Source organism: Roseivirga spongicola, from assembly GCF_001592965.1.
Classification (GTDB): domain Bacteria; phylum Bacteroidota; class Bacteroidia; order Cytophagales; family Cyclobacteriaceae; genus Roseivirga; species Roseivirga spongicola.
Map to the genome: position 1 here is coordinate 1 of NZ_LRPC01000033.1, position 57,671 is coordinate 57,671.

The following is a 57,671-nucleotide window of genomic DNA, read 5'->3' on the forward strand; positions in this document are numbered from 1 at the left end:
CGTAGAACCACAGTTCAGCACCAGCACATCTTGAGGGGTGATGGTAACAGGCGTAGCACTATTCACCATTTTGGTGATGTTCTTAGTAACCACAGTAGGCGCAATGTTGTCTTCTACTGTGATGGTGACAGTGGTTGTCGCAGAATTTCCAGCCTCATCACTACCAGTAAGAGTAGCAGTGTTTGACCCTAAATCGGCACAACTGAAGGTTAGCTTGTCTAATGATAGCGTTAAGTCACAATTATCGGAAGAACCGTTGTTAACATCTTCCGGAGATACATTGACTTCTCCATTTTCATCTAGATACACTGTAATGTCTTTCCCGATAACGGTAGGGACAATGTTGTCTTCAATTTCAACATTGACGGTGTAGGTTGATGTTCCTGCAGTCCAAGTGATGGTGGTGGTGCCAGGATTTAGAGCAACTCCAGAGAGGTTGGTTCCACTTCCGGTTGTAGCACCAGAAAGTACATATGAGGGAGTTGAGGTACAAGAAGCTGATGCAACAGGGGTGAATTCATTACCATCTATGATGTATGAGCAATCGTCTAACTCTCTAGTTACGGTACTTCCATTAGGCAGTCCGCCACCTGTTTGAGAACCAATGCTTCCTGCAAAACCAAACCAGTGGTTTTCGCCTGAAGCTTGCTCCATGGACTGCCCTACAATCTGCCCAGCAATATTATTATGGCTCGCTTTATTGATGTGAGCCTTAGGTGCTAATAGTGAGCCAATGATAGAACCGTTACCTTGGATTTTTAGGGTTGTGGTGTTAGGAAAGTTGAAAAGAATATACGGTGCGACATGTTCACCTATGCCCCCTGTGTTAAATACGTTCCAGTTAAATGTACCTGGCGCGTCTACATTTACAATTAATATTCTGTTAGCACTTGGTTGATTATTGTAAGTGAAAACCGATACTTTATTTAAATCGGTTCCTGTAACATTAAGTACATTAACTCCCGTTTGCAGGTTGATTTTGACTTGATTGGGAAGGTTTACATTACTAATTGGGTTGCCATTTGGGTTAGTCAAATTAGCATTGTTTGCCATTTGACTAATGGTATGAGCGCTAGCTTCAAACTGAGCGAAGGCAGCATTGAAGTCTATAAGGTTTGCCTCAAAGATGGGATTGTTTTGCGCACTTACACCAAGCTGTTGAGCATTGGCTTGTAAATGAAGCCTCGGTGTACTGTTGTAGTTATTGTCTTTAGTGATTCTGATCGGAGAGTAAGCCCCGTTCTGGTCTGTATACCATGCCTTTGATCCGTTGGGATTGCCAATTTTAACATAGCCATTATTGTTCACCTGCAGAGAGTTGCCGCTTCTATAGTCAACCATTCCGCCAACTACTAGTGTAACTGGCACCCCGCCAACTTTGAAGCTGCCTTTACTGTTAACAGATACTTGGTAGCTTCCATCAATTATGAGGTTTCCGCCAAGCGCCACAGCCCCTTCGGTTTCATTATTTTTTAGCTTCAGGTCGTTCTTTACGAAGACGTTGAAACCCAACGCTGGATCGAATGGATTAGCAATAGACGCACTAGCTCCTAGGCCAAATAGGTCACAATTGGCAGACTGTGCTTGAGCTTGAATGCTCAGTGTTGGCAATGCGCAAAGGCATGCAATAGCAAAAATTAGTAGGTGTCTCTTAAACCCACCAATAGGTTGTTTCATCACTCTCGTGTTTTGGTCAAAGATGTAGTTAGCTTGGATTCACCTAATACTTGCCTCAGATTAAGACTACACCTTGTTAAAGACCACATTTACGTGTGATTCTAGAAACTAGGTTTAGGTGATAGGATTTCTGTGAAAGGCATACAAATATACATAAATATGTATTTCACACACATTTATACGCTGTTTAATTTACCAGAAGGCACTGGTAATCAAGAAGGTTAAGCAGCTTTGACCTAGCGAGGAGTTGTAAAATTAGAGCTCCAAACAGTTGGTCAGTTTTGTAACCTTTTGCTTACAAGTGTTGGATCCTAATTCCTTAAGCTTAGCGGCTCTCCATATAAGATTGCCATTTACCTCACTAGTTGTACCTACATCAATGCACATCTTGTGAGTACCTGACAAACCATTCCCAAAACCAATCAAGTCCGTGATGAATGCTTTGTGCTTATCGTCTGTCTGAAAACCCGGAACAATGCCACCTGTACTCAAATGAGCGGGGAAGGTTTTTATAGTCGGAGTTTCAGTTAGTTGCATTAAAAAATATATTAAGCCTACCTTACTAGGCTGTCAGTAAATTTCTTTGTGGTGTTTTTTCTGTTTCTAGGCTTATGCCTTTGCTTGCTAAGTATTCTTTCAATGAAAACTCCGTTTCAGCATCAGCCTCCAAATATTTCTCTATAGTGCACCAAGCTTTAATACCTAACACCACATGTTTATCCTTAATGCGTTTCGCAAAAACACGTGGAGCTGGAGTTTTTAATAAGCTATTATTCCTGTCTAGATAGTCTCTAATGAATTGCTTCACTAAACTCATATTGTTAGAAATCTCAATAGAAACATTAACATCTAGGTTGACAATGTTCTTATGACTGAGGTTGTGAAGTTCACCAGTATAGATTAGTGTATTGGCTATTTCAACTGGTTCGCCATCCATATTTTTTAAAATAGTCTTTTTGTAGCCAGTGTGTTCTACTGAGCCAACTTGACCGTTTATCTCTATAAAGTCTCCTTTTTTAATTGGGCTGAAAACACGGATGAGTAACCCGCTTATCATGTTGAAAGCAGGGTAGAGTGTTTGTTTGGTTTTTCTTATCAACTGACCCATAGTTGTTAGATTGATTTGGGTGTTGAACCCCAATCCTTATACCAACTACGTGTTTTACCTATTTGACCCTACCAACGGCAGAAAAAAATATTTGAAATACATAAAATTATTCCCGAAGTGGGAAATGAGTCCTGATGTTGGAGACCCAATTGCTAGTGCTGGTCCATCAAGATTTGATTGCCATCGGGATCTTTCAGCATGATGTAGGCTAGGCCAGTATTGGTTTCATCACATTCATTATCAATTTGGACACCTTCGACTTTTAGCGATTTTTGAATGGACCTGACATTAGGAGGGTTGAAGGTGATGACATTTTCAGGGAACATATCTTGAAACAGACCAATCTGGGTTTCTCCATTTTTAAGCATCAACCATTTTTGGTCAATTCCCCCACAATCGGGTACTGGTTCGAATCCTAATTTTTGATAAAAAGCAAGAGAAGCGGAAATGTCTTTAACCGCTAAAGCGAGGTAGTTTTGGCCTAAGTTCATGATGGGTAGTTGAAAGTGACATCATGAATATAGTTAATAGCTATTTTAAATTGTGGCTATGCACTTCAATTCAATGGCAATGGGAGTTGGTAGGGAGCTGATTTCGACTGTGGTTCTACAGGGTTGATTGTCTTTGAAATATTCAGCATAGATTTTATTGTAGGTGGGGAAGTCGTCTTTCATATTGGTAAGAAAAACGGTTACATCTATCAGTTTATCCCAGCTACTGCCAGAGGCTTCAAGAATTAGTCGGACATTCTTGAAAACTGAGTGGCATTGTTCGGCAATGTCGTAGGAGATGATTTCTCCGTTTTCAGAAAGCTCAACGCCAGGGATTTTCTTTGTACCTTTTTCTCTAGGCCCTACCCCGGAAAGGAAAAGCAGATTGCCTACTTTTCTAGAGTGTGGATAGAGTCCAACTGGTTCTGGGGCCTCATTGCTGTTAAATGCTTCACTCATTTCAAATCCTTTATCAGTTCAATACGATAGTTTTCTATCTCGTCTTTCGGTTTTACATTGTATATCTGAAAACCATTATTGATGGCAAAAGTGAGCATAGCCTTGTGTCGGTTCAAGGTTTTAAAGCGAATGGCACTGAAACCATTTTCCAGTGCCCACTTTTCTTGAAAGTCTGCCATTTTCTTAGCCAGACCCATTTTTCTATATTTTGGAATTACCCCGCCCAGCCAACTGTATAGGGTGCCATCTTCAAACCTATCGTAGGCTATTTTGCAGCCCACAGGTTTTTCTTCTACCCATGCTATGGCGATGAGCTTCGGTTTATTGGCCATTCTTTCCACATAATGATCGGTAGAAAGCAATGGGTCAAACTCGGGTAGTCCTCTTAGAACTTCCAAAGCTTCAGAAAAACTACCCTCGCGAATTTCCATTTTTATGAATTCATGATTTCTTCAATCTCCTCAGCCTCAATAGGAATGTTCCTCATCAGGTTGAAGTGACCGTCTTCAGTAATTTGGATGTCATCTTCCAAACGAATACCAATCCCTTCATTAGGAATGTAAATGCCTGGTTCAATGGTGAACACCATGCCTGGTTTGAATTCGGTGTAAATACTGGCAACATCGTGAACATCTAGCCCTATGTGGTGTGAAGTTCCGTGCATAAAGTACTTCTTGTAGGCAGGCCAGTTAGGGTCTTCGTTCTTAACATCTGTTTGATCTAATAAACCAAGCCCTATTAATTCGCTAGTCATAATTTTACCAACCTCTTTATGGTATTCAGGAATACTATTTCCTGGAGTGAGAATGGCATTTGCCTCGTTTTTCACTCTTAAAACCGCATCGTAAACTTCTCTTTGTCTTTTGGTGAATCGGCCATTAACCGGAATGGTACGGGTCATGTCTGCATTGTAGTTGGCGTATTCGGCCCCAACATCAAGAAGCATTAAATCACCATCTTTCAACTGAGCTTTGTTTTCGATGTAATGAAGTACGCAAGCATTACCGCCACCAGCTATAATTGGGGTGTAAGCAAAGCCTTTAGATTTATTTCTGATGAATTCATGTAAGAATTCTGCCTCAACTTCGTATTCCCAAGTGCCAGGTTTAGTGAATTTCAGAACTCTTCTGAAGGCTTTTTCAGTTATGTTACAAGCCTCTTGCATCAACTCAATTTCCCTAGGCTCCTTAACTGTCCGCAGGTCATAAATTTCAGGTGCGAGACGCTCATACTCATAATTAGGATAAGTATTTCGGATCCATTTACTGAAGCGGTCGCTGCGAGTTTCTACTTCTGTTGAATTTCTGATGTGCTCATTGTGATAAAGGTAAATATGCTCACATTCAGCCAAGATAGTCTTGAGGGTTAGCTCAAATTTATCGTTCCAAAGAATGGTCTGAACACCTGAAGTTTCTTGGGCTTCTTCTTCGGTGTACTTGTGGCCTTCCCACACCGCAATATGTTCATTGGTTTCACGAAGGAAAAGCACCTCCTTAAATCTATCGTCTGGGAAGTCGGGGGCTATGATTAGGGTAGATTCTTCCTGATCAATACCTGAAAGATAAAGCATGTTGCTATTCTGTCTGAATGCCATGGTGCCATCTGCATTAGTTGGCATAATATCGTTAGAGCAGACAATTACAGCCGAGTTTGGCTTTAGTCTGGCTTTCAGTTTTTCCCTGTTTTTAATGAAAAGGTCTTTACCGATGTGTTCGTATCTCATAAGCTCATTTTCGTTTGTAGCGAAGTAAACAGGAAACAATGAGAAATTAAAGGGAAGTGTGATGAGACTCAACTAAGAACTAAATTCTTCATTCATTCATCGGTTAACGATTTTTTTAGTTGTGGTCTAGATTGACTAATTTGAAACGTCAATAGATATGCATGAACTCATCCAATTTGATCAAAACTCTATGCGTCCTTATTGCGCTGACATCCCTCTCATGTACTAGAGGCCAAAGGGAAGTTAAAATCGAAATATCTTTAGAAGCTCTTGAAGTAGAAGGTAGGTTGCTTAATGCTGAGGCTCTGGATATTTCTGAAGAGCATTTAATGATGGCGTTTAACCTGTTGGTTGTTGGAGACAAGCTGGTTATTTGTAAGCCTTTTGCTCAGCCAAATTATTTTGAGGTCTACAATGTTAAATCGTTAGAATACCTTGGTGGCTTCATTAAGCAAGGTGGTGGTCCTGGAGAGTTTGCTGGAGTTTTAAGATCAACAATAGCTTCTCAAAAGGAACACAGGGTCGGGTTTATTGCCAAGGATATGGGGCGAAGTTATTATGAGTTCGATATTGACTCTGCATTGAAGGAACAAGGATACCTTACGAAAGAAATAGCTGAACTTGATGTGTTCGGGTTGAATAGAACGGAGAGGAACAATCAAGGTGAGTTTGTTTCATTAAGTCTTAGTTCTCCAAATCGGATAGTGGTTTTTGATCGAGAGGGACAAAATCCGAGAGGGTATTTCAAATATCCTTTTCAAGACGAACAGTCCGAACTTAGAACAGAAGCTTTTGGAATGGCTTATCAAGCATTCACGGTTAGAAATTTCAGTGATAATAGGCTTGGTGTTTTTACCATGAATATGCCAAACTGGGATATCATATCATTCAATCAGCCAGAACCTGAGTTAGTGGCTTCACATCATTTAGGAATGGGACAGTTTAAAGACTTATCTGAAATTAAAGAGAAGAGCAGAACCTACGGTGTGGCTTATTCATCTCAGAATAAGGAAGGATTTTTAGATGTGACGGCCAATGATGAATATATCTATGCTCTGTATTCTGGAAAGAACTTTGAGGGCCATGGTGATGATAAGGATTTTTCTAAAAAAGTAGTTGTTCTAAACTGGGAGGGAGAAATAGTGGATAGGTTGCTTTTGGAGTATGACACTAAGATTATTTCTGTAGACCAAGAGGGGCGCTACCTATATTCAATAGTTGAACAACTCAATAAAATTGAAGTAGTACGCTACAACCTGAAATCAGTAATCGACTAGTTTTAGAAGTTGGTTTTTCTCAATCTCAAGCCCACACTTAAAGTGCCCTTTTGGGCAAGCCTTTTTACCATGTAATCCGCAAGGCCTACAGGCCAAAGGTTTTTGAATTTGAATAACTCTTGAATCATCCGAAAGCGGTCCAAAGCCAAATTCTGGAATAGTAGAACAGAAAATCGCAGCGGTCGGAGCGTTCATGGCACTGGCTAAATGCATTGGAGCGCTGTCATTCACGTAGTTCATTTGGGCATCGTGCATTAAGGCTGCAGATTCCAAAAGGCTAAGTTTTCCGCAAAGGTTATGAGCATTCGAGTTGCCACTTTTTTCTATAATTTCATCGCAAAGAGCCTTGTCTGTTGGTGCGCCAAGCGCATAAATGAGACCATCGAACTTGGTTTCTGCCAAAAACTCAATCCACTTTTCCTTTGGGTATTGTTTAGTAAACCAAACAGATGCAGGAGCAAAACAGATAAACTGATCTGTTTTTAGTTTCCTTGCTTTATCAAAATCTTCTGCAGATGGATAAAGCTTTGGCTTTGCCGGATGCTCATCGGTAAACTCAGCTATTAGATTATGATTGCGTTCTATCTCGTGGCTTCTATTATTGATCAGATGAAGTACTTTTTTATTGAAAGCCCAGCTGAATGGGTTCTTGTCAAACCCTACTTTGATTTTAGCCCTTGAGAAAGCGGTAAGAAAGCCAGAATTGGCAAAGCGCTGAATGTTTACTACTAAATCATACTGTTCAGAGCGAATGGCTTTCAGCAACTTCAGTAGGTTTTTATACTTGCCTGCTTTCTTGTCCCAGACCAGTGTTTGGTTCAAGAAAGGATGGTTTTTTACCAAGCCTTCGTTCCCCTTTCTAACCAAAAAGTCGAGTTGAGCTTGCGGATAATACTGATGAAGTTTTTCTAAAACTCCAGTGGCTAAAATTACATCACCAATAAAAGCGGTTTGAATAACCAGTATTTTCTGAAAGGGCTTAGTCATAGGGCCAGCAAAGATATAGGAATCAGTTTACATCGTCATTCTAATACAAATGCGAATCTGTCCGTTTGATATGGAGATTCCTCCCGATAGCTATCGGGACGGGAATGACAGTAGGAGGAAGGGGAAGATATCTTACATGTAAAGTGTTCTTATTCTGCTCAATAAAGCCTTAACTTTGCCCGTTCGAAGGAAGGCGATGGTCGATTACAATCTTATTTCATTACCCAACGGCATTAGAGTAATTCATAAAGAGGTTCCAAGTACTAAAATTGTGCATTGCGGATTTATTTTGGATATCGGTAGCCGAGACGAGTCAGAAGAGCAGGCTGGAATTGCTCACTTTTGGGAGCACATGGCTTTTAAAGGAACTAAGAAGAGAAAGGCTTTTCACATTCTCAATAAACTAGACTCTGTTGGCGGGGAGCTGAATGCCTATACCACCAAAGAGAAAATATGCTTCTATGCATCGGCATTGGATAAGCACATGGAAAGCGCCTTCGAGTTATTGAAAGACATTACGTTCGATTCCATTTTTCCAGAAAAGCAGATTGAAAATGAGCGCGGGGTAATTCTAGAAGAGATGTCTCTCTACCACGATAATCCTGAAGATGCTATTCAAGATGAGTTCGATCGAGTCATTTTCAAAGATCACCCTCTAGGCCAGAACATTCTTGGAACACCAGAAAGTGTTAGGTCTTTCCATAGAGCAGATTTTCAAGGGTTTTTAAAAGCCAACCTTAATACAGAGCGCGTTATTTTCTCTTGTGTGGGTAATGTGTCTTTCAAGAAAGTACAGCGCTTGGCCGAAAAGCATTTTGGTGAGATACCAAAAATTGAAGCTGCCAGAATTAGAAAACCCTTTGCTGAATACACTCCTGAAAAGGAAATTATAAGAAGAAATATCTCTCAAGCGCATTGTGCTATTGGAGCAACGGGCTACCCATTGACCAGCAAAAAGAGACTCCCGCTTTTTATGTTGATCAATATTCTTGGAGGCCCAGGCATGAATTCTAGGTTGAACTTGGCCTTACGCGAGAAGTATGGTTTTGTGTATAATGTAGAAGCCAGTTACCACCCATTTGCAGATACAGGTCTCTTTGCCATTTACTTCGGTACAGAGCAAAGCCAAGTAGAGCGTAGCCACAGAATCATAGCTAGAGAGCTCAAAATGCTGAAGGAAAAACCGCTTGGTGTCATGCAGTTGCACAAAGCCAAAGAGCAGTTGGTAGGTCAATTGGCCATGGCAGAAGAGAATAATGCGAGCCTGATGCTCATGTTAGGTAAAAGCATTCTAGACTTAAATAGAGTAGATAGTCTTGAAGATGTTTTCGATAGAATCCGAAAAGTTAGTAGTTCCGATTTAATGGATATTGCCAATGAAATGTTCGATGCACAGCGATTAAGTTACCTCACCTTTTTACCACAGAACTAATGGAGTTTATTCCTGAAGATATTCAAAAGTACGTTGAAGAACACTCTGGAAAAGAATCGGAGCTGCTTTCTAAACTAGATAGAGAAACACATCAGAAGGTACTCATGCCAAGAATGCTTTCTGGTCATTTGCAGGGGCGAGTGTTATCTATGGTTTCTCACATGATGAAGCCTAGCCGAATTCTCGAGATTGGAACATACACAGGTTACTCTGCTATCTGCTTGGCTGAAGGGCTTGCCGAGGGTGGAAAGCTCATTACTCTAGACAAGAATGAGGAAATTGAAGAAATGGTAAGAGGCTATTTCGAAGAAGCCGGTCTGTCAGATCAGATCGATTACCGAATTGGCAATGCCATGGACTTAATCCCTGATATTGAGGGGCCTTTCGATTTAGTTTTCATAGATGCGGATAAGAAAAATTATCTGAATTACTTTAACTTAGTCATTGAAAAGGTTCGGATAGGAGGCTTTATCATTGCCGATAATGTATTGTGGAGTGGTAAGGTGGTTCAAACCGAAAAGAAAATTGATACCGATACGCAAGCAATTCTCGACTACAATCGTTCCATGGAAGAAGATGACAGAGTTGAGAACGTTTTATTACCCATCAGAGATGGCCTCATGGTGGTAAGAAGAAAACAGTGAGAAAGACATTCACCGCACTACTCATTCTCCTGCTGGCTTCGTTACGCTTACTAGCGCAAGCCCCAATCACTGTCCCCAATGAAATGGAGTTTGCTGGCGTTAAGCTGAAGATTACAGCAGATGCCCGTAAAGAAATTGAGGAAACACTAGACCTGCTTACCCGCAGCCAATATCACTTTCAAATACTTGTAGATCGCTCAAGGCTATATATGCCTTATGTTGAGCAAGTGCTAAAGCAAGAGGGTATTCCAGAAGATTTTAAATACCTACCTATTCAGGAGAGTCAGTTTATTTCAGACGCAGTCTCTACTTCCAATGCCGTAGGCTTTTGGCAGTTTAAAAAGGCTTCAGCTCAAGAACTCGGGCTTCGTGTAGATAATGTGGTAGATGAACGAAAGCACATTATAACCGCAACCATTGGAGCAACCAAATACTTCAAAAGGAGCAATTTCGTGTTCGATAACTGGGTGCTTTCTCTTCAATCTTACTTGCAAGGGCTAACCGGTACGCAGAGGTCGGTTGATGATAAATTGTATGGCGCCAAGTCAATGACCATCAACGGGAAGACACACTGGTATGTGAAGAAGTTTTTGGCGCATTATCTGGCTTTCCAAGATTATGTGGGCAGTGGTAAATACCGAGACGATTTTAGTTTACATAATTATGAAGGAAGGGGAAAGACCCTTCGTCAGGTAAGTTCAGCTACTAACACCAATTATGAAGAGCTCAAAGACTATAACAAGTGGCTGAATCAGTCGAAAATTCCTGACGATAAGTCTTATATGGTTTTTTACCCTGACCCGAAGAGAAACCATAGTCCGGTGGTTGCTTCTTCAGGAGATAAACCTAAATCTTCTGGAACTTCTACTTCTTCTTCGGGCTCATCTAAAACTACCAGTAGCTCCAACACTTCAAGCGGTCAATCAAACGAAAGATCCATGCGCTTCAGGCCAATTGCTGGCAATGTGGGCGCTTTTCCTAGAATAAAAGGTAATACAAACATGGCGTATGAGCCAGGGCAAATTGAGTTGAACGGTATTCCGGCAATTCGTGCAAAACAAAACGAAAGTCTACAAACCCTTTCTCGAAGAACAGGGGTGAAAATAAAACGCCTTAGGAAGTTCAACGACATTGGTGAAAGAGGAAATGTTCGTGCAGATAAGTACTACTACCTCAAGAATAAAAAGAACAAGGGTAAGGTGCATTATCACATTGTTCAGCCAGGGGAAACTCTTTGGTCCATTTCACAAGATTACGGTATTAAGCAGAAAAAGCTGATGCACAAAAACCGCATGAGAGACAGCGAGCAACTGAAGGTGGGGAGGGTGCTCTGGTTAAGATTTATTCGCCCAAAAGATATTCCTGTAGAGTATAGCAATGTGCTTCAGCCTCAAACTACTCAAGCGGCATCTCAGCAAGTTTCAGTTGAGCCAGAGAAAACCATAGAGCAACGGGTTGAAAGACCTCGAACTGTAGAGGTTCCTTTAAAGGATGACAACGAAGTCTTTATTGAGCCAACTCCACTAAGGCGATTGGAAAATACAGCCACCGATACGGTAATCACTCATAAGGTGAAGTATCAAGAAACCTTCTTTGCTGTTTCTAAAGAGTACGGAGTAGAAATAGATGAAATATTGGAGTGGAATAACCTACAAGTAACCAATGGCCTTCAGATAGGGCAAGAGCTCAAATTAATGGTGCCGAAAACTCGATTTAAAACGGCTGAACCCAAAAATGAGGTAATAACTCACGAAGTTCAAAAAGGGGAAACTATGTGGGCAATATCTAGAAAATATGGCGTTGAAGTCGAAGACTTAAAGATGTGGAACAACAAGGCAGATAACACCCTGTCTTTGGGCGAAAAGTTGATTATTCGTAAACCAAATTAGATTTAACTCACCAGTGGTCAAAAAGCCGCTGCTATTTTTCAGCCCTTTAATTTACTCCATTACATTTGCAGCAGATTTTTAGGAATGTTTCAAAAGACTCTTCTATTTCTTTCCTTCTTTCTTTGTTTTCACTTGGCTTGGGCACAAGAACAAGAAGCCGATTCTACACTTTTGCCTCGTCCAGAGATCATTAACCCTGAAGACACTATTACTTATTGGAAAAATGGTGGAAACTTCAACCTAAATATCCAGCAGGTAGGGCTTACCAACTGGGCAGCCGGAGGTAGTTCTTCTTTGGCTATTGGAGGCATTGTAGAAGGTTTTACCAACTACGAGAGAGAAGAGGTGGTCTGGGAAAATAAGCTCAAGATTGGTTACGGTATTATCAGAAACGGAGATAACTCTAATCGCTTTGAGAAAACGGATGATGCAGTTATTTTGAACTCTAAGTATAGCCAGAAAATGAGTCAGGAAATACTGATGACAGCCACTATCAACTTTAGGACTCAAATGGATGAAGGGGTGAAGTTGGAAACGGTTTCTGGCCAATCTGAAAAGAGAAGAGTACTCATCTCAGACTTTATGGCGCCAGGTTACCTTCAGGCTTCGCTAGGTTTAACCTATAAGCCCACAGATTGGGGGTTAACAGCTACGTTGGCACCCTTTGCTGGTCGATTTACATTTGTTCTGAATGACTCTTTAGCAACAGCAGGGTCTTTTGGTGTGGCAGCCGGTGAAAGGATTAGATCTGAGGCTGGTATTTCGCTCATAGGTTCTTTCAAGAAAACTCTGATGAAGAATGTAGAGTTTGAAACCAATTACAACTTCTTCTCAAACTATGAGAAATTCCCGAATACAGTAGTAAACGTAGAAGCAAGCCTAAACCTAAAAGTGAATGACTTTATACAGTCAAAAATTAATACCCAGCTTATTTATGACGATGATGTTAAAGTCACTCGGTCTGATGGTACACGGGGTAGGGATATTCAGCTCAAGAATGTAATCACGGTTGGCTTTATTCTGAAGTTTTAGAACTCTGGGTCTAGCCCAAGCTTTTCTTGAAGATCACGCAGGGCAGGGTATTTTGATTTAAGATGCTCAAACTTCTCTCTGTCGGTGTAAAGCATTCTGCCTTTTTCAATTTGCCTTATTTCTGAACTGATTGTCACGTTGTCGTTGGCTAATCCGTCTCTTAGAAATTGAAGTAAATCTGCTCTAAAGCGTTCAAAAGTAGGTTCTAAGGCCTCGTTGGCAATTGGGATAATCACATGTTTATCTTTGAGAGTATAAGGCTCTTTTAAGATGAGTAGCTCATGCTGGAGGCCTCTTTTCTCACGTTCCTCTACAAACTTATTATAAACTTCATCGAGTTGTTCTGCAGTAAAAGGAGTTTCTCTCAGGGTGCCAACCACTACTTCTTCCTCTTCGGTATCATCTTCCACTGGCTTTTGCATAGCGGCCTTCAAAGAGTTAAGGTCGGAGGGAATGGCCATGGTTTTACCCGATCCTGGCCTTCTAACCTTTCTGGTGGTGAGTTGTGCTACTGGCTGAGTTTCTTCTGAAGCCGCAGGTGCTGGTGGAGGAGCGGGAGAGCTAGGTTCTGGATCTTGAGTAGGTTGAGTTTTGGTTTCAACCTTTGGTTCAGGTTCAGTTTTCGACTCTGCAGCTGGAGTAGTTTCTTTCTTTTCGGCTTCTGACTTCTTAGATTCAGACTGCTCTAGAATTTTTTTTTTGATGAGTCGTCCAAAACGCTCACATCAGCCAGTTGAAGGGCAGTTGTTAGGTGCGCCATCTTCAATAGTGCTAGCTCTACATGTAAGCGCTGGTTTTTACTTCCTTTATACTGAATATCGCACTGGTTGGCAATATTTAAAGCAGTAAGCAGGAAAGACATCGGAACTGCGTTCGACTGTGTTTGGTACTTAGCTTTTACCACATCAGAAACCTCTAATAACTGAATGGTAGCATTGTCTTTGCTTACCATGAGGTCACGGAAATGGCTGCTTAGCCCGATTATGAAGTTATGACCATCAAAACCCTTTTTCAGAATCTCATCGAAGATCAATAAAGTTTCGGTGGTGTTTTGAGCCATTAAAGCCTCAGTCATTCTGAAGTAATAATCATAATCCAGGATGTGCAGGTTTTCTATAGTAGCTGCGTAGGTAACCTTTTTTCCATGTGAGAATGTCACAATAAGGTCGAAAAGAGAAAGTGCATCTCTCATGGCACCGTCAGCCTTTTGACCAATTAGGTTAAGCGCTTCATCTTCAGCTTCAATACCTTCCTTCTCAGCAATCATTTTCAACTGACCTGAGATATCACTCACCTCAATTCTGTTGAAGTCGAAAATCTGACAACGAGAAAGAATGGTAGGAATTACCTTGTGCTTCTCGGTAGTTGCTAGAATAAAGATGGCGTAAGAAGGCGGCTCTTCTAGGGTCTTCAAAAACGCGTTGAAGGCCTGATTCGAAAGCATGTGAACCTCATCTATGATGTATACCTTATACTTGCCTTGCTGCGGAGGATAGCGCACCTGATCGATCAGGTTTCGGATATCATCTACGGAGTTATTAGAGGCAGCATCGAGCTCATAGATATTGAAAGAATCGTTGCCTAAAAGCGGATTGTCAATGGATTGTTCGTTGATTAATCGGGCCACAATTCTGGCGCAGGTAGTTTTACCAACCCCTCTTGGACCACAGAAAAGCAGTGCCTGAGCTAACTGCTCATTGTCAATTGCATTTTTAAGGGTAGTAGTAATGTGCTCTTGACCTACAACTTCCTCAAAACCAACCGGCCTATATTTCCGTGCCGAGACAACGAATTTTTCCATTGCCGCAAGATATAAATCTTGACCTATAAGTTCGAAGTTCTAGGTTCAAAGTTTAATAAAAAAACAACTCTCAGCCCCGTCATTCCCGTACCGATAGCTATTGGGAGCGATTCCTATCCGGCTTCTGACAAACTGCTTATAGGAAAAACCATTAAGTGCGCGGAGCCCGAAAAGGCTGGTTTGGTTTCCCATCTTGAGCGCAGCCGAAAAATCAACCAAGGTTTTTCAGGTAGCCCTCTACGCTTCGGTTGGGGTAGAAAAGAGTAGCTTTCCCTTTTTTCATCTCGACTCTATGCAGAGATCGGCCAAGTGAGATCATAAGGAAGCTCTTAAGGTTGTAGCAGAGCATTAGTAGGGCAATGCCGCTCCTCTGGAGCTAGGATCACATTCCAGCGAGTCTGGTTATGACATTTCGCTCGTATCGAGGTCAATGGCTCGATTAAGTTTTGGCTACAGAGTAGCCTAATGTCATAATCATGGGTACAAACTGATATTAGCTTCGTAGAAGCGGTATGCTTTGTTTTCCATCTTGAGCACAGCCGAAAAATCAACCAGGGCTTTTCAGGTAGCCCTCTACGCTTCGGTTGGGGTAGAAAAGAGTAGCTTTCCCTTTTTCCATCTCGACTCTATGGAGAGATCAGCCAAGTGAGATCATTGGGAGCTCTTAAGGCTGTAGCAGGCTATTAGTAAGATGATGTCGCTCCTCTGGAGCTAGGATCACATTCCAGCGAGTCTGGTTATGACATTTCGCTCGTACCGAGCTAATTGCTTGGTGAAGTTTTGGCTACAGAGTAGCCTAATGTTATAACGTTAGGTAGGCACTAATATGAGCTTCGTAGAAGCGGTATCTCTTTTCCCATCGACCTCTAAATATCCATATGAGGATATCTTGCTCTGATAAGCATAAAGAAACCGTAGGCTACTAACCCTAAGCCAATGAATGAAAACACGACTGTTCCCAATGTGTTTTGGAGCCAAGAAAAGGCCTCCTTAGTTCCCCCAGCTTCATAGGGGTTTAGAAAATAGGCTGCTCTAAAGATCAAAAAGGCAATGATGGCAAATACAATGGCTCTTGCACTGAAACCAATGCGTGCTACTCTGGTCAGTACTTTTCTCCCAGTCTCATTTAGCTTATCATCACTGATTTTCTTTTTATGGAGCTTGGACCAACCGATGGTAGCATCGAAAATGGCTCGACCTAAAATGCTGGCAGAAACAATGTAAAGCATAGCTCGTCCATAAGGCAAGTCTAATACTTGTTCAATAAGTAAAGAGGTTTGTTGGTTGTCTGTATTGCCCCTAAGAAAAATTTTAAAGGCTGAAAAGGTAATGAGACTGTACATAAATCCGCCAAGAAAAAATCCTGCTCTAACGCCTAGTCCTCTTAGATCATTTCCCCAATCGTCAGTGCCCTTAATGGCTTGGTAAAATCTGTATAGCGAATAGGCGCCAAGGCCAACGCCTACAGCCACCAGTAGTATTTTACCAAAGGCCTGCTGAGAAATAAAGAGCAGTACATCGGTGCTGTCAGCTTTTTGACCCATTCCAAAAATGGTAAAGGCCGCTAAAATACCCATAAGTATATAGACAATGCCTTTAGTGCCGAGTCCTGCTTGAGCAAGTATTGTGGTTGTTTTGGCCATTCTATTGACTATTGAAATATCGTTTAAAAAATCTAATACCTATTGCTGAAGGCGATTAGTTAAACTCAATAATGTTGAATTAAAACCTTAGATGTGAGATTAACTTCATTCTTGATTCATTTGTTCTTGAGTCTGTATATGTTAACAATGAAGCTGACATGAGTAAATGGCAGCTTATAATATGGTTTGCACAGTTTTAAAGAATGCTAGTTTGGAACAAAAAAGCCCTTACATTTGTAGTCCTTTTGCGTAAGGCAAACTTGTTCCGAACATCTTTCGGAGCTATAACATATGGGGCCGACTGGAATTGACAGTATGTGCAATGCGAGTGTAAGCATGCAGGGAGTTGTTAGTATTTCCCTTAAATAAAACTTTCATCCTTTTAATTGGCGAAAGACAATACGCCCTTGCTGCCTAATTAGTATTAGATAGCAATGTGTCTCTCTCACCCCCTCGTTCTGCCGGGTGGGAATATGAGACATCATCATGCAGAACTAGCGTAAGTGGTTGTCGTGACATTTGCGCAAAATTAATCGCGGATAAGGTTTGGATTAGGGTGGTTGCTGTCCTTAACAAACTCGAAAATTAATCAGCGAATAAGCATGTAGAAGGCACTTAGTGTTCCTTATCTGGACGAGGGTTCGAATCCCTCCGGCTCCACCTAAGCCCTCCGAAGCTTTAGCGCAGGAGGGCTTTTATTATCACCTAAGCTTCAGGGAAGGTGGATTTATCTCATGCAGGGCTTCGGTCGAGGCCTCAACCGGATACTTGGTTCCAATTTCAGCCTCTGGATAACAAGCCTCTTTGGGTTTCAATATTTTCCGCTAAAGCTTAAGCCACCGGGCATTAAGAATGCATTACAAAACTTTCTTATTTTGAATGATGCATACAGTTTACATACTACTTTGCTGAGATAGTAAGTACTACACGAGCGACACATTAAATTTTGAAAACAGGTTAAAGTCTTATCCTTGTTTGACTCTGAATGCGCTGCTCAATTTCTTGATAGATAGGAACAGGTACATTTTCGCGAACTTCTAAAGTCACAGCCAAGCCATATTTCACCAGTTGCTTTTTGAGTCCTCCGGCATCTTCTTTACAGTTGACGTTAATTTTTAAATCTGTACCATCAATGTAGTATCCAACTTCATCATCTTCTAATATATGGTGCTGGATTGTGCCTCTGCGGGCGATTCGGAAGCCTGCGTTAGAATTCCTAAAATGAATAGGTTCATCTGGTCTTCTATCACGGTCATAAGTCAGGTTGTTAAAATAAAGGGCCGCTTGACGATATTTGGCTGTATTGAAGTTTAGAGGCGAAAGCCAGGCAAGGGTTACAGCCAGTCTTTTTTTGTATCTACCCTGATTCAGAATATTTGGGAGTGGAAAGGTGTATTCGTGGCCAGTATCTTTCTTGATCTCACCAAACCCTAATAGCGTTACACGTTGATCGGTACAATAGAGTATCCTGTTTGCATCGGTTGTACCATAGCCGAGATAACTACAGATATGATCTTTTACATTATTGATCTGTGGGTCGGAAGACAAAACACTGTGTAGAATGTCTCCCGAGCCATCCCAGCTTGTGCCGTGCGCAAGCAGTGCTTTGAGTAATACCGGAAAGTACACTTCGCTAATTTGTCTTTCGGGAGGCAATTCGGTATTGATATCATCGAGTACTTCGTGCAGTTGAACGGCCAACCTTGTGGTAAGTGCAGCTGCGTTACTGGTGCCTGCGGTATAAGCGGTTCTTGTGAGGTCCGCGGCACTACCGGGAGTTGCAATTCTTTGACCCGGACCTGCAGCAGTGTAGCTGAAGGGTGCCACCTTTAGCGTAGTTGTATTGTTCCTGCTACGAACAATATCCACCCGGTAGGGTAGTCGGCCACCTGCATTAAGAATGTCAGGCTTGATGGCTTTGTGATAGCCTAATCCAATTCGACTATAAGCTGCAAGAATGTTGCTGCTATCGAAAAGCGGAAAATTGGCGGCTGCTCCAAGGTTTAGCTCCTGATCACTATAGGATGCCCCTACAGTAAGTCCATTGATTGCCTCTGATGGTGTAAGAATTTTTCGAGCTTGCAGGTTGGAATTCTTAATGGTTTCAAAGATCAGGCTACGTTTTCTCTCATCTGGAAGTGCCTGAAATTCTTCAGGCCGCATATCAAGCATAATTTCTTCTGTCCAGTTGCCAGCACTTACTATGAAAAGGACATTGTATTTTACACTCAGCCAATCGAGCAACTTGGCCCAAGCACTGATATTGATATGAAAAGGGCGAACGGGGTCTCCAATAGAAAGGTTTATAACCTTTACATTGGGTGTCACGGCTGCTTCACCATGCTCACCTTCAAACATTCGCTTTACAGCACGGTGTATAAGGTCGATAGGAAGGCGATTGGTTGGTACGAGCTCGGAGCGCGCTTCACCTGGCATTGTAGCCTGAGGATGCATTATCGGACGAACATACAGGGATCGGCTTAGCTGTAAATTTTGGTCGTCATCCAAATCTCCATTAATAATAAGGGAAGCCATTGCAGTACCATGAAGCATTTCCGTTGCTTCGTACTTACTCAAATAGTCTTCTGGGTCATCAACTACTAGCTTACCTTTAACTGACGTGTGATTTGCAAATGGGTAACCGTCCAACAGGGCAGCAACAGGAGGAAGGTCACTAACTTGGTTCTCTGTTTCTGCAATCTCCGGCAAATCTTCATCTATATCGGTCGGGCCACCCGTGACTTGTCCCACTGGCCGAAAGTGCATAACCTGTTCACATTGTAGAAAGGCCACGTTAGATTGTTCGGAAAGATCGTTGAATGTCAATGCCGGGGCTTCTGCAATCAACGCGTGGTATTGAATTTCGTCAAGGATAACCTCTGAGCCCTGAATGATACGGCCTTCATTTCGCTGTAATAATCCTTCTATCTGGGTACGGCTATCTCTTTGTTCTTGCCTGTTTGAACGGTGAAAAAGTTCAATCTCAAAAGGAACCATTGGATTTCCGAACTCTGCATAATCATTTATGTAATTTTCAAAGCCAGTGTCTCTTAGACGATCTTGAATACTATAAGGGCGTATGTCCTTTAGTGCCGCAAAAACATCACGGAATTTAGCAATACCGCCAGCAATCCGGCCGGCCGGTGACCGTTCCCAAGTATCATTTTTATAATGTTCCCAAAGTCGCTGGAGTTGACTCAGGGCTTCCTGATTGGTCATTATTAAGAATAGCTGCCCTGTTAAGTCGCCCTCCTGTCGTTGATTCTCCTGATCTAAACGGTGGAAGTCATCATCTGATTCAAAAACATCTTCCAGCTCTGCTAGAAATTCCAGCTCTGGAACTTTTTTTACTGCATTAAAAAAGTTTGTAACGGTTCCAATGAACTCTAACACCAGGACCATTTCTGGAGCTGTTCCTACAACATTCTGTTGTAAGAACACACGTTTATTTTCCAATGCCTCTGCTAGCAGAGTGAATCGACCTTCAATTCGCTCTACTTGTCGGCCATGTCCTGGTTTGTTATTTCGGCCAAAGCCCGGATTTAGAGGGGTTCGGTCAACTTCGCTTGGTTTCGGAAATATTAGAAGGGGTTTGTTTGACATGTGTTATTTGTGTTTTGACAGCTAGCTCGTCCAAACAATCTTGTACTACCTCTTTGATATTGGCTTCAGGTAGTCTTAGTACATATTTGCGCTGAACATCAAGGCAAAACTCCTCAACTTCGGCAAAACTCAAACCTTTAAGTTTGGAAGCTAAAGTTTTAGGAGAGTAGCCAAAAGCTGTATCTATCCGGCTTTCAAATTTCTCAATAAAACGAGTGATCATTTTTATGTCTGGCAGGTTGAGCTGTAATCGCACTTGAAATCTTCGCCAGACTGCACGATCCAACAATTCTGGATGATTGGTAGCGCCAATGCTGATTACATAGCTGGGAAGGTTGTCAATTTGAAATAACAAAGAGCTTACAACACGCTTTATTTCACCTGTTTCATGCTCGTCACCTCGTTCCTTTCCGATAGAGTCAAACTCGTCAAAGAACAAAACACATTCTTGGGTCTTTATGAAGTCAAAAAGCTTTTTGAGGCGAGAGGCTGTTTCCCCTAAGTAGCTCCCAATTATTCCGTCATAGCGAACGATATAAAAAGGAACCATTAGTTCGTGTGCAATAGCTTCAGCCAAAGAAGTTTTACCATTGCCTGGAGCGCCTATTGTAAGTAAGGTATGCCTTGGTTCTAAGTTGTAGGTCTTTAAAACGTCCCTTCTATGATGTTCCTGCACAAAATTGTAAACTGATTTGATCGTATCTTCATCCAAGATTAATTCGCTTAGACTTTTAGTAGGACGGACATTTAGCAAGAAACTATCTAGACTGAGTGAACCTGTGTTACCGTTAACATGGTGTTGATAGCCATTCTTGTTGACTGGTCTGAACTGATCTATCCTATCTTGTAATTGATTGGCCAGAACGTGATGATTTTTTTTCCGTTCTTCTGCAATAATTGATTCAACAACCTTTTTATATAGTTGGTTATCACCTTTATTGATTGCACCTACAAGTTTTATTAACAGATCAGCTTTCGCCATTTTTATCTTTCTATAATTTCAAAATTACCATACTTTTTTGGCTTTCATAGTATTTTAAACCCTTATTCAGATGTTGATTGAGTGGTCTTTATTCATTATTTCTATGGGTAGAACTTGCTTGTTTATTAGCTTATTTTAGGGAGTTATCATTAATCCACTCTCTTCCATTCCGTCATGGCAATTCTTACTTCTCCAAAGGTATACTCATCACCTAATTGGCTTTTGATTTCTGTTAAGGTGGTGGTTTCTGGGGTAATTAGGCTGAGGATGTTTTTAAGCTTTTGGTCATCTACCAAATCGGTGGCTTTTACTTCTCCAGTTTCAATGTACTTAGAAAGATGGCCTTCAATAGTGGAAGACACTAGCCCTCTTTCTTCTGCAATTTCTTCTACGGTTTTACCTTGCTTATACAACTCAAAGCTTACTTCGGCCGTTGGTGTTTTGTCTTTCTTTTTCTCGGTTTTGGGAATAATTACCTCTTTTAGTACATCTTGAATATCTTGCTTAGTGAGGGTTTTACCTTCGGCCATAAACTGAATAAACAGATTGGCCCTAAGCATAGCCATTTGTTTGCTAAAGAGTTGTTCGTGAAGTTCTTTCAGCTCCTTTCGATAGGCTTTGAGTCTAGTCTTGTCTTTCAGGTTCTTATCGTGCGCCTTAATGGAGTCTAATGCGTTGGTCAAAATTGCAGAGAAATACCCTTTTGCTTTTTCAACCCTTTCGGCTAAAAGCTTCATGTCCCCTTGCTTATGAATGATAGAGTAAGCCTGGCCTTGAAAGCTTTTTCCTACCTGAACCATGTCTAAAATTGGCTTGGCTTGCTCATTCGTCCACTCAGAAAATTGCTGCTTAAGCGATCTGTTCTCCTGCTTGTCGAAGCTAAACACATGTGCCCTGAATATTCGCGCCAGCTCCTCAAAATTAAAGTGTTTAGAAATGAGTTGGTAGAGGTAATCGCTGCGGTCTTTGGTAAGTCTATTGTTGAGCTCTTCCTTGCTTGGTCGGTTTTCCGCAAACTCCTTCATCGACCTTGAAATATCGAAGCCCTCTTGCGGGATTTTTGAGGAAAGTACCAGTCCGTTGAGTGAGGTAAGTCTGGAAAGCGCTACATAAACCTGACCTTGAGTAAAAGCTCCTGAAAGGTCTAAAATGGCCTTTTCGAAGGTAAGCCCTTGGCTTTTATGCACTGTAACTGCCCAGGCTAACTTAATGGGGAAATGGGTGAAACTCCCCAGTATTTTCTCATCTATCTCATTGGTGTTTTTGTTTAACGAGTAGCGTTTGTTTTCCCAAGTATATTGTGGAACGGCCACTTCATTACCATCACCGAATTTCACCTTGATAGTCCCTGAACTTATGGAGGAAATATGCCCGATTTTACCATTGAAGAATTGGGCTTCGCCAGAAGGGTCATTCTTAATGAACATTACCTGAGCCCCTTCCTTAACAACTAACGTTTCGGGGATGGGGTAGGAGTTTTCGGGAAAATCGCCTGTAATTTCTGCCTGGAAAGAATGACTCTTAGCTTCTAGAGCCTGAAGTCGTTCATTATTAATGTTGTCAGCCTTTCTGTTGTGGGTTGTCAGGTGAATAAAACCATCAGATTCTTGTTCATTAAAATTGGGTTTGTAGTACCCGTTCAAAAACTCAATATCGGCATGGGTCTGAGTATTTTCTCTGAACCTGTTGAGTATTGAGATGAACTGATCATCGCTCTGGCGGTAAATTTTCTCTAGTTCAACATGAATAAGTGGTTGGTTGCCGAGGGCCTTAGCTTCAAAGAAGAAAGACGATTTGTAATGTGATTTCAGAACATTCCATTCATTGTCTTTTACTACTGGCGGAAGCTGAAGCAAATCGCCAATAAATAGCAATTGAGCCCCTCCAAACGGAACGTCTTTTCGCTTCCTCAAATACCGAAGCATATGGTCGATGCAGTCTAGTAAATCGGCTCTCAGCATACTCACTTCATCAATGATGAGTAGCTCCATTTCTCTAATCAGTTGGCGCTTAGTTGCATTGAAACGAAGCCCTGAAAACAAGTTGTAAAGGGTGGTGACCTGTGCGTTTACATCGGGCGGAATTACTCTTTCTGGAATAAACGCACCAAAAGGAAGCTGTAATAAGGAATGCAATGTAACTCCTTGAGCATTGATAGCCGCAATGCCAGTAGGAGCTGCAACAATAGTTTTTTTGTGAGTGTGTTCAACTATGTATTTGAGGAAGGTGGTTTTGCCTGTTCCGGCCTTTCCGGTTAGGAAAACATGCCTGTCGGTAGTATTGATGAACTCTGCTGTGAGTTTGGCTATGTCGCTCAATTCATGGCGCATATGTTTATTATTTTGAGCGATGCTTCATGATAGAAACATCTTGGTTAATCACCGAAAGTGGGTTTCGGCATAAATTCTACACTACAAATATGATAAAGAACTTGAGCCTAATGGCAATGAGCATGGTATTTCTGAACTATTTTGGCTGTTATCATCTATATAGTTAGCCATTAACTCCATTACCTTTGTACTATGAAGTGTTCGACAGGGAAATACCAATATATGTCTCAAGACTTGGCTGAAACCGCCCTGATTGACCAGCACATCTATAAAGGCTTTCTTCCTCATGAAGGGCCTCAGAATGTCTACGAGTGCGATATCTGCGGTTACTGGCACCTTACCTCTAAAAATGCCGAGCAAAACCCGAGGCTGACAGAAATGATAGAGTCTGGGGAGATGAAGCGCAAACAAGATGCGCAGCGCTGGGAGCGATTCTAACTAATATTCTACAAAAGTTGATATAATCTTTATTTTCGTGCTCAGTTTTGAAATTCATTAAGCATGAGAAAATTTCTCTTCCTAGTAGGTTTAGTTGCTGTTCTTTCTGTTTGTGCACAAGACTCTAAAAGCACAGCTGCAGCCAATGTTACCGTTATAGAAACTCCACTTCATTTTCCTAGAATGGAAAGAGAGCGTCAAATAAGAGTTTACCTTCCTCCTAACTACTCGAGCACAAAGAAAGATTACGAAGTGCTTTATATGCACGATGGTCAAAACCTGTTTGATGATGCGACTTCTTTTGCTGGAGAATGGGGTGTAGATGAAGTGTTGAATGACCTTTACAAGTCTCATGGCCTGGAACTTATTGTTGTGGGAGTAGACAATGGGGCAGAACACAGAACGCAAGAAATGGCTGGATGGGACCATGAAAAGTATGGTAAGGCAGAAGGCAATGAATACATGAACTTCATTGTTCGTGTGGTAAAACCTTACATAGACAAAAAGTACAGAACCTTACCTTCTTGGGAGCACACAGGAATAATGGGAGGCTCAATGGGCGGACTTATCTCACATTACGCTATGTTCCAGTATGCTGGGTATTTCAGTAAAGCAGGAATTTTCTCTCCAAGTTATTGGTATAGCGAAGGAGCTTTTGAACAAGTGAAAGGGTTCAAACTATCTTCTGATGTTAAATTCTTCTTCTACATGGGTGGAAAGGAAGGGCCAATGATGATGGATAGCTATAATCGCATGCTCGCCCTGTTTAAGGAACAAGGCTATGCCGATCAAATGACCTCTAAGATTAACCCTAAAGGCGAGCACAACGAACGTTTTTGGAGAGCAGAGCTGAAAGAAGCCTTACTTTGGCTGTACGACAAGTAGTTTTTGGTTTACTAGCCCCCGATTAACTGCTATATTTGCGCAGAATTAATTCCCTATGATTTTTAAAATCATTTCCCTGCTTCCTCAACGGTTGGTGTACCTGATAGCCGATTTTCTCTGGTTTCTCGGATTTCAAGTGTTTGGCTACAGGAGATCGATCATTCGCGACAATATTAGAACCTGCTTTCCTGAGTTTACCGAAAAGGAGGTGAAGAAAACGGCTAATCAATTTGGTAGACAGTTTTTGTATGTTTTGGGAGAGGCTATTTACGCCTATCGTTTTACCGAAGAGGACTGGAAAGAACGAGTTGAGATGAGGGGTTCGGAAAAGGTGAGAGGGTACATAGAACAAGGAAAAACCGTTCTGGTTGCCTATGGTCATATGACCAATTGGGAGTGGCCCTTTCTATCTATGGGGAGTTTACTCAATGTGCCTATAGAGTTTCTTTACAGGCCAATGGAAAATAATGGAGTAGATAAGTCGCTATTGACCTTCAGAGAGAAGCATGGTGGAACTGGTCTACCTAAAGACAAGGCCATCAGACATATTCTGAAGCATAAAGATAAACCTCGGGTTATAGGTATTATTGGAGATCAGATACCTTCAAGAGGAACAGATAAACAATGGTTAGGTTTCTTCGATAAAGAAACCGCCTTTTATCAGGGTTCTGAAAAAATTGCGATTGCTACTCAAAGTCCAGTGTTTTTTATGGAAGTCTTGAGAACAGGTCGCGGGAGATATCAATGTACATTTCATGAGATTGCCACTCCGCCTTATTCCAAAAAGCATACAGGTATTATTAAATCTTATGCCCAACATTTGGAGCAGAATATAAGAAAGCAACCTGAAGGATATTTATGGTCTCACCGAAGGTGGAAGTATACCAAAGCTGAAGACCCAACCATTAACGAACAGGCCAAATCAGGAGAGAACTAAGCCCATCCTTTAATGGTTAATAAACACCACTTTTAACACGATGATTTTTGTAAAAATTGCTTCTTGGCTGCCGTTTTGGTGGATTTATTTCTGGTTCAGAATGACGGCCTATTTTGCATTTTATGTGCTTAAATACAGAAGAGGTGTTGTTCATGAGAATATCAAGAAATCATTTCCAGACCTGAGCGATGAAGATAGGTTGAAGATAGAAAAGCAATTTTATCTTCAATTTATGGAGGTTTTTGCTGAGTTCACCAAGTCATACTCTTTCAAGAAAAAGGATTGGGAACATCGCTGTAAGTTAATCAACCCAGAAGTACTGCAGGCTCACTTAAGTAAGGGCGAACCTATTTTGTTGCTATCGGGCCATGTGGCCAACTGGGAGTGGCCTGCACATGCAATAAGTCAGCAGATAGGATATCCTATGGAGTTCCTTTTTAAGTCGATTAAGAAAGAGTCTTATCAAGGCATTATGCACAAACTCCGCACTAGGCATGGAGGCTTGCCAATACCTAAAGACACTGCTTTAAGGGAGATAATAAAAAGGAAAAATGTACCTAGGGTGATTGGTATGATAGCTGATCAGATACCGAGTATGGGCACGGAAAAGCGCTGGGTCAACTTTCTCAACCAAGAGTCTGCCTTTTATGTAGGAGCAGAGAAAATAGCTAGTTCTGTCAATTACCCTGTTTACTTTTCCGATACGGTACGAGTATCTAAAGGGCATTATGAAGTGACTTTTAGACCGATAGCACAGCCGCCTTACTCTAAATCACCGGCAGTAATTGAAAAGTATGCCCAGCTTTTAGAAGAAGCCATCAACCGAAATCCGGCAGATTATCTCTGGTCTCACAAACGCTGGAAATACAACAGACAGCAAGCAGATACTGCTTCCAATCAATAAGAATTATTCGTCTCGTAAAACTTCCGTAGGGTTTTGTCTTGCTGCATTGAACGAGTGTACTCCAATAGTTAGCCAAGCTATTATTATTGATGCCACTCCAACAAGCACAAATACCCAGACCTCAATTGGGGTTGAATAGGCAAAGTTGGAGAGCCAGTTTTTGGTGAAGAAATAGGCCAATGGGCTGGCTATTACAATAGAAATAATAATCAGAATTGAGAATTCTCTAGTGAAAGAACTTATGATCTGTTGAGCTGTGGCTCCGAGTACTTTTCTTATACCAAGCTCCTTTTTCCTTTGCTCAGCAGCAAATGCTGAAAGCCCAAATAGACCAAGACAGGCAATGGTTAAGGCCATCACCGTAAAGATGTTCAGAATCTGGCCCATTCTCTGTTCAGTTCTAAAGTTTGCTTCGAACATCTGATCCATGAATGAGTATTCGAAAGGAATGGTGGCATCTACTTCCTTCACGCTTTCTTCAATACTTTTAAGGCTATTTTCCAACGAAGATTTACTAGCCACAATTTGATTGTTCAGCCTAACGGATAGGTAGTTGTTGCTGTGCTTCCACATGATGTCGTTCTCCTGATGAATGAGGAGGAGTGGGCCTATTTCATAACGAACACTGTTATGGTTGAAGTTTTCCACTACCCCAATTACCTCAAAGAGGGCCTCGTTGCTATTAGGGAAGGTAATATGTTGGCCAATGGGCGAATTGTCTGGGTCAATCGGGTACTCCCAACCAAGCACTCTAACAGCCTCTTCATTCAGTATTACTTTGCGCTGGTCAGTGCCTCTGGTTTTGTCAAAGTTTCTACCTGCCAGAAAATTTAGGTCTAGCAAATCGATATACTCTTCGTTACTTCTGATCCTGTTCAATGTCACCACCTCGGTGTCGGGGCCGTAAGCTTTGTATTTGTCCTCATTCCAAACATTGGGTGGAATAAGATCAGATATACCGGCCTGTTCAATTGCCGAATTGGCAACAAGCATATCTTGAAGCGTTTGCTGCTGCTCGTTAGTTAGCATTTCCATATTATGGACTTGCAAAATGTTTTCTGTGTTGAACCCCAAATTTACGTTGGAAACATAATTGAGCTGTTTCTGCACAAAGAAGGTAGCTATAATTAGCGCTACGGAAATAGTGAATTGAACCACTACAAGAGTGTTCCTTAGCATGCTTCCTTTAAAACCAGAGCTTAATTTTCCTTTGAGTACTTTCATAGGGCTGAAGGATGATAGATAGAAGGCTGGATAGCTTCCGGCAGCCACGCCTAGTATAATTATAAAAGCAGCCACTAGCCCGATAGCATTTGGGTTGGTGGCGTATTCATAAAGACTCAATTCTGTATTGGCCACTAGGTTGAAACCATCTAAAGAGATTTCGGTGACCACTAAAGCTATTACTGTACTTACGGCAACATATAAAACCGATTCAAAGATAAACTGCTGAATAAGTGTTCTTTTCTCCGATCCCAGAACTTTTCTAATACCCACTTCTTTGGCTCTGTTAGCCGATTTGGCTGTAGAAAGGTTCATAAAATTGATGCTGCATAAGAGTAGAATAAGTCCGCCTACAGCTGAAAAAATCTGGATATATAGAATGTTGCCGCTAGGGCCAATGCGGTTACCCGAAGGTGGAGAGTACACATAAACTTCGCTTAAGGGCTGCAGTTCTAGAGTCCAAGCTTTGTCTTTGGTATATTCTGCATAGCTCTGGCCAAAAACATTTTGTATTTCTTGTTCTGCCCATTTTGGAGGAATAGACTGGATTTTTTGCTCAAGCTGCTCAATGTTCACCCCATCGGCCACTAAACCATAGGTTACAAAGGTTGTCCAGATCCACTGATGCTGTCTTCGCTTTATATCATCAAATGAAGTCATGGAAAGCAACATGTCGAACTGTATATGTGAATTGGTTGGAATACTTTCTAGAACAGCCGTTACACGGAATGCTTTGACATCCGTTCCCTGATTTACCAAAAGTGTTTTTCCTATGGCTTCTTCTGTACCAAAGTACTTAGTGGCAGTTTCTTCAGTGACCACCACGTTACCCGGTAGCTCCAGAGCTGTTTCTAAGCTTCCATTTCTGGCCTTAAAGTCAAATATTTCAAAGAAGTTCTGCTCTGCAACAAATGCTTTACTTTCTGTAAACGAAACAGGGTTGCCGGTATCCGGTCTGTAGCTTACTGCCATTTCCCCTGGCGTATGAACTCTGGTTACTTCTTCAAACTCGGGCACATCAGACCTTAATGCAATAGCTAAATTCGGACCAGTGGAGGCGAAGGGCTCATTCCAGTCTCCCCAGATCATGGGCTGGTTCACTCTATAAATTCTATCTCCCTGGCTATGGAAGTTGTCATAGCTGTACTGGTTCATCACGTACAGCGCGATTATTACCGTGGCGGTAATACCTATGGTTAGCCCAAGTATATTGAGGATAGCGAATTGTTTGTGGCGAATGGCGTTGCGCCAAGCAATTGTGAACATGGTTCTAAGCATAGCTGAATTTAATAAGTTCGGCTTTTGCTAGCCAAGGAATATGCCAAAGAAAAACAGGCCTAAATAACTGATTTAGGCCTGTTGGAAATTGTATGTCGTATTAAAATGTTCTTACAAGGACGATGGTGTTCGCTGGCGGTCGGTTAATTGACTTTGTGTTTTTCCAATGCACGTTCCAGTTTGTTGTCTTTTGCTCCTTGCCATCTCTCTAAGATGATGCCTTCTGGAGATATTAAATAGTGGGTGGGTAGCACCTGAATTCCATACTTGGCAAAAATCTCTTTTTTGTTTTCAGCTTTCCAAAGTACAGGCCAAGGCAAGTTAATGTCTCTTTGTTCAGCCATTTTCCTCCAACGTTCGTGAGAAAAATCTTCATTGATAGTTAATACTTGAAGATTCTCATACTTTTCTAATGACTTAACCATATTGGGGTATTCTACCCAACACCAACCACAACCAGTTCCTGCAAAATCGAGAAGAATGTATTTGCCTCTTAAGTCTTCGGTTGATGTTTGCTGATCATCAATAGTTGATGCGATAAAGTCCATCATTGGATCTCCCTCTTTTAGTCTTTCAGATACATCTAAACCCAGTAATGAAATGTTGTATTTGGCTAAGTCGTTAGTTTTAGGGTTAGACATGGCCAGTAGCCGTTTTTGATCTTCTGGAAGTAGCCTGTCACTACTGCTTGCTAAGTAGGACTGGGCCATTTTAGTCTTAATATTTTCTTCTAGAATCTTGGCTCGTTCTTCTTTTGGGGCTTTTACTATCTGCTGCCACAAATCTTCTGCGGGTGACCCTTGAACATCTATTCCATTTTTAAAGCCAGATTTAGAGATGGTCACCGTAATATCATTATTGTCTATCCACAACGATTTAAACCTAGACTTATAAATGATGGCCATGGATTCAGGGCCTACCAGTTTCCTAACTATTGTAACTTCTTCTTTTTCTGTCGGAAGCAAAAACTGACCTTCACTAAAGGATATTGATAATTGATCTTTTGTCTTAAAGCCATCAAGTTTAAAGGTTAACCTTAAAGAATCTTGAGCGGTAAGATTAAAGGACAACAAGCAAAATGCTAAGAGGGTAAGTGTTTTTTTCATGTTTTGTCTATTTTGAGTTTATGGCTGCTTTGTGTGCTCTTAATGTTGAAAGGCAGTCAATCAGTTAACTTTGTGCTGCTCTAGCTTCCTAATTAGCTTTTCAACTTTACCAGCTTGCCATCTATCTAGGATTGTTCCATCTGGAGAGATTAGGTAATAAGTGGGTAGCACGTTGATTCCATATCTGTCAATGATTTCCTGTTTATTCTCTGCTTTCCAAAGTACTGGCCATGGTAATTCAATATTCCGTTGTGTGGCTATTTTTTGCCATTGTGAATGCCTAAAGTCTAGGTTGAATGTAAATGTCTGCAGGTTTTTGTAATTAACTAATGTTTTAGACATCTCAGGATACTCTACCCAACACCAGCCGCAATTAGTGCCGGCAAAATCAAGCAGAATGAATTTGCCTCTTAAGTCTTTGGTTGAGGTTTGCTGATCATCAATAGTTGATGCGATAAAGTCCATCATTGGGTCTCCTTCTTTGAGTCTATTAGACATATCATAAGCCATTAAAAGATCATACTTGGCTAAGTCTTTGGTTTTAGAGTTAGACATGGCAAGCAGTCGTTCTTGATCTTCTGGAAGTAGCCTGTCACTACTCCTTGCTAAGTAGGACTGAGCCATTTTAGTATTAATGTTTTCTGCTAATAGCTCGGCTCGTTTTTCTTTTGGGGCTTTTACTATCTGCTGCCACAAATCTTCTGCGGGTGACCCTTGAACATCTATTCCATTTTTAAAGCCAGATTTAGAGATGGTTACTGTTATATCATTATTATCTATCCAAAAAGATCGAAGCCTAGACTTATAAATTATGGCCATAGGTTCTGGATTTTCCAGCTTTCTAACTATTGTAAGCTCTTCTTTCTCTGAAGGAAGTGAAAACCGACCTTCACTATATTCAATGGATAATTGATCTTTTGCCTTGAAGCCTTCAAGTTTAAAGGTTAGTCTTAAAGAATCTTGAGCGGTAAGATTTAAGGACAACAAGCAAAATGCTAAGAGGGTAAGTGTTTTTTTCATGTTTTGTCTATTTTGAGTTTAGGGAGTGTCTTTTTCAATTCTTGCAACTGTTGAAGAAGGGGTGATTTGGGTTTTCCTTTTGTATTGAAAGCCTGTCTTTTTTTGAGCCCTTTAAATAAGCCTGAAACATAGTGTTGCTCGAGGAGCCAGTGAGGCTCGTTTTTCTTCTAAATCTTCGTCTTTCTAATTTAACCACGTTTTTACCCGGGTCTATATAAATCTCCTTCCAGTGCGATTTAAAGAATAGTCTATTGGGTTTTCTTATGAGGATGATCCCTCGTTTCGGTTCATTAATGTCCATTTGAATGGTTTGTACCTCAGTAGATGGATCTATTTTATAACTGCCTCCATCATGAAACTTTATACTAACCTTGTCTTCTGGCTTGAAACCATTAGAATGAATCTCAAGAGTAGTGTTTTGTGCGTTTAAAGCAATTTGAAGTGTAAAAAGAGAGAGAATGGAGAGGAGTAGCTTTTTCATGTGTTAGTTGTTTGAGTACAAAAATTAACAAAAAAAATGCCAAACCCTTATAGGGCTGGCATTTTTAAAAAAGCTTGTAAGTAAACTACTTACCTAGTAATTCAGTACTTCTCTTGATAAAGTCAGTTAAAGCTTTGCCTTCTAGCAAACCTTGAGAAAGCATAGCTAAGTCAACCGCCTGCTTGGCAAGACCCTGCTTTGCATCGTCTGCTTCAGACTTCAAGATTTTGTCAGCTAATGGGTGGTTACCGTTCACGGAAACATCGTATGTATCTGGCATGGCACCGAACATGTTGAATCCGCCACCACCAGTAGCTTGCATCTCCTTCATTCTGCGCATAAACTCAGACATTGTGATAGTTACCGGGGCATCAGATGGAGAAAGTGCTTCAACTTCAACCTTGAAGTTTTCATTGCCGATAGACTTAGAGAATACTTCTTTCAAGCTTTCTTTTTGCTCGTCAGAAAGTACTAACTCTCTCTTTTCGTCTTTATCAATCAGTTTGTTCAGGTTATCAGAGTCTACACGCTTGATTTGTGTTTTCTCCAACTTGCTTTCCATATGGTTAATGAAGTGGCTATCGATTGGAGAATCGAATACAAGAACATCATAACCTTTATCAATAGCAGAAGAAATGAAGGCATCTTGCTTGGCTGGGTTGTTAGCATATAGCCAAACTTTGTTGCCGTCTTTATCGGTTTGGTTGGCTTCTATTTGAGCTTCGTATTCTTTTAAGGTGAAGCACTTGCCTTCCGTATTTTTCACCAAAGCATAGTCAGTCGCTTTTTCGTAGAACTTCTCTTCTGAGATCATTCCATACTTCACAAAAAGCCCGATATCATCCCACTTCTTCTCGTAAGATTCTCTCTCTTTCTTAAAGAGTTCGCCCAACTTATCTGCTACTTTTTTGGTGATGTAGGTGTTGATTTTCTTCACATTGCCATCAGACTGTAGGTAAGAACGAGATACGTTCAACGGGATGTCTGGTGAGTCAATGATACCGTGGAGTAACATCAAGAATTCAGGAACAACGTCTTTCACCTCATCGGTAATAAATACCTGGCGAGAGTAAAGCTGAATCTTGTTCTTCTGCATTTCGAAGTCGTTCTTCAACTTAGGGAAGTAAAGAATTCCGGTTAGTTCGAACGGATAGTCAACATTCAAATGAATCCAGAACAACGGATCTTCAGAGAATGGGTAAAGCTCTTTGTAGAATTTTAGGTAGTCTTCGTCAGTCAGATCTGAAGGCGACTTGGTCCAGATAGGAGCGGTGTTGTTAATGATGTTATCTTTCTTAACCGTTTTCCACTTCTTCTTACCCTCTTTGTCTTCGCCATCTTCTACAGACTCTTCTTTCTCTCCGAATTTTACTTCGATAGGAAGGAATTTAGCATACTTGTCAAGGATGCCCTGAATTCTGCTTTCTTCTAAGAATTCTTCGGAATCTTCGTTTACGTGGAGGGTAATGGTTGTACCTCTAGTTTTTCTCTTTCCTTCTTTGATTTCGAATTCTGTGCTACCGTCACAAATCCACTTCGCTGGCTCAGCACCTTCTTGGTAGCTCAAAGAGTCAATTTCAACTTTGCCGGCAACCATAAAGGCAGAGTAGAAGCCCAGACCGAACTTACCAATGATCTCTTTGGCGTCTCCAGCATCTTTAAACTTCTCAACAAACTCAGTAGCTCCTGAAAAAGCAATCTGGTTGATGTACTTTTTAATTTCTTCGGCTGTCATACCAATACCAGCATCTTTGATGGTAATGGTCTTCTTCTTTTTGTTTACCTCAACTTCTACTCTGGTTTCACCTAAGTCGCCAGTGTATTCGCCAAGTGAGGCTAGCCTTTTAATTTTTTGTGTAGCGTCTACCGCGTTCGAGACTAATTCTCTCAAGAAGATCTCATGATCTGAGTAGAGGAACTTCTTAATGATCGGGAATATGTTCTCGGTATGTATCGAGATTGTACCTTTCTCTTGCATAACGTTCTGTCAGTTGTTTTTTGCGATGCCTAAAACTCAAAGTCCATACCAAGGCAAAAAGAGTGACAGCCTGACAGTTTAAGCTTCCTGACTTAGTGAAATTATGGCGACACTACTTTTTTTGACATTACAACTATTTGTTTTTTGGGGGTGTCTTGAAGATGAATTGTTAAAATAAAGTGTAAAATTCGACCGTTCGTTTATCCGGACTGTTGAATTAAAATTGAAAGAGAATGAAAAAGTGGATAGCAGGCTTAGTGTTGTTGAGTTTTATGGGGTGTTTAGGTGATGATGATTTTCCTGAATATAACCCTGCAGAGCAATTGGAAATTGATATTGCGGCAATAGATCAGCACTTGGAAGAAAAGAATTTAACTGCCGTTGTAGATGAGCAAAGCGGAATCAGATATTTGTTGCTAGAAGACGGAAATACCACTGAAGCTACTGACGGTGATGTGGTAGATGTTGATTACGAGTTATATAATTTTGAAGATGAGCTACTGGATACGAGTATTGAAAGTGTTGCTCAAGACGGTGGTATTCATGATGCGGATAGAGATTATGAGCCATTGAGATTTACCATAGGCACAAATGGAATTATCCCTGGCTTTCAACGTTCGGCAGTGCTCCTTACAGAGGGAGGCAAGGGAGACTTTTATATTCCTTCAGTTTGGTGTTACCAGAACTATGGCTCAGGCAAAATTGCACCGAATGAGAACTTAAGGTTCGTCATAAAACTTGTTAAAGTTAATCCTGAGTAGATACCAAGGTGTTGTTATTGTTGTAAGTTAAAGGCTTAGAAATTTCTTTAACTTATAACATAACTTATTCATGAAAAAACACATATCAGTACTAGTATTCATCTTTTTGTTCTTCTCAGGATCGATTCTAGCTTAAGACGGAGCTAGAAAGCCTTTGCAACTTGAAATAGCTTTAAGTCCTTTTTCAGCCGCTCAATCGGAGCAATTAGAATCGGCCATTGTGCTTGGCTTGACAGGAGATATTTCTAATAGATTTCAATGGGGCGTAGATTTTTACGCAAAACGAAGAACACGTGCCTTGAATGTTGGTGATGGCGTAATTGAGGTTCATTCTGAACCTCAAGGACAGAGAACCTACGATATAAACTCCTCATTTAGTCTCTCAGGGCGTTACTACTTCGCTAAAGATAAATTTGCTGGTCATTATGCTATGTTTAGGGTTCATAATGTTTGGGCAAAGTCTTATCAGGCTACAGACGGCCAGGGCGGTTCTGCTGATCGAAGGTTTCTTCCAATGCACGGAATATACTATGGTTACAGAGTAGAAGCTAAGAGTTTGTTTTTTGATGTTGCTGCTGGAGTTATTCCACATCAACTTCAGATCAATCAGGTAAGGCCAAATAGGCAAGCCGTGGTGGCAATGAGAATGACCATGGGCTTCATAATTCCGTTTAAGGTTAAATAGTCAAAGGATAATGAGTAACTTTATGGATAAACCAATAAACCATGGAGCTACTTATTATCTTAACCTGCGTTATATTTATTCTTATTTTCACTTTGGCTATACTTTATGTACTCAAGAGCTTTGTTAACTCAAGTGTACGAGCTAATGAAGCCTTGCTAGCAGAGCTAAGGGAAATAAAAGAAGTTTTGCAGCAGAAGGGGTAGATTATCTGATTCTATCTACACTTTTTACCAACTTCTCGTCTTTACGGATAAAACGGTTAGCTATGATGTTTAGAATCATGGCGCCAGCTGGTAAATAAAAGCCGAATGAAATAACGCCCTGTCCCTCAATGAGTCCTTCGTATTGATATATCTTGTAATAAGAAACACCTAAAGTTGAAGCCATAACTAGTGCGTTTAGTGCACCAAGTTTCATTTGGTTTAGCCTGTTTTTAAATTGAAGGGCTGAGAATATTGCAATTAAGGCAGCAACAATAGTAAGTGCGCCAATGTACCAAGTAGCATCTTCTCTGATCAATGTGTCGTCAGATAGGTTACTTATGGTTCCTGCAGTATCAATTACCTTTAACTTCATGGAGGTAAGGGTTACCACAGTCTCCTGATCAACACTTTGTTCGCCCCAAATGTAGTACGCATTGGTCATTCCCATTAAAATGGCTACTCCTAGAAGAAATAAAGTTTGTATACGTTGGATCATCTTACTTGATTTTGCGCAAATATAGTAAACCCATTTACGAATGCTCCTTTTGAATGTCGATTTAAACAGTGCTCCTTTTCCTGCATGGATTAAATTGAGTTAATTCGCACTGGCAAAATTGAATTGGCTAAACCTCTATGCGCTATTTTCTTGATATTTCTTACAACGGTGCGGCTTATCATGGCTGGCAAAGACAGGCCAATGCTCTAACCGTTCAGCAAGAAATAGAAGAGGGGCTTTCCAGAATATTAGGCGCTCAGATTGGTATTACAGGCAGTGGTAGAACAGATACAGGTGTTCATGCCAGGAAGCAAATAGCGCATTTCGATGCAGAAACTGAGCTTCCAGAAAGTCAGATTCAGTACAAGCTGAATGGCCTGCTGCCCGATGAAGTGGCTATTAACAGCTGTCGTAAAGTTCAGCCAGAGGCTCATGCACGTTTCGATGCTCAAGAGAGAGGTTATCATTATTTTATTCATCAAAAGAAGACTCCTTTTCTAGTGGGACAGAGCTACTATTTCAGCCATTCCTTAAATGTGGAACGAATGAATGAGGCTGCCCAGAAGCTACTCGGTAGGCAAGATTTTGAAAGCTTTAGCAGGGTGAAAACTGAAGTGAATAACTTCTTTTGTGAAATATTGACAGCCAACTGGTATTGCGAGAACGATCAGCTAATTTTTAACGTTAGGGCAAACAGGTTTTTGCGCGGAATGGTGAGAGCCTTGGTTGGAACGTTATTGGAAGTGGGCAGAGGGAAACTTACTGTGGAAGATTTTGTTACTATCATTGCTGCAAAGAACAGAACAAAAGCGGGTAGGGCTGTGCCTCCTCATGGACTGTACCTTTCGGAGGTTAACTATTCAGAAGAGATTTACTTATAGCATTGGAAAAGGAAAAGGCTAAAGTTAAGAGTGGAAATGTTGTAGACTTTAAAGTGTTGAAGCGATTGTTTCAATACGCAAAGCCTTACATAAAGCAGTTTTATCTGCTAGTATTCCTGACCATATTTTTGGCCATACTAACCCCTATTAGACCAATTCTGGTTCAAAAGGCCATAGATGAATATGTGCCGAATGGAGATTATGATGGATTGGTTTTAATGATAACCATTCTCATCGGTCACCTTATTGTATTAGCTGTAGTGCAATATTCGCATACTTATCTTTCGGGTTGGGTAGGCCAAACCATTATAAAGGATATTCGAACAAAGCTCTTTAATCACTTAATAAGGTTAAAACTCAAATTCTTCGATAAAACACCAATAGGAAGACTAGTAACCAGAAATGTTTCGGACATTGAAACGCTTTCTAACGTCTTTAGTGAAGGTATTGCCGCCCTGATTGGCGACTTGCTTCAGCTGGTTTTCTTGATGGGCTTTATGTTCTATTTAGACTGGAAACTGACTTTAGTAAGTTTATCTACCTTACCACTTCTTATTTTTAGCACCTATGTTTTCAAGGAGAAGATTAAGGTTACTTTTAATGAGGTCAGAAACGCTGTTTCCAATTTAAACTCCTTTGTACAGGAGCATGTAACAGGAATGAACATTGTCCAGATTTTTAACGCAGAAAAGCGAGAGATGGACAAGTTCAAGGAAATTAACAGAGAACATGAAAAGGCGCATATTCGCTCCGTACTTTACTATTCTATCTATTTCCCTGTTGCAGAGATTATTCAAGCTATTGCCATAGGTATGGCAGTATGGTATGGCGCTAGAGAGATTTTGGTAGACGCTAGTGTTGGTCCAGGAGTGATCATTGCCTTTATCATGTACATTCAGATGTTCTTCCGTCCCATCCGAATGATTGCCGATAGGTTCAACACCCTTCAGATGGGGATTGTGAGCTCGAACAGAATTTTCGATCTATTAGATAATGATGAACACATGGCCGATGAAGGTGAATATGCACCTGAGGAAATCAAAGGCGAAGTTGAGTTCAAAAATGTCTGGTTTGCTTACAATGAGGAGGAATATGTGCTAAAGGATATTTCGTTCAAGGTGAAAGAGGGTGAAACCATAGCGCTTGTCGGAGCCACCGGAGCAGGGAAGTCTTCAGTCATTAATCTACTGTCGCGATTCTATGAAATCAACAAAGGTGATATTCTGGTAGATGGTGTAAACCTGAAAGAATATGATTTAGGAGCTCTTAGGAGTCATATCGGTGTAGTTCAGCAAGATGTCTTTTTGTATTCCGATACCATCAGGCACAATATTACACTAGGTAACCCCGATATTACAGATGATAAAATAGCTGCTGCTGCCGATTTGGTCGGAGTGAAGAAAATTATCGACCGCTTGCCCAACGGTTATGATTATAACGTGATGGAGAGAGGTTCAACCCTTTCTGTAGGTCAGCGACAGTTGATATCCTTCGTACGGGCCATGGTCTACGATCCGAAGATCATTGTGTTAGACGAAGCCACATCTTCAGTTGATACAGAAACAGAAGAGCTTATTCAAGGGGCAATTGAGGTTTTAATGAAAGGGAGAACATCCATAGTTATTGCTCACAGACTTTCAACCATTCAGGGTGCCGATAAAATTATAGTGTTAGATAAAGGAGAAATTAAAGAAGTAGGAACACACCAAGAGTTATTGGATAAAGATGGTTTCTATTCTAAGTTGTATAACATGCAATACAAAGAAGTAGCAGCAATATGAGTAAGAAAGGAAAGATAATCACTGGGCTTGTAGCCTTTATTATAATAATTGGTGGCTATGTGTATTTAGGTGGGTTAAATAACATTGACTATACCATAGAGACGGTTTCAGACTACAATTTGGTAGGGGTTCACTTTCTGGGTGATGGAGATAGTCCGGAAATAGAGGAGGCCTATGTTGAAGCCCGTGAATACGTTCTTTCTGGAGAGTTAGACGGTGTGCTTACTTTGGTTCATTACAATGATTCTACTTTAGAAGATGAGCAGTTAAAGCTGTTTATTGGAGTTACCCTAGCATCAGGCACCTCAGATTTGCCAGCGAATTATCAAAGATTGACAATACCAGCAACAAATGCGGCTAGGGCTAAAATAGAAGGCCACAACAGCATAATGCCTAGTCCTTCTACTATTGAGTCTAGGCTTAGAGAAACAGCGGAAAAAGCACGACTTGAACTTCAAGACTTTACAATAGAGCAATATATTTCTGAGAACCTGTTGGTGATAGATATGCCAGTGAAATAAGGGGGTCAGTCGATCAGTGATCAGAAATCAGTGATGGGTTCAGAATCTCCTCAATTCTTCCAGTTCCAATTAGAGTTGAGCCTTCCAGAAAATCAAAGCTCATGCCTACCTGTAGTTTACCGACAAAATATGCCGGACTCATAATTGTAATTTTAGCCAGAACTGTCTCTCCAGGTGAAACTGACCCCTGACCAATATATTCTTGATGACCTGAAGTTTGCATTTCATCAAAAGGAAAACGAATACCAGGCCTATAGCCATTGTGCGCCTCTGTAGTTCGGCCACCCTCTTCAGAGGCTCTGAATTCAGTTCAGCTAAGAAGTCATATTGTGCGTGATTCATTTTGATTCCTGATCTACCGTTCAGCTGATTTCTGATTTCTAATGACAATTGACCATTTTCCTAATTCTCCAATTCCCTATAGCTGTGCGAGAGCATAGAAAGCACGTTGCCAAAATGCTCAATTTGCTCCATGGTTTCATCCGGCACTTGCTTGCCATTCATTCTTGCTAAGAGAAGACCGAAAACTCCATTAAGGCAGGCTTGAACAGGGTTGTTGACTAAGCCTTCAGAAGCTTGAATACTTTCTCTTAAAGCTGGTCTGGCAGCATTGAATATAGTTTGGTAATCTTCATTTTCAACCAAAAGCTTCATGCTGAGGTCTGAGAGTTTTTGCACTTCACCCTGAACGTAAGAAAGGTGCCCTTCCTGCTCAAGTCCTTCAGACTTCATTTGGCCAATTACTTCTTGATACCAATTCAGCTCATCCTCTCTTTTCTCCTCACTCATTTTTTCGTCAGGAATATTTCCGAACACATGGATTTTGATTTTCTCAATGTCGAAATCAAAGTTCCTAATCAGTAATTCTGTTTGGTACATATAAATAATGTACTCAGAGATGTTTTCCTGTTTTTTCTTGTCGGCCAAAAGCATGCTGCAAAAATAGGCTACTCAGGAATAAATCACTCCTTTAAATCCACAATCATTACAACAGGATTATCATCAGGTTTCATTTCACCCAGTTTTTTCAGCCTTTCAGGTAGTTGAGCTGCTTTTTCTGGGTTTTCTTTGAACCAAGCAAGAACATCTGGTGCTTCCATATAACCAACTAGTTGGTTATTGTCTGTCGCATATTGCGGAACAAAGGGGAGGAAATTGTCTAGGTCATTGACAAAGCCATGCATTTCGGTTCGGCCAATATCAGATAACAATGTTTCGCCAGTTTCTCTGCTGAAAATTCCATTGAAAGTTTGGCCTTTGGTGGTTAGCTGGAAGAAAATATGTTGTTGGGTTATGTCAATTACTGAAGGTTGGAGGAAGTTAGCTCTAGATTCCAATGTTGGGTACTTGGTCTTATCCTCGTAAGGGATGCTCTGATTTTTGCTGTCAAATATCAGGTGAGCGGAAAGAGTATCATCAGAAACATAAAATAGTGTGTCATTATAGGCTTCCTCGAAATAGACATTGCCTCTGTCTCTATAAAACCGTCCCTCATCTGTATCGAATGAAATACCCAAAGATAGATCGTGTATGCATGACTGATGATTTGGGAATGTTTTTAGAATTTTTCCTTGGCTATCGAAAATCGTGAGTTTGTTTTTTTGATTACACGTTGGGTTTGCATTGTAGCCAACAAAGAGGTTGTCTGATAATTTGCTAAAGCCCATGATGTAGTTTTCGTCTGTAGGAATTTCAAATTCTCCTGTTTTTTCTCCTGAAGAGTTGAGTTGCCATATTAACGAAGGCTTTTTAGCAACATAAAAGACTTCATCTTCTTCATTAAATTCGAGGGACTTCTTGGTGCTCAAATATTCATTAGGGCCTTCGCCATAGCCTCTTATCTCCTCTATAAATTTTCCTGATTTCTTATCGAAGGTGTAGATCTGTCGGAACGCGATAGATATGATTTTGTCATCTGCCAAGTAGAAGCTAGGATAGTTTCCAACCAGCGACTTTTCAACAGTTTCTAAAGGGATATACTCAATGGACTCAGCAAAAGTACTTAGTGAAACTTCAGTGCGGTTATCATAGGCTTCAACTAAATCAATGGTTGGCAAACTAGAGCCATTAGCTTTTTTTTCGGTGCCAGAGCTGCAAGAAGAGGAGATAAGAAATAGTGTGAAAAAGCCAGATATGGCTGTTTGCATGCTAAGTTTGAGTCTTTTCATTGGTTTTGGTTGGTGCGGATAATGAATTGCATTCAATATCAAACAATTAAGTTATTGCCTTTGTACAAATATTGCACCAATCAAGAGAATTGAATTGCATCACTTTTTTCTATTTTTGCGGTTCGTTTAAGAGGTATATGGAGAGAATTCGGAATTTCTGCATTATTGCGCACATCGACCACGGTAAAAGTACCTTGGCCGATAGACTATTGCAGCACACAGGTACTGTAGCTGATCGCGATATGCAAGAGCAGTTGTTGGATGATATGGATTTGGAGCGTGAGCGTGGTATTACCATCAAATCGCACGCCATCCAAATGAATTATAATTATAAAGGAGAAGAGTACGTGCTCAACCTGATAGACACTCCAGGTCACGTAGACTTTTCTTATGAGGTTTCACGTTCCATTGCGGCCTGTGAAGGCGCATTGCTCATTGTAGATGCATCGCAAGGGGTAGAGGCTCAAACCATTTCCAACCTCTATTTAGCTTTGGAGCACGATTTGGAGATTATTCCGGTGCTCAACAAAATAGACCTTCCGGGTGCCATGCCAGAAGAAATGACCGACCAAGTAGTTGAATTACTTGGTTGCGATAGAGAAGATGTAATTCTAGCGAGCGGTAAAGCTGGTATTGGAATCGATGAAATCCTCGAAGCCATCATTGAAAAAATTCCTGCGCCACAAGGAGATCCTGAAGAGCCACTTCAGGCCATGATTTTCGATTCGGTTTTCAATTCATTCAGAGGTATTGAAGTAATCTTCCGTGTTTTCAACGGAAGCATTAAAAAAGGAGATAAGGTGAAATTCGTAAATACGGGTAAAACCTATGATGCTGATGAAATTGGTATTCTCAAGCTCAAGCAGTCTCCTCAACAAGAAATTAAAGCAGGTAATGTAGGTTACCTCATCTCGGGTATCAAGGTGGCCAAAGAGGTAAAAGTGGGTGATACCATTACGCATGTAGATAAGCCAACCCAGAGAATGGTAAAAGGCTTTGAAGATGTAAAGCCTATGGTGTTTGCAGGTATCTACCCAGTAGATACACAAGACTTTGAAGAGCTCAGAGCTTCAATGGAGAAGCTTCAGTTGAATGATGCATCCCTGGTTTGGGAGCCAGAAACCTCTGCTGCACTTGGTTTTGGTTTCCGTTGCGGATTCTTAGGAATGCTTCACTTAGAAATTGTTCAAGAACGTCTCGAAAGAGAGTTCGACATGACTGTTATTACCACAGTTCCCTCGGTTCAGTTTCATGCCATTATGAACGATGGTGAAGTAAGGAAAATCAATGCACCTTCTGAAATGCCAGATTCTAATAAGATGGCACATATGGAAGAACCAATTATTCGTGCTCAGATTATCTCTAAGGCAGAGTATGTAGGCGGAATCATGGGGCTGTGTATGGACAAGAGGGGAATTCTGAAAAATCAGGTTTATCTGACCTCCGACAGGGTTGAGTTATCATTCGAGATTCCGTTGGCAGAGATTGTATTCGACTTCTTCGATAAGCTAAAAACCATTTCTAGAGGTTATGCCTCATTAGATTATGAACTGATTGGTTTCAGACAATCGAACTTAGTAAAGCTCGATATTCAGTTGAATGGTGACAAGGTAGATGCACTTTCTGCTATTGTTCACCGAGATAAGGCTTACGAGTGGGGTAAGAGGCTGTGTGAAAAATTGAAAGAACTGATTCCAAGACAAATGTTTGAGATTGCAGTTCAAGCATCTATCGGAACAAAAATCATTGCTAGAGAAACCGTGAAAGCAATGCGTAAGAACGTATTGGCTAAGTGTTACGGTGGTGATATTTCCAGAAAGCGTAAGCTTTTGGAGAAACAGAAAAAAGGTAAGAAAAGAATGCGCCAAGTAGGTAATGTGGAGATTCCACAAGAGGCTTTCATGGCGGTACTTAAGTTAGATTAATGGTTACTGGTGCTCAGTGCACAGGAGATGGAGAATAAAGACTATACGGACTTAGATGTTTGGAAAGAAGCTAGGAAACTGGTCTCTGGAATCTATTCTTTGGTCAAGTCTTTTCCTGAAGATGAGAAGTATGCATTGACAAGCCAGTTAAAAAGAGCTGCAATATCAGTTCCCTCAAATATTGCGGAAGGAATTGGTAGGCAGCACAAAAACGAGAGGATTCAATTTTTATATATTTCAAGAGGATCACTATATGAAATAGAAACCCAATTGTTTTTGGCCTTGGATCAATCTTTTCTTTCAGAAGAAAGTTTGAAAGATATTTTAGACCAGATAACAAGTTGCAAGAAACTCATTCAGGGGTACATCAATTATCTTAAGAAGTAACCTGAGCACTGAGCACTAATAACAGAGTACTATGAAATTATTAGACGGAAAAGCCACAGCCCAATCTATTAAAGATGAATTGGCAGAGAAGGTAAATGAAATCAAGGCCAAAGGTGGTAAAGTACCACATCTTGCTGCTGTTTTAGTGGGCGAAGATGGCGCTAGCAAAACCTACGTAAATGCTAAGGTTAAGGCTTGTGAGGCCATTGGTTTTGGTTCTACTCTTATTCACTTGCCAGAAGAAACTTCAGAAGAAGAAGTGATGGCTACTGTAGATCGGTTGAATAACGATGCTGATATTGACGGTTTTATCGTACAAGTGCCTCTTCCGAAGCAGATAGACGAGCAAAAAGTTGTGGAGGCCATCCTTCCTGAAAAAGATGTTGATGGTTTTCATCCAGCGAACCTAGGTAAGATGCTACTCGATTTGCCTACGCTCCTTCCAGCAACTCCAAAGGGTATGATGCTCTTGTTAGAAAGAAATGGCATTGATACTTCTGGTAAGCACTGCGTGGTAATAGGCAGAAGCCATACTGTCGGTACGCCCATCAGTGTGTTGATGAGTAGAAATTCGAATCCAGGAAATGCAACAGTAACGCTTTGCCATAGCAGAACTCAGAATTTGGCCGAGATTACCCGTCAAGCAGATATTCTAATTGTGGCTATTGGAAGAGAAGGCTTTGTTACGGAAGAAATGGTGAAGGAAGGTGCCATCGTAATCGATGTCGGAATTCACAGAGTTCCTTCAGATAAAACTAAATCTGGCTTTAAGTTGAAGGGCGATGTAAGGTTCGATGAAGTAGCACCTAAGTGTAGCTACATCACGCCAGTTCCGGGCGGAGTAGGGCCAATGACCATCGCTTCACTGCTTTGGAATACCTACTTAGCCAATCAGAAATTAGTTTAATTAATACTCTTCGGTCGTCATTTCCGCGTAGGCGGGAATTTCCTCAATGAGAGATTCCCTCCCGAAAGCTTTCGGGACAGGTCGGAGATGACGTTCTAAAAGAGATTCGATAATGAAGCAGTTTCAACTACCTGCTATAAAAAATTGATTATGACAGAAAACAAGCAAGTGGCCGAACTCAACGGCAAGCTTCCTATTATGGAAGCGTTTTATACCATTCAGGGTGAAGGGCATTTCACCGGAAATTCAGCATACTTTGTTAGACTAGGCGGTTGCGATGTTGGCTGCGTTTGGTGCGATGTAAAAGATAGCTGGGACGCTGAAAAGTGGCCGGCTCAGTCAATCGGTGAGATTGTTGCAGGCGCCAAGCAATACAAAAGCAAATTAGTGGTTGTTACTGGAGGAGAACCTCTTATGTACAATCTAGATAGTCTAACCGAGTCGCTGAGGAGCGAAGGCTTCCATGCCAATATTGAAACGTCTGGAGCTCATCCGCTCAGCGGAACATGGGATTGGTTGTGTTTCTCGCCCAAGAAATTCATGAAACCCAGGCAGGAGTTTTATGAGACTGCAGATGAGCTAAAGGTGGTTATCTATAATAAGAGTGATTTTAAGTGGGCAGAAGAACATGCAGCTAAAATCAGGCCCGAGTGTTTGCTCTATCTTCAACCAGAATGGGATAAGTCTGAAAAGATGTTGCCAGAAATAATTGAGTACGTAAAAGACAACCCTCGCTGGAAAATTTCGCTACAAACACATAAGTTTATGCAGATCCCGTAAGTATTGAGAGTACTATATTTGATATCATTTCTACTTCTAACACTGACCACGCTGGCGCAGGAAGAACTTCATACTAGAAGGTCAAAACTGGCAGAGGCTTACACTGAAGCTAAAGGCCTAGTGGATGTTGGTAATCTGTTTAAGTCTGAAGAGATTCTCAAAGACATCCTGAAAAAGGATGAGAGCTTCGATGAGGCTATCTTATTACTGCATGAAATTCATATCAAGAGAGATCAGCCTGAAAGAGCGAACGCCATTATCTCAAACTATTCAAAGGAAGTAGAGCCGAGGTTCCTTAATCGCCTTTTGGTGATTCAAGCTAATTATCATTATCAGCTAGGAGAGTATGAGCAGGCTAGAAAATTGCTGAGTAATGTCAATTCGCCAGTTTATCAAATAGGGAGTGAAAGAGTCACCTTTTTAAAAGAGTCAATAGAGTTTTCAATTAAGCAGTTGGAAAGACCTCTGGATGTAGACTTTGAAAAGCTGCCTAATCCTTTAAACCAGTTCGAACAGCAGTACTTTCCTTCAGCTACAGTAGATGGTAGAATTGTTTTTACCATTCGTGATAGATTAGGTAGGGGCGATGAAGATTTATATACCTCTTATTATCATAATGAGTCAGTATGGTCTGAGCCGGTAAGTCTTTCTGATCAAATTAATTCAGAAAGAAATGAAGGCGCTGCTTCAATTTCTGCCGATGGTAGAACATTAGTCTTCACAAGCTGCAATAGACCCGATAATATTGGGAGCTGCGATCTGTATGTTTCCTATTTCAGAAATGATACCTGGACTAAGCCCTTGTTGTTTGGCCCAGAGGTAAATAGCACAGAATGGGATTCACAACCTTCCCTCACAGCTAATGGGAAAACGCTTTATTTCGTAAGCATGCGAGAGGGTGGTTTGGGTAAACAAGACATTTGGGTGAGCGAAAAGGTTGGGGATAACTGGTCGCCAGCGGTTAATCTTGGTCCAGAGATCAATACAGTAGAAGATGATTGCTCCCCGTTCATTTACCTAGATGGTAAAACGCTGATTTTTTCTACCCGAGGAAGGGTCGGAATGGGGGGGTATGACTTATTCAAATCAATTCGTCAAGAAAGAGGATGGACAAGACCAGAGAATTTAGGTTCGCCTATTAATAATGCCTTCGATCAGATAGGCTACTGTATATCGGCAGACCAATGGGCTTACTTCAGCTCAAGTAATGCCACAGGGAGAATTTTTCTACAGAGATTTAAAGTGCCAGACCAAATTGTTCCGAACGTTAAGTTGAAGTTTGAAGAGCCTTTAGCGTATGGAAGGGTAGTAGACGCAGTGTCACTTGAACCGTTATCTGCAGACGTGTTCTTTATTTATGATAGTGATACCATTTCGAGGTTATCTAATGAAAATGGCCAGTTTTTACTTACTGAGGAGCTGAATTACTCTCAGCTATTGGCTATGAAAAGGGGATATAGAAATTCAGTACTTAGTAAACAGAAGTTTTTGAGCGACTCTACAATCAGGCTTCAACCATTCCAAGAAGGTGAAAGTCTCTTACAAGAACCTATTCTATTTGATTTTGATAGCTATAAACTCAGAGAAGAAGTATACCGAGAGTTAGACAGACTCGCAGCACTTGTAAGCGAGCACCCAGAATTACAAATTGAAATACAAGGCTATACCGATTCTGTTGGGAGTAGTGAATACAATCAAACACTCTCTGAAAAACGTGCCAAGTCGGTCTATGATTATCTAGTAAGAAAGATAGGTCGAACAGAAAATTTGTCTTACCAAGGCTATGGGGAGATTTTACAAAACGATCTTGATTTACCCTTAAATGACAGGAAGGTGACAATTATTACACGAACGGTTGTTAGGTAAAACCCTCTGAGAGTCAGTATTTAAGGCATTTGCTTCACGTTGATTTTCATAAAAAGCAATTCTCATAACAGTATTTTTGTTGGTTTAGAGCGTTCTAAGGCTATTTTTGCCGTTTCATATTAAGAGCAAATTTATCTAAACAATCTTGTTCACTTTTGAGTAAGGTGCTGGTTGAGATGAATTGTTCCACTAAACAAGGATTAATTCTTAATCACTATTTATAAACTATTGTATAACTAAACTAACAAGAAAATGAAGAGAATTTCATTGGCTTTAATGTCTCTGATGCTGTTCTTATTGTCTGGGGTGGCTTATGGCCAATCTAGGACAGTAACGGGTACGGTGATCGGAGAAGATGATGGCCTCGCTTTACCTCAGGTGAGTATCTTTATCAAAGGTACTACCCAAGGTACGTCTACGGACTTTGATGGGAAGTACAGTATAGAAGTTCCTAGCGGGGAGTCTGTACTTGTTTACCGCTTCTTAGGTTACGTAATCAAAGAAGTAACAGTTGGTAACCAAACGGTTATCAACGTAAGCTTAACACCAGATGCTACAACACTTGGGGAGGTCGTTGTAACCGGTTACGGTGTTGAAAGAAAAAGAGAGATTACAGGCTCCATTGCTTCACTAGGTGGTGAAAAGATCAAGAACATGCCTATGCAGAGTTTCGATAGAGCTCTTCAAGGTCGTGCTGCTGGGGTTTTGGTTCAGAGTAGCAACGGTGTTCCTGGTGGAGCTCTTAGAGTAAGAGTAAGAGGTCAAGGATCTATCAACGCGGGTAACGAACCATTATATATCGTTGATGGAGTTCAAATGAACACAGCGAATGCTTCATCAAACCTTTCTACTAACCCATTAGCTTCAATTAACCCAAATGACATTGAGTCAATGGAGATTTTGAAAGATGCAGCTGCCTCCATCTACGGTTCTCAGGCGGCAAATGGTGTTGTTCTTATTACAACTAAGAAAGGTAAGTCTGGTGCAACTAAAATCAACTTTAATACTTATACAGGTTGGGTAACGCCAGTAAGACAAGTTGATATGATGAATACTCAGGAGTTCATTAATTTCAGACTAGACCAAAGAAGAAATTACTACACTAGATTCAGTGCAGATCCTGATCTGTTAGAGGGTTTATCTAGAAGAAATGCATTGTCTGGTATTACGGCTGACCAATTCCCTGCATTAAATTTGAGTAATACTCAATTGGGTCAGTTGCCACAGTCTGAGTTTGATGACTTTGTGAATGGTCTCCCAACTTATGACTGGCAAAGCGAAATTTTCTCTGAAACTGGAAGAATTTCTAACTATGAGTTAAGCTTATCTGGAGGTAATGAGAAGACAAGATTCTATATCTCTGGTTCTTATAACAGCCAAGAGGGACAAATTAGAAAGTTCGACTTTGAAAGAGGAACTCTAAGGTTGAACTTGGATACAGATGTTTCTGATAAGTTGACTATTGAAACGAAATTGAACGTGAGTGCTATTGGACAGTCAGGGACAATTTTGAGTGGTTCATTCTTTGAAAATCCAACGTTCTCAGGACTATTAGTTCTTCCGTTTAACCCAATATTTGATGAGACAGAAGCTACAGGTTACAATGAGCCTTTGGCAGGTATTCTTGCAGAAAATCCTGTTAAATCGTTACAGTTAAACGAAAGAACAACTAACACTAAGCAGGTATCTGCTAATATGGCATTCAACTACAGAATTGCAGATAACTTAAGATTCAGATCTTATTATGGTGTTGATTATAGAGGCTTAACTGAGAATAGATATACCGATCCAAGATCATTCGGTGGTCGTAACACAGATGGTTCAGCTTATGCTCAATTCAACGAAAACGTGAACTTCATCTCAACACAACAGTTGAATTATGACTTAGATATCAACCCAGATAATAAGTTGAATATTTTATTGGCTGCTGAATATAGAGAGGAAATTAATGAAGGTTTCTCTGCGAATGCACAGACTTTCCCTACTCCTCAATTCAGAACTATTCAATCTGCTGCTGAACCAACTGGTGCTGGTGGGTTTTACACCACTTGGAGAAATGCTGGTGTGTTCACTAATGTTAAGTATAGCTTAAAGGATAAGTACTTCTTTAACGGTACGTTAAGATACGATGGTTCTTCTCGATTTGGTGTTGATCAAAGATGGGGTCTATTCCCTTCAATCGGAGCTTCGTGGTTGATCAGTGAAGAAGACTTCTTGTCGACTAGCGGTGCTTTATCAGAACTGAAACTGAGAGCAAGCTACGGTACTGCTGGTAACAACCGTATTGGTAACTTCGATTCTAGAGGATTGGTGTCTTCTGCAGGTGCTGGTAACTACCTAAACCTTCCAGGTTTGACTATTTCTGGTTTGGCAAACAACAGATTGTCTTGGGAAACTCAAACTACTTTGAACATTGGTACGGATTATTCATTCTTCGATGGAAGAATCAATGGTAGTATTGATGCCTATAGAAGACTTTCAACTGACTTATTGTTAAATAGAAATCTTCCTTCTACTTCGGGATATGGTTCGATTACTGAAAACGTAGGAGAGTTAGAGAATAGAGGTATAGAGTTCAGCGTTAACACTGTAAACTATGACAAAGGTGGCTTGACTTGGAGTACTAGCTTTAACATAGCTTTCCAAGATCAGGAATTGTTGGCCTTATTCCCAGGTGAAACCAATAATGGTTCAGCCACACAAGTTGGTTTGCCACTAAACGTATGGTATAACTGGGATTGGGCTGGTGTAAACCCTGCTAACGGTAGACCATTCTACTATGATAGAGATGGAAACTTAACTTACAATCCTCAAAACGGATCTAGCATTGGTGATGAGAATGATGATAGAAAAGTTTTAGGTAATACTAACAGTAGCTTCTTTGGAGGTCTGACAAATACTGTTTCTTATAAAGGATTTACTTTGGACTTCTTGTTCCAGTATGATTATGGAAAAGATGGTACTGATGGTACTGGTGGTTTCTCTTATGATCCATATGAGGCAAGACTGAATCTATACACTAGAACTAGTGATTTAGTATGGAGACAGCCAGGTGATGTTACTAGTTTCCCTAGACCAAACATTACGGCTGAACCAGGTGCAGTTGGAGTAGGTACTGCAAGAGCTTTGCAAGATTTATCTTACATCAGACTAAAACAAGTTACTCTATCTTACAACTTCCCTCAGTCTATGTTGTCAAACATGTTCTTGGATAATGCAAGAGTATATGTTCAAGGAATTAACCTATTGACCTTCACAAATTACACAGGTCTAGATCCAGAATTTACTGGTGGTAGCTCTACTGGAGTATTCCCTCCAAGTAAGAATGTAACTGTAGGAGTTGAATTTGGATTTTAATAATCGAATGATATGAAAAAATATTTTATAACTACACTTTGCTTAATAGCTATTCTAGCCACTTCGTGTTCAGATTTGCTAGAAACAGAGCCAAGACAATCTGTCTCTATTGACGGTGCGTTAGAATCACCAGATGTGCTTAATGCACTCTTGATTGATGTTTACAATAGTTTTCAAGGGGGCGGAACCCTTGGTAGTGAGTGGATTGTTGTGCCAGAAGTAATGGCCGATAACTTTACTTTCAATAATAATAGAGGTACCTATAATGGTCAGTACAACAATGTGTTAAGATCACACCTTACTGCGTGGGAAGTATATGGTTATTTGCTTCAACTAAACGTGGTTATTGAAGGTGGGGCTGTTTTAGATGATAACACTTTGGGTGAGGCATATGCGTTGAGAGCATTAGGTTATTTGTACCTAATGAATACTTATGCTTACATGCCTACTGCAATTGTTGGCTCACAAAACAAGGGTGGTGTACCTTTGATTACTGAGGCTGTTTTAGATCTTGCTGACGTAACTCTGCCTGCAAGAGCTAGTATTGATGAGGTTTATGACTTCATGTTGGCAGATGTAGCTCAAGCGATTAGTCTAATGGATAACTCTAGATCTAACGCTAGGTTTACTCAAGCGGGTGCTCAAGCCTTAGGTTCAAGAATTGCGCTTTATGCTGGAGAGTATGCTTTAAGTGTACAATATGCTCAGGCTGCTATCGATGCAGGTACAGCGTCTCTTTCAACCAGAGATAACTACGTGAGTGATTGGGCTCAGTTTCAGCATCCAGAGGCTATTTGGTATCTAGAGTATCAGTCGAACGAGAATCAAGGACCAAATACTTCTGTAATGTCAATTTATATTACTGACGGAACTGTGATCACTCCAGATTATAGAGGAAATGGTGATTTCACTCCAGCTCAAGAAGTGTTAGACCTATTAGGTCCAACCGATGTTCGTAATGGTTTAATTGAAGAGGTTCAAACCTCTAATCTACCTAACCCTGTAGGAACTCCAGAGCTTAAAAAGTATATAGATAATGGCGGACAGGGTAACCTTACGAATATTCCGATCTTCAGAATTTCAGAGATGTATTTGAATATTGCTGAGGCCGAAGCTAGATTAGGTAATACTCTACAGGCTCAGGCTGCACTTCAGACATTGAAGAGAAGATCAGTTTCCCCGACTTATATTGTCACTAATACTGGTCAAGACCTTATCGATGAAATTTTGGTAGAGAGAAGACTAGAACTATTAGGAGAAGGTCATAGATTCTTTGATCTAAAGAGATTAGGAATGGATATTGATAAGAGCGCAGTTGATTTGACTGGTGAAGTTATCAGTTTCGATGATGCTAGAATTTTGGCTCCTCTTCCGAGTGGTGACTTGGAATTGAATCCTAATCTTGAGAACAATTTTGGTTACTAAAATTTAGAAAAGATGAAAATGATGAATTTCAGAATATTTCTATTCGCAGCATTAATATGTACCGCATTAACTTCTTGCTTTGAAGATGATGATGAAGTGTATAAATATGACGGTCCTGCAGTTGTAGAGTTTGATCAAGCAACATTAACTACAGGAAGTTATACCAGAAGTGTAGAATCAGGAGATGGTACAATCTCTGAGCAGGTGAATTTGGTTTCTCCACATTTGAGTTCGGATCAAGTGATTAACTTCTCTGTTGATGCAGCTAATAGTACTGCCGTTGAAGGAACTCACTACTCTACTACTGGCCAGTTTACAATTCCTGCAAATACTAGTTTTGGAGATGCAACTGTTGAAATTTTGAACGGTGCTATCCCTGCTGGCGAGACAAGGACATTGGTATTAGTTTTAGAGGGTAACGATGTTGTCGGTGTGTCCGAGAACTATAAATCTATTACTATTAGTATTAGCCCTAATTAATATTGGAAAGGGAGTGCCTTGGCACTCCCTTTTTATTTGTCTAATTTAGAATGTAACGAATCAAATGAAAAAAGTAATAATAATGTTATTGGTAGTCTGTTCGTTCCACACGTTGGACGCTCAGCAAGATTCTTGGGACGAGAATTTTAACAACAGTTCATTTATTCGGAATACAACAATAGAGAGCAAAGATTTTATAGGCTCTCCGTTCTTATTAGACAATTGTGTCAAAGGTGAAATAAGGTTTGCAGATGGCACGGTGAAATCCAATGTTTGCATAAATCTAGACTTGTATCAAAAAGAGGTTGTACTAAAGCTTTCGGAGTCTGAAGAGAATTATGGGCTTTCACTTCGTTTAGATGACGTTAAAGAGATACAGCTAGAATCTAAACCATTAAAGGGGACTACATCAAACCGAAGATTTATAACCGTATCAGAAGCACAATTTGCTGAATCTCCCTCTGAAAAACTCTTTGTTTATGAGGTGTTTGGCCCAACAGATAGGCTAATTGCTTTTTCTAGCTGTGAGCTTCTAGAACCAGAAGTAGGGGGCTACTCAACTCGAGATAGAGCAGAATTTAAAAAGGGTACAGACTACTATCTGATGAATGAAGACTCTAAATATGAATTCTTTAATTTCAGTAAAAGACGATTGAAAAAGTTATTGGGCGAATCTAAATATACTCGAGTGGTTGATTTATTAGAGAGTCAGAATAAGTCATTGAAAACACCTCAAGATTTGGCTTGGGCCATCTCTAACATTGAGAACTAAACTTTATCTCCTATTCCATGGACACTCCAAGATTCAAGCTAATTTCAACGGAAGATCCATTGGAAAATGTATTGAATATATACAATTTTTACCCGACATATTAATTTATCAAAATGCATCATTGTTGCGTTAATCCTTCTGGTATTGGTTGTTAGCTGGTTTTTTTTTGGTGTGATCGGTTTTTTTTGTTCAGAAGGCCTGCCAAATAATATTCTGATTTTAACTCTTCCCAATTTCTGTCCAAGTTTTCCATTCCTCCCAATTATATTCAAGCTATCTCAAGCGTGCTTTTGTTGAGTTACCAAGGGGTTGAAGGCCTAAAAATAGAGCCTGTTGTTAACAATATTTAACTTTTATCTATTAATGTATACGGTGAAGTATCATCCTCCCCTTCTTCCTGTAGTTGTTTTGGCCATGTAATCTCCAGAATTAGTTTACCCTTATTCTGCCGAATAAAATTTTAATTTGTATTCCCTTCTGGCCATTCGGACAGAAAAGCGTCCGCTCATCCGTCAATTGATTAGGGTCAATTTGTAATACCAATATTATTTTTTGACCAACTTTTATTTTATGTTTGGTGTGCTAAACAAACTTTTTTATCAACTATTAAACTAAAAACGAAAGCAATGAAGAGAGTTTTACTGACTATTCTTTCGTGCGCGCTTTTCCTCGTATCGAGTATGGCGTTCGCGCAAGATCGAACAGTTTCAGGTAAGGTGACCGGAACAGATGATGGTCTTCCTTTGCCACAAGTAAACATTCTGATTAAAGGTACTACTAATGGTACTTTTACTGACATGGATGGTAATTACAGTCTAACAGTACCTTCAGGTTCTACGTTAATCTTTAGATATTTGGGTTATGTAACCCAAGAAATCTTGGTTAACAGTCAAACTGTTGTAAACGTGCAGCTTGCCCCAGACGCTACTTCACTTGGTGAGGTGGTTGTAACTGGTGTTGCCGTTGGAACGGATAAGAAAAACTTAGGTTTCGGACTGTCTCAAGTGAAGAATGAGCAGATTTCAGCTGTACCAGCACTAGATGCTTCTAATACTCTTAGAGGTAAAGTTGCTGGTATTACTATTGTACAAAGTCAAGGTGACGGTGGTGCTTCAGTATCATTAAGAGGTGCAAAATCTGTTTTTGGAAACATTTCTCCACTAATTATTGTGGATGGTATCTTAACTCAGCAAAACCTTAGTGATATCAATACTGATGATATTGAGTCTATTGAGGTTATCAAAGGAGCGGCAGCATCTTCATTATATGGATCTTTGGCCGCAGGTGGTGTAATTCAAATCCGTACTAAAAGAGGTGCTCAAGGTAAAGAAGGTATTAGAATTCAATACAGAGGTGAGTATGGTATCTCAGAAGTTGAAAACGTACACCCGACAGCATCAACACACCCATTCAAAATTTTACCAAACGGTGATTTTGATCTAACTTCTGGTTCTAGAGAGTTAACTGATGACGGTACTTGGAATCCTTATCCATCTTATAATGATAACTTTGGAAACTTAATTTCTAAGCAACCTTATTACATGAACTTAGTTTCAGTTCAGAACTCTCTGGAGAATTATTCATTCTACATGTCGGCTCAACACCAGACAAAAGGAATGATCTCTGAAGTGTTGGACCCTGAGGAAAGATTGAACGTTCGTATGAACTTTGACATCTTCCCATCAGAAAAGTTTACAGCTAAGATCAGTACTTCTTACCAACAAAACACTTTGACTCCTGTGTCTAGAGGTGGTCAAGGAACATTCTTCTCAGATGCACTTCTTGTAGAACCTTTTATTGATTTTACCGAGAGAGACGAAGATGGTGATTATGCCGTTTTCCCTACAGGATTCGATGTGGTGAACTCGAATGTTGCAAATCCACTTTATCAGTATGAAAACTGGGAGTATGACGATACGAATGAAAGGTTTGTAGTAGGTTTGGATTTAAGATATCAATTGACTGACAATATTTCATTTAATGTAACTCAGTCTATCGATAAGTTTAATAGCTACAGCAAGAGATATTATCCTAAAGGATATAAAACAGCTACTCCTAATGCAACTTTGAATAACGGTAACTATTCTATTTCAAATAATAGAGAGTCATATTCTGTTACTTCTGCTCAAATGAACTTTAATAAGAAGTTTGGCGATTTCAATGTGAGTGCTACAACTAAGTTCTTACATGAGTATAATTTCGAAGATGGATTCAACGCTAATGGTAGAGAGCTTGTTACAAATGGTGTTTACGATCTAGGTGCATTGAGTCAAGATAACAGAAACATTGGTTCTTATCAGAGAGAGACAGTTTCTAAGAATGCTTTCTTAAGTACTGATGTAATCTGGAAAGACAAATTAATCTTCAACGGTCTAGTAAGACGCGATGGATCATCAAGATTTGGTGAGGAAGAAAGATGGCAGACGTTTGGTAGAGTGTCTTTAGCCTACAGAATTACTCAAGATTATGATCTTCCAATCTTTGATGAGTTGAAGGTGAGAGCTTCTTACGGTTCAGCTGGTAGAAGACCTACTTGGAGAGCTCAATATGAGACATTCTCTGTTAGTTCTTCAGGTATCTCAGGATCAGTACTTGGAAACGCCAACCTTATTCCTGCAGTTAACAAGGAATTGGAAATTGGTATAGATGGTGAGTTCCTTAACAGATTCGATTTCCAAATTAACTATGCTAGCTCAGTAGTAGAGAATGATTTCATTCAAAGAAGATTGTCTGCTGTAACTGGTTACAATACTCAGTTTCAAAACTTAGGTGCTGTTGAATCAACAGCTTTTGAGTTCCAAATGGGAGCAGAGGTTATGAATAAGTCAAACTTCAGATGGGATGCTAATATGACTTTCGATATCATCAGAAGTGAGATTACTGACTTAGCTGGTATTCCTCCATTCACTAATGGCTATTATAGAGTTGAGACTGGTGAGCCAGTAGGTACATTCTATGGTAACAAATTAATTACAAGCCTTGACCAATTGGAGACAGATGGTAGTGGTAACGTAATTAATGCATGGAATGCTGATGGTATTCCTTTGAGTGAGTTTAGTGTAAATAACCTTGGGTATGTTGTATTGACTGATGACATTGGTACTCCTCAAGAAACCGCATTCTATTTCAACGATCCAGATAATAGAGGAGCTAAACTTCAGACTATTATTGGTGATAGAAACCCTGACTTTAAAGTAGGATTGTCTAATACTTTAACATTCTTCAACAACCTTCAGTTATATTTCTTAATTGACTGGAAACAAGGTGGAGACAAGTATAATGCTACAAACCAGTATCTATATTTTAATACTAGAGCTGCAGACCAAGAAGAGTATGCAAGACTTGGGCATCACACTAACTTCTCTATCAGTGCTAACTCTTTGTATAATGGTAACTTACCTGCTAGTCACTTTATCGAGGACGGAACATTTGTGAAGATCAGAGAGTTAAGTATGTCATATACTTTCAAGAACCCTGTTTCTTTTGTAGAAGATGTTCGTTTGTCTTTAATTGGTCGTAACCTTCTAACCTTCTCAAACTACGGTGGATTTGATCCAGAAGGTTATGATGAGAACTTCGACTTCCCACTATACAGAAACTACACTGTTTCTTTACAGATTAGGTTTTAATCCTAAATAATGAACTTTAAACTATATCGAAATATGAAAAATTTTAAACTTTTATTAGCCTCAATGCTAATAATGATCTTGGCCTTCACTTCATGTGAAGACCTAGAGGTGGAGAATTTAAATGAGCCAGATAGAGCGAGAGCCCTTAGTGATCCTGGAGATTTGATCTCTTTGATGAAGTCAGGTACCTTGGACTCTTATTGGGGTATTACAACCTCTTGGGGAACACATTTTCACTTGATGGCAGATCAGATTACTACTACTAATAAGTCCCGTCAGTTTTGGGATTTTGCAGAAGAGCCTAGATTAAGACTTCAGAATGATCCTAATTATGGGGGGCTAGGTGCTCTAACTTCTCCATGGAGTAATCTAAACTCTGCTGTTGTATCTTCAAATGCTGTATTGTCTTACATTAATGATGGCAACACTTTTGTTGATGAAAATGATAATGATATTACTAAGCAAATGGAAGCTGGAGCGTTATTCGCAAAAGGTTTTGCTCAAGGGTATCTTGGAGTCATTTTTGATAAGGCATACATTGTAGATTTTGATTCTGATTTAGGTAATTTAGAACTACAGCCTTACACTGCTCTCATAGATGAGGGTATAGCAAACATGCAGGCTGGTTTGGCAGCGGCTAATGCAGCTCCAAATTTCAAGTATGATTTGATGGTGAATGTTGATATGGACATTACCGAGTTTACTAAGTATGCTAACTCAATGTTGGCTAGAATTGCGTCTCAAGAAGCAAGAACTTCTGCTGAGGCTGCAACTCTTGATTGGAATCAGATTTTAACTTGGGCTAACAATGGTTTTACTGAAGATTTCTACATCGAAACATCTCCAGGAAACTGGTTTAATTCAACCATCGATTGGGCTGGTTATGTGTTGAATTCTGGTGCAGGTTATTTACCAACAGACCTTAAGGTTGCACACCTAGCTGATCCTGTGAATATCCCTCAAGTTTATCCTGCTACTGGTGTATTAGACCAAGCGGATTCTCCTGATGCTAGATTTGAGCAGTACTTTACTTATACCACTGACTTTGGGTATTTACGACCTGAGCGTAATAGAGGTATCTTTAGTAACTGGTACAATTCAAGGTTCATGACTAATAATACAATGTCAGAAGCTGGTGACCAAAACCCTCAATTCTTACTAGCAGAGATTCAAATGCTAAAAGCTGAAGCCAATATGAGATTAGGTAATAACGTTGCTGCGGCAGCTGCTATTAATAATTCTCCTAGAACATCAGTTGGTGGATTAGATCCTGTTTTACCTACAGATGATTTGACTTACATTCTTCACTATGAGTATT

48 protein-coding genes and 1 other RNA gene (1 of these 49 running past the window's edge) are annotated in these 57,671 nt (G+C 40.4%); 26 read left to right on the plus strand and 23 right to left on the minus strand.

Annotated features, from left to right (window positions below; translation table 11 throughout):
• From AWW68_RS19410 to AWW68_RS19440, 7 genes are all read right to left on the minus strand, one after another.
• Positions 1-1,677: choice-of-anchor A family protein (locus AWW68_RS19410; protein ID WP_068225177.1), on the minus strand; the 1,677-nt coding region annotated here is incomplete at its 3' end.
• A 255-nt stretch (positions 1,678-1,932) separates the two neighbouring features.
• On the minus strand, positions 1,933-2,214 hold the full coding sequence (locus AWW68_RS19415) for a hypothetical protein (RefSeq protein WP_068225178.1): 282 nt from the start codon (positions 2,212-2,214) through the stop codon (positions 1,933-1,935).
• 25 nt (positions 2,215-2,239) lie between these two features.
• Positions 2,240-2,785 carry a mechanosensitive ion channel family protein gene (locus tag AWW68_RS19420; protein ID WP_068225180.1) on the minus strand — a complete coding sequence of 182 codons (546 nt, stop codon included), beginning with the start codon at positions 2,783-2,785 and terminating at the stop codon, positions 2,240-2,242.
• 152 nt (positions 2,786-2,937) lie between these two features.
• Positions 2,938-3,276, minus strand: coding sequence for a VOC family protein (locus AWW68_RS19425; protein ID WP_068225182.1), 339 nt, complete (start codon positions 3,274-3,276; stop codon positions 2,938-2,940).
• A 45-nt stretch (positions 3,277-3,321) separates the two neighbouring features.
• Entirely contained in the window at positions 3,322-3,735 is a 414-nt protein-coding gene (locus AWW68_RS19430) for a RidA family protein (protein WP_068225184.1), read from the minus strand.
• On the minus strand, positions 3,732-4,166 hold the full coding sequence (locus AWW68_RS19435) for a GNAT family N-acetyltransferase (protein WP_068225187.1): 435 nt from the start codon (positions 4,164-4,166) through the stop codon (positions 3,732-3,734). The genes AWW68_RS19430 and AWW68_RS19435 overlap by 4 nt, the downstream gene beginning before the upstream one ends.
• Before the next feature lie 2 nt (positions 4,167-4,168).
• The gene (locus tag AWW68_RS19440) at positions 4,169-5,458 is read right to left on the minus strand and encodes an aminopeptidase P family protein (protein WP_068225294.1); all 1,290 of its coding nucleotides are present in this window, start codon (positions 5,456-5,458) and stop codon (positions 4,169-4,171) included.
• A gap of 161 nt (positions 5,459-5,619) precedes the next feature.
• On the opposite strand from AWW68_RS19440, the gene AWW68_RS19445 reads away from it, so the two are divergent.
• Positions 5,620-6,735, plus strand: a complete 1,116-nt coding sequence (locus AWW68_RS19445) for a BF3164 family lipoprotein (RefSeq protein ID WP_068225189.1) — start codon at positions 5,620-5,622, stop codon at positions 6,733-6,735.
• Here AWW68_RS19445 and AWW68_RS19450 read toward each other — a convergent pair.
• On the minus strand, positions 6,721-7,722 hold the full coding sequence (locus AWW68_RS19450; protein ID WP_068225191.1) for a glycosyltransferase family 9 protein: 1,002 nt from the start codon (positions 7,720-7,722) through the stop codon (positions 6,721-6,723). The two genes, AWW68_RS19445 and AWW68_RS19450, sit on opposite strands and share 15 nt — an antisense overlap.
• 196 nt (positions 7,723-7,918) lie before the next feature.
• On the opposite strand from AWW68_RS19450, the gene AWW68_RS19455 reads away from it, so the two are divergent.
• The 4 genes from AWW68_RS19455 (at position 7,919) to AWW68_RS19470 (ending at position 12,719) form a co-directional block, all read left to right on the plus strand.
• Positions 7,919-9,154, plus strand: a complete 1,236-nt coding sequence (locus AWW68_RS19455; protein WP_068225193.1) for a M16 family metallopeptidase — start codon at positions 7,919-7,921, stop codon at positions 9,152-9,154.
• The gene (locus AWW68_RS19460; RefSeq protein ID WP_068225194.1) at positions 9,154-9,798 is read left to right on the plus strand and encodes an O-methyltransferase; all 645 of its coding nucleotides are present in this window, start codon (positions 9,154-9,156) and stop codon (positions 9,796-9,798) included. The genes AWW68_RS19455 and AWW68_RS19460 overlap by 1 nt, the downstream gene beginning before the upstream one ends.
• Entirely contained in the window at positions 9,795-11,687 is a 1,893-nt protein-coding gene (locus AWW68_RS19465; protein WP_157717735.1) for a LysM peptidoglycan-binding domain-containing protein, read from the plus strand. Before AWW68_RS19460 ends, AWW68_RS19465 begins: the two co-directional genes overlap by 4 nt.
• 84 nt (positions 11,688-11,771) lie before the next feature.
• Positions 11,772-12,719: a DUF3078 domain-containing protein gene (locus tag AWW68_RS19470; RefSeq protein ID WP_068225198.1), complete on the plus strand. Its 948-nt coding sequence runs from the start codon at positions 11,772-11,774 to the stop codon at positions 12,717-12,719.
• On the opposite strand, the gene AWW68_RS19475 is transcribed toward AWW68_RS19470, so the two are convergent.
• The 3 genes from AWW68_RS19475 to AWW68_RS19490 form a co-directional block, all read right to left on the minus strand.
• Positions 12,716-13,180: a hypothetical protein gene (locus AWW68_RS19475; protein WP_157717736.1), complete on the minus strand. Its 465-nt coding sequence runs from the start codon at positions 13,178-13,180 to the stop codon at positions 12,716-12,718. The genes AWW68_RS19470 and AWW68_RS19475 overlap by 4 nt on opposite strands.
• Before the next feature lie 224 nt (positions 13,181-13,404).
• Positions 13,405-14,520: a DNA polymerase III subunit gamma/tau gene (gene dnaX / locus AWW68_RS19480; protein ID WP_068225205.1), complete on the minus strand. Its 1,116-nt coding sequence runs from the start codon at positions 14,518-14,520 to the stop codon at positions 13,405-13,407.
• Between the two features lie 866 nt (positions 14,521-15,386).
• Positions 15,387-16,163: a DUF1206 domain-containing protein gene (locus tag AWW68_RS19490; protein ID WP_068225209.1), complete on the minus strand. Its 777-nt coding sequence runs from the start codon at positions 16,161-16,163 to the stop codon at positions 15,387-15,389.
• Positions 16,164-16,456: 293 nt separating this feature from the next.
• On the opposite strand from AWW68_RS19490, the gene ssrA reads away from it, so the two are divergent.
• Positions 16,457-16,826, plus strand: a transfer-messenger RNA (tmRNA) gene (ssrA, locus tag AWW68_RS19495).
• Positions 16,827-17,120: 294 nt separating this feature from the next.
• Here ssrA and AWW68_RS19500 read toward each other — a convergent pair.
• From AWW68_RS19500 to AWW68_RS19510, 3 genes are all read right to left on the minus strand, one after another.
• A complete protein-coding gene (locus AWW68_RS19500) occupies positions 17,121-19,766 on the minus strand; it encodes a S8 family peptidase (RefSeq protein WP_068225211.1) in 2,646 nt (881 codons plus the stop codon).
• On the minus strand, positions 19,720-20,748 hold the full coding sequence (locus tag AWW68_RS19505; protein WP_068225213.1) for an AAA family ATPase: 1,029 nt from the start codon (positions 20,746-20,748) through the stop codon (positions 19,720-19,722). Before AWW68_RS19505 ends, AWW68_RS19500 begins: the two co-directional genes overlap by 47 nt.
• A gap of 149 nt (positions 20,749-20,897) precedes the next feature.
• On the minus strand, positions 20,898-23,078 hold the full coding sequence (locus AWW68_RS19510) for a helix-turn-helix domain-containing protein (RefSeq protein WP_068225215.1): 2,181 nt from the start codon (positions 23,076-23,078) through the stop codon (positions 20,898-20,900).
• Between the two features lie 222 nt (positions 23,079-23,300).
• Here AWW68_RS19510 and AWW68_RS19515 point away from each other — a divergent pair, with 222 nt between their 5' ends.
• From AWW68_RS19515 to AWW68_RS19530, 4 genes are all read left to right on the plus strand, one after another.
• Positions 23,301-23,516: a hypothetical protein gene (locus AWW68_RS19515; RefSeq protein ID WP_068225217.1), complete on the plus strand. Its 216-nt coding sequence runs from the start codon at positions 23,301-23,303 to the stop codon at positions 23,514-23,516.
• 63 nt (positions 23,517-23,579) lie between these two features.
• Positions 23,580-24,401: an alpha/beta hydrolase gene (locus AWW68_RS19520; RefSeq protein ID WP_068225219.1), complete on the plus strand. Its 822-nt coding sequence runs from the start codon at positions 23,580-23,582 to the stop codon at positions 24,399-24,401.
• Between the two features lie 55 nt (positions 24,402-24,456).
• Positions 24,457-25,338, plus strand: a complete 882-nt coding sequence (locus AWW68_RS19525) for a lysophospholipid acyltransferase family protein (protein WP_068225221.1) — start codon at positions 24,457-24,459, stop codon at positions 25,336-25,338.
• Positions 25,339-25,378: 40 nt separating this feature from the next.
• Entirely contained in the window at positions 25,379-26,242 is an 864-nt protein-coding gene (locus AWW68_RS19530) for a lysophospholipid acyltransferase family protein (RefSeq protein WP_068225223.1), read from the plus strand.
• Between the two features lie 3 nt (positions 26,243-26,245).
• On the opposite strand, the gene AWW68_RS19535 is transcribed toward AWW68_RS19530, so the two are convergent.
• The 5 genes from AWW68_RS19535 to htpG all read right to left on the minus strand — a co-directional run bounded on the left by AWW68_RS19535 (position 26,246) and on the right by htpG (position 33,329).
• Positions 26,246-28,744: an ABC transporter permease gene (locus AWW68_RS19535; protein WP_068225225.1), complete on the minus strand. Its 2,499-nt coding sequence runs from the start codon at positions 28,742-28,744 to the stop codon at positions 26,246-26,248.
• A 143-nt stretch (positions 28,745-28,887) separates the two neighbouring features.
• Positions 28,888-29,850, minus strand: a complete 963-nt coding sequence (locus tag AWW68_RS19540; RefSeq protein ID WP_084375786.1) for a TlpA family protein disulfide reductase — start codon at positions 29,848-29,850, stop codon at positions 28,888-28,890.
• Between the two features lie 60 nt (positions 29,851-29,910).
• Positions 29,911-30,870: a TlpA family protein disulfide reductase gene (locus tag AWW68_RS19545; protein ID WP_068225227.1), complete on the minus strand. Its 960-nt coding sequence runs from the start codon at positions 30,868-30,870 to the stop codon at positions 29,911-29,913.
• Between the two features lie 34 nt (positions 30,871-30,904).
• Positions 30,905-31,351 carry a DUF4369 domain-containing protein gene (locus AWW68_RS19550; RefSeq protein WP_068225229.1) on the minus strand — a complete coding sequence of 149 codons (447 nt, stop codon included), beginning with the start codon at positions 31,349-31,351 and terminating at the stop codon, positions 30,905-30,907.
• 85 nt (positions 31,352-31,436) lie between these two features.
• The gene (gene htpG, locus AWW68_RS19555; RefSeq protein WP_068225231.1) at positions 31,437-33,329 is read right to left on the minus strand and encodes a molecular chaperone HtpG; all 1,893 of its coding nucleotides are present in this window, start codon (positions 33,327-33,329) and stop codon (positions 31,437-31,439) included.
• Positions 33,330-33,562: 233 nt separating this feature from the next.
• On the opposite strand from htpG, the gene AWW68_RS19560 reads away from it, so the two are divergent.
• Together AWW68_RS19560 and AWW68_RS19565 are read left to right on the plus strand one after the other, a co-directional pair.
• The gene (locus tag AWW68_RS19560; RefSeq protein ID WP_068225233.1) at positions 33,563-34,090 is read left to right on the plus strand and encodes an FKBP-type peptidyl-prolyl cis-trans isomerase; all 528 of its coding nucleotides are present in this window, start codon (positions 33,563-33,565) and stop codon (positions 34,088-34,090) included.
• 154 nt (positions 34,091-34,244) lie between these two features.
• A complete protein-coding gene (locus AWW68_RS19565; protein ID WP_068225235.1) occupies positions 34,245-34,775 on the plus strand; it encodes a hypothetical protein in 531 nt (176 codons plus the stop codon).
• 204 nt (positions 34,776-34,979) lie between these two features.
• On the opposite strand, the gene AWW68_RS19570 is transcribed toward AWW68_RS19565, so the two are convergent.
• Entirely contained in the window at positions 34,980-35,474 is a 495-nt protein-coding gene (locus tag AWW68_RS19570; protein WP_068225236.1) for a DUF4293 domain-containing protein, read from the minus strand.
• A gap of 137 nt (positions 35,475-35,611) precedes the next feature.
• Here AWW68_RS19570 and truA point away from each other — a divergent pair, with 137 nt between their 5' ends.
• Genes truA through AWW68_RS19585 form a run of 3 tightly spaced genes read left to right on the plus strand, consistent with a single transcriptional unit; the run spans position 35,612 to position 38,657 of the window.
• Positions 35,612-36,355: a tRNA pseudouridine(38-40) synthase TruA gene (gene truA, locus AWW68_RS19575; protein WP_068225238.1), complete on the plus strand. Its 744-nt coding sequence runs from the start codon at positions 35,612-35,614 to the stop codon at positions 36,353-36,355.
• A 2-nt stretch (positions 36,356-36,357) separates the two neighbouring features.
• Positions 36,358-38,136, plus strand: a complete 1,779-nt coding sequence (locus AWW68_RS19580; protein WP_068225240.1) for an ABC transporter ATP-binding protein — start codon at positions 36,358-36,360, stop codon at positions 38,134-38,136.
• Positions 38,133-38,657 carry a GyrI-like domain-containing protein gene (locus AWW68_RS19585; RefSeq protein ID WP_068225241.1) on the plus strand — a complete coding sequence of 175 codons (525 nt, stop codon included), beginning with the start codon at positions 38,133-38,135 and terminating at the stop codon, positions 38,655-38,657. The genes AWW68_RS19580 and AWW68_RS19585 overlap by 4 nt, the downstream gene beginning before the upstream one ends.
• 13 nt (positions 38,658-38,670) lie before the next feature.
• Here the strand turns inward: AWW68_RS19585 and AWW68_RS20380 are convergent, their stop codons facing one another.
• The 3 genes from AWW68_RS20380 to AWW68_RS19600 all read right to left on the minus strand — a co-directional run bounded on the left by AWW68_RS20380 (position 38,671) and on the right by AWW68_RS19600 (position 40,825).
• Positions 38,671-38,799: a hypothetical protein gene (locus AWW68_RS20380; protein WP_262501412.1), complete on the minus strand. Its 129-nt coding sequence runs from the start codon at positions 38,797-38,799 to the stop codon at positions 38,671-38,673.
• A gap of 260 nt (positions 38,800-39,059) precedes the next feature.
• Entirely contained in the window at positions 39,060-39,590 is a 531-nt protein-coding gene (locus tag AWW68_RS19595; protein WP_068225245.1) for a DUF4924 family protein, read from the minus strand.
• Positions 39,591-39,619: 29 nt separating this feature from the next.
• Complete coding sequence (locus AWW68_RS19600) at positions 39,620-40,825, minus strand: 6-bladed beta-propeller (RefSeq protein ID WP_068225246.1); 1,206 nt, start codon at positions 40,823-40,825, stop codon at positions 39,620-39,622.
• Between the two features lie 137 nt (positions 40,826-40,962).
• Between AWW68_RS19600 and lepA the strand changes: the two genes are divergently transcribed.
• The 11 genes from lepA to AWW68_RS19655 form a co-directional block, all read left to right on the plus strand.
• Entirely contained in the window at positions 40,963-42,750 is a 1,788-nt protein-coding gene (gene lepA, locus AWW68_RS19605; protein ID WP_068225248.1) for a translation elongation factor 4, read from the plus strand.
• Positions 42,751-42,777: 27 nt separating this feature from the next.
• The gene (locus AWW68_RS19610; RefSeq protein ID WP_068225249.1) at positions 42,778-43,137 is read left to right on the plus strand and encodes a four helix bundle protein; all 360 of its coding nucleotides are present in this window, start codon (positions 42,778-42,780) and stop codon (positions 43,135-43,137) included.
• A 31-nt stretch (positions 43,138-43,168) separates the two neighbouring features.
• Complete coding sequence (gene folD / locus AWW68_RS19615) at positions 43,169-44,044, plus strand: bifunctional methylenetetrahydrofolate dehydrogenase/methenyltetrahydrofolate cyclohydrolase FolD (protein WP_068225250.1); 876 nt, start codon at positions 43,169-43,171, stop codon at positions 44,042-44,044.
• A 150-nt stretch (positions 44,045-44,194) separates the two neighbouring features.
• The gene (locus tag AWW68_RS19620) at positions 44,195-44,824 is read left to right on the plus strand and encodes a 7-carboxy-7-deazaguanine synthase QueE (protein WP_068225252.1); all 630 of its coding nucleotides are present in this window, start codon (positions 44,195-44,197) and stop codon (positions 44,822-44,824) included.
• Between the two features lie 3 nt (positions 44,825-44,827).
• Positions 44,828-46,690, plus strand: a complete 1,863-nt coding sequence (locus tag AWW68_RS19625) for an OmpA family protein (protein ID WP_084375788.1) — start codon at positions 44,828-44,830, stop codon at positions 46,688-46,690.
• A gap of 252 nt (positions 46,691-46,942) precedes the next feature.
• Complete coding sequence (locus tag AWW68_RS19630; protein ID WP_068225257.1) at positions 46,943-50,047, plus strand: SusC/RagA family TonB-linked outer membrane protein; 3,105 nt, start codon at positions 46,943-46,945, stop codon at positions 50,045-50,047.
• Between the two features lie 12 nt (positions 50,048-50,059).
• Positions 50,060-51,472: a RagB/SusD family nutrient uptake outer membrane protein gene (locus AWW68_RS19635; RefSeq protein ID WP_068225258.1), complete on the plus strand. Its 1,413-nt coding sequence runs from the start codon at positions 50,060-50,062 to the stop codon at positions 51,470-51,472.
• An 18-nt stretch (positions 51,473-51,490) separates the two neighbouring features.
• Positions 51,491-51,952: a DUF4843 domain-containing protein gene (locus AWW68_RS19640; protein ID WP_157717737.1), complete on the plus strand. Its 462-nt coding sequence runs from the start codon at positions 51,491-51,493 to the stop codon at positions 51,950-51,952.
• 64 nt (positions 51,953-52,016) lie between these two features.
• Positions 52,017-52,724: a hypothetical protein gene (locus tag AWW68_RS19645; RefSeq protein WP_157717738.1), complete on the plus strand. Its 708-nt coding sequence runs from the start codon at positions 52,017-52,019 to the stop codon at positions 52,722-52,724.
• A 626-nt stretch (positions 52,725-53,350) separates the two neighbouring features.
• Positions 53,351-56,353, plus strand: a complete 3,003-nt coding sequence (locus AWW68_RS19650) for a SusC/RagA family TonB-linked outer membrane protein (protein WP_084375789.1) — start codon at positions 53,351-53,353, stop codon at positions 56,351-56,353.
• A gap of 33 nt (positions 56,354-56,386) precedes the next feature.
• Positions 56,387-57,671 carry the 5' portion of a hypothetical protein gene (locus AWW68_RS19655; RefSeq protein WP_157717739.1) on the plus strand. It continues 194 nt past the right edge of the window, so 1,285 of the gene's 1,479 nt are visible here — the first part of the coding sequence; its start codon is at positions 56,387-56,389; its stop codon lies off the right edge, out of view.

Bases quoted from the DNA above. Each gene is read 5' to 3' on its own strand.
- AWW68_RS19415 (WP_068225178.1), bottom strand. From the start codon at position 2,214: ATGCAACTAACTGAAACTCCGACTATAAAAACCTTCCCCGCTCATTTG.
- AWW68_RS19420 (WP_068225180.1), bottom strand. From the start codon at position 2,785: ATGGGTCAGTTGATAAGAAAAACCAAACAAACACTCTACCCTGCTTTC.
- AWW68_RS19425 (WP_068225182.1), bottom strand. From the start codon at position 3,276: ATGAACTTAGGCCAAAACTACCTCGCTTTAGCGGTTAAAGACATTTCC.
- AWW68_RS19430 (WP_068225184.1), bottom strand. From the start codon at position 3,735: ATGAGTGAAGCATTTAACAGCAATGAGGCCCCAGAACCAGTTGGACTC.
- AWW68_RS19435 (WP_068225187.1), bottom strand. From the start codon at position 4,166: ATGGAAATTCGCGAGGGTAGTTTTTCTGAAGCTTTGGAAGTTCTAAGA.
- AWW68_RS19440 (WP_068225294.1), bottom strand. From the start codon at position 5,458: ATGAGATACGAACACATCGGTAAAGACCTTTTCATTAAAAACAGGGAA.
- AWW68_RS19445 (WP_068225189.1), top strand. From the start codon at position 5,620: ATGAACTCATCCAATTTGATCAAAACTCTATGCGTCCTTATTGCGCTG.
- AWW68_RS19450 (WP_068225191.1), bottom strand. From the start codon at position 7,722: ATGACTAAGCCCTTTCAGAAAATACTGGTTATTCAAACCGCTTTTATT.
- AWW68_RS19455 (WP_068225193.1), top strand. From the start codon at position 7,919: ATGGTCGATTACAATCTTATTTCATTACCCAACGGCATTAGAGTAATT.
- AWW68_RS19460 (WP_068225194.1), top strand. From the start codon at position 9,154: ATGGAGTTTATTCCTGAAGATATTCAAAAGTACGTTGAAGAACACTCT.
- AWW68_RS19470 (WP_068225198.1), top strand. From the start codon at position 11,772: ATGTTTCAAAAGACTCTTCTATTTCTTTCCTTCTTTCTTTGTTTTCAC.
- AWW68_RS19475 (WP_157717736.1), bottom strand. From the start codon at position 13,180: ATGGCCATTCCCTCCGACCTTAACTCTTTGAAGGCCGCTATGCAAAAG.
- dnaX (WP_068225205.1), bottom strand. From the start codon at position 14,520: ATGGAAAAATTCGTTGTCTCGGCACGGAAATATAGGCCGGTTGGTTTT.
- AWW68_RS19490 (WP_068225209.1), bottom strand. From the start codon at position 16,163: ATGGCCAAAACAACCACAATACTTGCTCAAGCAGGACTCGGCACTAAA.
- AWW68_RS19500 (WP_068225211.1), bottom strand. From the start codon at position 19,766: ATGTCAAACAAACCCCTTCTAATATTTCCGAAACCAAGCGAAGTTGAC.
- AWW68_RS19505 (WP_068225213.1), bottom strand. From the start codon at position 20,748: ATGGCGAAAGCTGATCTGTTAATAAAACTTGTAGGTGCAATCAATAAA.
- AWW68_RS19510 (WP_068225215.1), bottom strand. From the start codon at position 23,078: ATGCGCCATGAATTGAGCGACATAGCCAAACTCACAGCAGAGTTCATC.
- AWW68_RS19515 (WP_068225217.1), top strand. From the start codon at position 23,301: ATGTCTCAAGACTTGGCTGAAACCGCCCTGATTGACCAGCACATCTAT.
- AWW68_RS19520 (WP_068225219.1), top strand. From the start codon at position 23,580: ATGAGAAAATTTCTCTTCCTAGTAGGTTTAGTTGCTGTTCTTTCTGTT.
- AWW68_RS19525 (WP_068225221.1), top strand. From the start codon at position 24,457: ATGATTTTTAAAATCATTTCCCTGCTTCCTCAACGGTTGGTGTACCTG.
- AWW68_RS19530 (WP_068225223.1), top strand. From the start codon at position 25,379: ATGATTTTTGTAAAAATTGCTTCTTGGCTGCCGTTTTGGTGGATTTAT.
- AWW68_RS19535 (WP_068225225.1), bottom strand. From the start codon at position 28,744: ATGCTTAGAACCATGTTCACAATTGCTTGGCGCAACGCCATTCGCCAC.
- AWW68_RS19540 (WP_084375786.1), bottom strand. From the start codon at position 29,850: ATGAAAAAAACACTTACCCTCTTAGCATTTTGCTTGTTGTCCTTTAAT.
- AWW68_RS19545 (WP_068225227.1), bottom strand. From the start codon at position 30,870: ATGAAAAAAACACTTACCCTCTTAGCATTTTGCTTGTTGTCCTTAAAT.
- AWW68_RS19550 (WP_068225229.1), bottom strand. From the start codon at position 31,351: ATGAAAAAGCTACTCCTCTCCATTCTCTCTCTTTTTACACTTCAAATT.
- htpG (WP_068225231.1), bottom strand. From the start codon at position 33,329: ATGCAAGAGAAAGGTACAATCTCGATACATACCGAGAACATATTCCCG.
- AWW68_RS19560 (WP_068225233.1), top strand. From the start codon at position 33,563: ATGAAAAAGTGGATAGCAGGCTTAGTGTTGTTGAGTTTTATGGGGTGT.
- AWW68_RS19570 (WP_068225236.1), bottom strand. From the start codon at position 35,474: ATGATCCAACGTATACAAACTTTATTTCTTCTAGGAGTAGCCATTTTA.
- truA (WP_068225238.1), top strand. From the start codon at position 35,612: ATGCGCTATTTTCTTGATATTTCTTACAACGGTGCGGCTTATCATGGC.
- AWW68_RS19585 (WP_068225241.1), top strand. From the start codon at position 38,133: ATGAGTAAGAAAGGAAAGATAATCACTGGGCTTGTAGCCTTTATTATA.
- AWW68_RS20380 (WP_262501412.1), bottom strand. From the start codon at position 38,799: ATGAGTCCGGCATATTTTGTCGGTAAACTACAGGTAGGCATGAGCTTT.
- AWW68_RS19595 (WP_068225245.1), bottom strand. From the start codon at position 39,590: ATGCTTTTGGCCGACAAGAAAAAACAGGAAAACATCTCTGAGTACATT.
- AWW68_RS19600 (WP_068225246.1), bottom strand. From the start codon at position 40,825: ATGAAAAGACTCAAACTTAGCATGCAAACAGCCATATCTGGCTTTTTC.
- lepA (WP_068225248.1), top strand. From the start codon at position 40,963: ATGGAGAGAATTCGGAATTTCTGCATTATTGCGCACATCGACCACGGT.
- AWW68_RS19610 (WP_068225249.1), top strand. From the start codon at position 42,778: ATGGAGAATAAAGACTATACGGACTTAGATGTTTGGAAAGAAGCTAGG.
- folD (WP_068225250.1), top strand. From the start codon at position 43,169: ATGAAATTATTAGACGGAAAAGCCACAGCCCAATCTATTAAAGATGAA.
- AWW68_RS19620 (WP_068225252.1), top strand. From the start codon at position 44,195: ATGACAGAAAACAAGCAAGTGGCCGAACTCAACGGCAAGCTTCCTATT.
- AWW68_RS19630 (WP_068225257.1), top strand. From the start codon at position 46,943: ATGAAGAGAATTTCATTGGCTTTAATGTCTCTGATGCTGTTCTTATTG.
- AWW68_RS19635 (WP_068225258.1), top strand. From the start codon at position 50,060: ATGAAAAAATATTTTATAACTACACTTTGCTTAATAGCTATTCTAGCC.
- AWW68_RS19640 (WP_157717737.1), top strand. From the start codon at position 51,491: ATGATGAATTTCAGAATATTTCTATTCGCAGCATTAATATGTACCGCA.
- AWW68_RS19645 (WP_157717738.1), top strand. From the start codon at position 52,017: ATGAAAAAAGTAATAATAATGTTATTGGTAGTCTGTTCGTTCCACACG.
- AWW68_RS19650 (WP_084375789.1), top strand. From the start codon at position 53,351: ATGAAGAGAGTTTTACTGACTATTCTTTCGTGCGCGCTTTTCCTCGTA.